The organism is Butyrivibrio sp. (genome assembly GCF_015056685.1).
Taxonomy (GTDB): Bacteria; Bacillota; Clostridia; order Lachnospirales; family Lachnospiraceae; genus Butyrivibrio.
In genome coordinates this window covers 1-55,502 of record NZ_SVFW01000019.1, presented here as the reverse complement: position 1 = coordinate 55,502, position 55,502 = coordinate 1, and the positions used below count along the sequence as shown (strand labels likewise).

The following is a 55,502-nucleotide window of genomic DNA, read 5'->3' as shown; positions in this document are numbered from 1 at the left end:
ATGCTAATGATAATTGCTAAAAGCATTATGGCGTCATAAGCTGAGCTGACCTTATCATTTTCTTCTGATAATTCTATTATCTCAAATATTCTTTTTCTCATATATGCTCCTTAAAAATAATAGGTGTTATATGCTCATATATAAATGATACTACATTTATCAGAGCCGTTTTCTGATCTTTTTATGGTTACATAATATTTTGATATTTATCCTTTTTTCATAATTTGATTATGAGCAATATGATACCATAAGCTAAACAAACGGTAAGAGATTATAAAGAAAGGGAATCGCCATGAATTATACAGGAAAATACGGCAAGCACTTTGAAATTCCAACTAGCATGAAGAAGTACTTTTTTTCAAGCTCAGGGGAAAAGCTTTTAGCGCCAAATGGCCCATACATATACAGGATAAAGAATCCAAGTTTTATTGGTATGGAAGAGCATTACTTGAGTTCGATAATAGAGACTGCTATACGTGAAATAGATGATAACTTAGGCGCAAAATGCCCATACTCAAAAATGCGTTTTACTAATGATGAGTTTGTGTTTCAAGTCTTTGATCCGATTTATCTTATTTTAGATAGGATGAAGATCTCAAAAGTAGAAGCATCCAAAGTGCAGGATTCTTATTATTGTCATAGTATTAGGTGTGTAGGACAAATGCTCAATGACTATTATGATCCTGACACATTAGTTGAGATTCTTAGCAGGGATAAAGAACTGATAATTAGAGATAATGCAAGAAATATACTGCTAATGAATAGATTGTGTAGCTATGGCGTGGCGGATTATTATGATAATTGCAATGCTGATCATGGTGTATCTATAATACCAAGTGGCATGAACAGAAATTCAGTATATAAAGAAATGGCTGAGCGAGCTACATCTTCTGATAAATATATATAATTGCACAAGTTTTTACGAAATTGATATTCAAAAATAATGGGGTATAAAAAAATCTTCCGCTATCGAATGCTGATGGTGAAAGATTTTTTCTTTTGAGTTCAAAAATCTAACAATCATGTGGGTTTATAGAGATTGTTGTTTTTTGATTTTTATCATTAATAATGCATCTTTTATGAAACTTTAATAATTTGGTGATATGATAAATTTATGATTTGTGCGACCAAATATAGACGGAATATAGTGACAACCAACCAGTGTGATTCAGAGGAATAATAAGGATGAGTGGACCTAAAAGCTCAAGATATACACTTACAGCTGCTCAGAGAAGGGCAATCCAAAGGCAAATTGAAGAACAACTAATTAGGATGCAACGTGCTATAGAAGAAGAACAGCGAAGAATTCGTGAGCAGAAACGCCTTGATGAACTAAATTCATTTAAAAGCAATATAGCTAGCGCAAAATCTTCCATGGATGCGTTGCATAGTGTGATTTCTGATATAAAGAATTGTGTGGCGGATGATGAGAGAGATCCGGCAGGCTTATTGGCTTTACATGATTTTTGTAGGGCGATGGATAAAAAAATACAAACTATAGAGGAGGTTGACGAGGGCAGCTCGTTTGAAGAATTGCACGCAAGGAATAAGGAACTGAGCAAGGCTTTTCTTACAATTCAGGATGCTCAGGTTAAAGCTGGAGCCATTCAAAAGAAACAGGCAGATATTTACAGAATAAAGATGCTCGAGCGTTTGAATCTTGATTTCAATATTTCTTTTAAAGGCATTGCTAATAGGAAAAAACTCGAAGAAAGTGAATACATTCCGCAAATAATAGAAGCACTTGATGAGATATCTGTTATGGAATTGTCTAGTGATTTGAAAGATAAGCTTGAGACCGTTAAGGAAAAATCAAAAGAAATTGTCTCAACAGATTTTTTACAGAATTATTATGCCATTACAGTAATACCTTTTGTTAAGGAATGCAGAGCATATGATGAACTATTGATGAAGCATGGGCAAGAATATGAGAATCTGACGAGCCGGTACAAGGTGTTGGCAAATGAAATGGGCTGCTCTGTCGAAGAGATACCATTCAATAATGGGGCTATAGATATACTTCTAGAAAAAATATCACAACTTGAAAAACAGTTACTTGAGAAAAAAGAAGAAGAGTACATTTGTAATAGCATTGATGATGCAATGGTTGAACTTGGATATAAAACCGTCGGAGCAAGGAATGTTACTTCAAAAAATGGCAGACATTTTAGAAGCGAATTATATAAAGTTGATGAGGGTACTGTAGTAAATGTTACTTATGCAGATGATGGACAAGTGACGATGGAACTCGGAGCGGCAGATGTTGAAGATAGAGTTCCGACAGATCAAGAAAAAAGAAGCCTCGTGGAAGACATGACTAAGTTCTGTGGGGATTATGCTGAGGTAGAGCGTAAGCTTAAAGAAAAGGGTATAGAGCCTAAAAGGATATCTGTATTGCCTCCATATGCGGAATATGCGCAAATAATTGATGTTTCAGAATTTGAAATGACTGGTGATGTCGGTCATTACAGTATTAACAAGAAACCTGCTAATGCAACTGTAGCAAAACATATTGGTGAATAACGATGGCAAAATATAGAATATGCCCTAATTGTGGTGCCAAGAATCGTCCTAGCTTGTTATTTTGCGAAAAGTGTGGGTCGGATTCACTGGAATACGAAAAAATAATAGATGATTCAGTGGAAGCCAAAGTGGCTGATTTATCACATGAAACAACCGCAACTAATGATGTGAGTAATGCAGTAAAAATGGTAAGAATCTGCGATTGCGGAACTCATAATCCAGTGAATGTAAGGAAATGCAGTAATTGTGGAGAAGATATTTCTTTTATAACGCCTGTTAATGAGCTTGAACAATCTGGGAATCAGTCTTCTTCGGTAGTTAGTCAGGAGCAAGGAGAAGAAGTTAGATTTATCCTTAGCACATTAGATGGAGAATATGCATACGAGATTACTGAAAACATTACAGTTGTAGGTCGAGAATGCTCAATGAATCAATACTTGGCGAGCAAAAAATACGTCAGTAGACGACATGCAGAATTGTTACGGGAAAATGGAAAAGTATACATTAAAAATCTTAGCTCAACAAATTATACATATGTAAACAATGAGAAAATCGAAGATCAAAAATATGTGGAGCTCAAAGACGGTGATGAATTAGGGCTGGGAGGAAAAGTGGTGAATGATGAACGCCAGAATGACGCTGCATATTTTATGGTGAGGGTAGGTACATGTATGTAGCGAGAATCCTTTATCCGGTTAAAGTTCTTGGCCCAGGACTAAGAATTGGAATATGGTTTGCAGGGTGTAGACACCATTGCGATGGCTGTAGTAATCCTGAACTATGGGAATTTAACGAAAAATACAGCACTTCGCTTGAAGGAATAATGAAACTGATTATGTCTATTGCAGCTACAAAACCAGTTGACGGTTTTACTCTAACGGGAGGAGATCCCATAGAGCAAGGTGAAGAATTGTTGGAGCTCTTAAACAAAATTAGTGATATATCCGATGATATTCTGTTGTACACAGGCTTTGAATATGAAGAGGTAGTAAAAAGATTTCCAGAGATACTTAATAAAGTATCAGTAATCATCGACGGTAAATATATTGAAGCTGAAAACTATGGAGATATCTTAATTGGTTCACGAAATCAAAAGATAATTATCTTGGATAATTCGAAGACGGAAAAGTATGACAATTATATAAAGCTTTCGGAGAACAGTATTCAAAACTTTTTTATAGATAATTCGACGATATCTGTTGGGATACATAAACCTGGATTCGAGGAAGAGTTGAACCAGGTTTTGGAAAGGAAAGGTCTTAGACATGGCTGAAGATTATATCGCAAAATGGCATAAAGAGTTGGAGATATTTGATAAGATTAAGCCTGTTATTATTCTAGAAGGTAATGTTCTTGATAAATATCAGTACCCTGTTGAAGGGAGTATGCCAAAAGGAAGTATTCTAGGATTACCAGAATACTTACACTACCATTTTAAGGATTGTGGCTATAAGAATATTGTATTTTATGATGCAATTAGGGGATTCTACAACGGATTTGAAGATGGATATCTGGATGGCTTTGCACGTCTTGTTAATGCTTCTATAGAAAATGGATATATTAAAGCAGATTTCAAGGGGCATAATTCGGTCGCTTCAAATTACGTTAAGGATGCAGTCACACAGAATCAAGAGGCAACTGTTGTTATCATGGACTTTGCCTCTCGCTATATTGCGTCTCCCACAAATATGGAACAGTCGGAAATTGATAGTTTTACAATTCTTCTCCAAGGCTCGATGGAAGCAAAAGATGTAAGGAGCGAAAATGGAGATATTCTCAAAAACCTGTTAATTATCCTGGCTAGCAAAGTAAATGACATCCCTGCATGGTTTTATTTGGATAATCCCAATGTAAAGACTATTCTTTTACGTACTCCGACAAAAGAAGAACGTGAGCAGTTAGTCAAAGGGGACAACTTTAGGAGTTTCTTTTCAAATGAAATATTTAACGATGAAATTGGCTATTATGAGCAAAATCCCGATGAATTATCGAAGATTCAAGATAAATTTGTGGGGTTGACGGAGGGCTTTTCTTTCACAGAGCTGAATGGGTTGCGCCGACTTTCTAGAAATCAGAACATCCATATAAAGCACATGTGCGATGTCATTGATCTGTATAAATTTGGGATAAAAGAGAACCCATGGAATACGTTGGACTATGAAGAAATAAAAAATGCATATGATACATTTCATAAGAGAGTTAAAGGACAAGATGCTGCAATCACAAAGACTTTGGATGTGATAAAGCGTGCTATGACAGGAATGTCGGGCTTACAATCGTCATCTGGTACAAGACCAAAAGGGGTACTTTTTTTTGCGGGCCCTACTGGAACAGGTAAGACAGAAACGGCCAAAACGCTGGCAGAAACGTTATTTGGAGATGAACGTAGTTGCATCAGATTTGATATGAGTGAGTATGGACAATCTCATAGTGATCAGAAATTGCTTGGAGCACCTCCCGGATATGTGGGATATGAAGCTGGTGGACAGCTTACCAATGCAGTCAAGAATAATCCGTTTTCAATTCTGCTATTTGATGAAATAGAAAAGGCGCACCCCTCTATTTTAGACAAGTTTTTACAGATACTAGAGGACGGCAGGATGACAGACGGGCAGGGAAACACTGTTTATTTTTCCGAATCCATTATTATCTTCACGAGCAATCTGGGAATATATGGTGTTAATAATCTGGGAGAACGTGTTCAGAAAGTTACGCCAGAGATGAGCTATGAAGATGTACAAAAAAATGTGAGGAAAGGAATCGAAGATTATTTTAAATTGCAACTTGGCAGACCAGAGATCTTGAATAGAATTGGTGAAAATATTGTTGTTTTTGATTTTATAAGGGAGTCTGTTGCAGAAGAGATATTGCAGGCACAAATTCAGAAAATACGTACAAACTTAGAAACCGAAAAAGGAATAATAGTGGACATGTCAGAGGATGCTTATAGCGTGATAAAGAGTAAAGCTATGGGCAATCTTGAAAATGGCGGTAGAGGAATTGGAAATATTGTTGAAAGCACTTTTATAAATCCGCTTGCAAGATATCTTTTTGATGAAGGGATATTTGATAAAGGACATATTGTAATTAAAGCAATAAATGCTGAAGAAATGCCGTACACATTAGAGTGTGCTGTTTTGGAGAGGACATAAAATGCAGGTTTCAGTTGGCGTTAGCATTGGCATTGGTAAGAATCAGTGCGATGATACAGCCTTGGTTGGTCAGGAAGTCATCAATAATCAATCATATTCTTTTGAGACAGATGGTTACGTTAGTGTTGCCGTTGCTGATGGCGTTGGTGGTAACAAAGGGGGTAAAGAAGCCAGTTTGTTTGTCACTGATGCATTGAGTAAGCTACAGTTTGCCAACGAGACCGAGCTGAGGAACAAAATAGTTGACTTGAATAATGAACTCATTCAGTACGCTAGTGGTGTTTCAGAAAAAGAGAAAATGGCAACTACATTAACATATGTTGGCTTTTGTGGAGAAGAATCATATTTGGTGCATATAGGGAATACCAGACTGTATGCGGCCAGAGGGGCATACCTTAAACAGATTACAGAGGACCACACGACATATCAATGGCTATTAAGTACCGGACAAACTGAAGCAGCTGAGTCATGCAATAAAAATGAAATAACAGCCTGCTTAGGAGGGGGAAATGCAGATTTGGCTGATAAATTAGTTGTCCAAAGGATCTTTGAGGAAAATAAACCGAAGTGCGTATTGATAACAAGTGATGGAGTTCATGAATTTGTGGAAACAGATAATCTAGAAGATGAACTACAAAAGAATACAGACGATTTATCTAAAGTAGCAAGCATTATAAGAATTGCTGAAGAGAATGGCTCCACAGATGACAAAACGGTGATGATAATCAGGTTTTAATATTTGGGGTAATTCATTATGGGAAATGAGACATCTATCAACTCTAGTGTTATAGATAATAGAACTTCAATTAATCGATTGGCGGATAATAACGGCACACAGATAAATTCTGCTATAGAAAATGCAAATGTGATTGCTTCCGGTGTGATGTTGTGTGGAGAATACTGCGTAAAGTCAAAGCTTGACACACAGACTGGTGAAGCGGATCTGTTTTTGTGCGAAAAAGACGGGGAGCATTATGTGGCTAAAGTGTATCGCAGAAAAGTGGCGGTAAAAGCCGAAATAATCAATAAGCTTATTAAAATGGATTCTCCGTATGTATCCAGAGTATTTGCTACTGGTGATTTTAACGGGTATCCGGTGGAAATACTCCCCTATTATAAGTATGGAAGCCTACAGAATAAAAAGTTTTCATATATGGAACTCAAGAAACATATTATTCCGAGCCTTAACGAAGGATTAAATGTATTGCATTCTGCTGGAATTATTCATAAGGACCTAAAGCCATCAAATATCATGCTTAATGATAATCAGATTGATGTGGCTATTATAGATTTTGGAATTAGCTCAGTAAGAGATGCTTCCAATACAGTTGTTGTAACTAGCACAGGAATGACTCCGGAGTATTCTGCTCCTGAAACATTTAGGAGTCTGTTTTTAAATGAATCTGATTATTATTCTCTGGGAATAACAATTTATGAGCTTTTCTGTGGTCGAACGCCATATAGGGGCATGACTGCGGAAGAGATAGAAAAGTATGTGGCAATTCAAAACATACCTTATCCTGAAGAAATGCCGGATGATTTGAAAAATCTAATCTCGGCGCTGACCTACAATGATATTACCAATAGAAAGAATAAGTCTAACCCAAACAGAAGATGGGGCTACGATGAGGTAAAGAAGTGGTGTGGTGGAGAAAAGTTAACTATTCCAGGTGAAGGAATAGGAAATGTTAAGGGAAGCATGCCACCTTACACATTTATGGGAACTGCATATACCGACAAAAAGGCATTAGCTAAGGCTTTGGGAACAAACTGGAATGAAGGCAAAAAACAGTTGTTTAGAGGTATACTTTCTGGCTTCTTTAAGGCTGTTGATCCTGAAATGGCTGGAATATGCATGGATGCAGAAGAAGCAGTGGACAAAGGAAAGGATGATGATGTTGAGTTTTTTAAAGTAATCTATGCAATGGATAGCTCTTTGGAAGAGTTTATTTGGAAGGGAAAATCATTTGCTTCGTTAGAGGATTTTGGCAAGGGGATATTGAATTCTTTATGGATGAAACAGAATTTAGACAGCTTTCTAAGTGATGTACTTTCCTATAAGGTTATGTCTCTTTATTGTGATAGTGTAAACGCAAGTGAAAACATAAAGGTTAACGTAAAGAAACTTGAAGACACTTTTGCCGATTCTAATAAGAGTTTACGAGATAGAACGAGGTTGTATTACTTAGTGGCTTATATGCTTTCAGGAACACGTATATTCCATTACAAAAATGAGGACTTTAAGGGCATTGAGGAAATTACAGCGTATATGGGGGCACTGGTTAGGGAATCCTATGAAGAATTTAGAGTTATGTGTTATGACTTAATGAATGGTGATGGTGAGCTGGATGTTCAGTTTGAAAGCTGGTTAATTAGTATGGGAAAGAATCAAGAAATTCGTCAATGGAAGGCGAGTTTATCATAATACATACGGGTGATTGATATGGCGAGAAGAAGGAGAAGCTCTAGTGGTGGAGGGCTAATTGGTGGAATTCTAATATTGGCTTTCCTTGGAATGATTGCATCCGCGCTACCATACATCATTGCTATTGGTGCAATTGTTTTGGGCGTTTGGTTCATTGCATGGATTATAAAGAAAATATCAAACTCAGATAGCAGACAACCTAGGATTAGTGCGGTTCCGAGACAGGCTATCGCTGTGCAGAATACAGTCACAAGCGGTATGCCGAATAACAGCACTCAGATGCCTGTCGGAGGAGTAAGCGACTCATTAGTCTGCAAAGAAGTAAGACGCCAGATCCTTGAAGTATTTGATAAGAGGCATAATTATGTTTTGCAGATTTCAGAGTGTGATAAGGAGTTCAATGAACGTAATAAATTTTGGAATAAGAATAAACCAATGAATATTGCAGCTAGAGCTCAAATAGCTGAAGACAGGATGACTGCGGAAAGCAGGCTTAATTCCTCTGTTTTTACATTCAACGAGGAAACAACACCTGCTTTTGAACAACTAAAGCGTTCTTTCCAGGAGTTGTCAAAAACAAGTGCAAAAAAATATGACAGTTCTCCGGATTTTAGCAGACTTATGACCTCATTTAAGAATGTGGGGGATATCAGGTACATTAGATTTGATGTTGAGCCTATCTGCATAGAGTATAATGGGAATCTTTTTTGTTACACACCACATTATATTGCGCATTTTAAGGATAATGGAAGCTTTGTTAATGTTTATAGAACATCATTACTTACGGCTTCAATCACTCAGGGAAGCTGGCAGGAGCAGATACCGCATACGACATATCTTCATACTAGAAAAGATGGGCAACGTGATATGAGGTATAGCTATAATCCTGTACAAACCTACTATACAACACGCACGCATACTGTTTCAGGCATGCTTGGAATCGGAATGCTGGGGCTGTCATTGAAATACGAGGTTAACAGTCACATTAGAGATGATGTTATTACAGCTGTAAGAGCGTATGCTTCGACTGAGACAGCAAACAGTTTTGACCCGATTTTCCATGTGCTTCGATTACTTGATACATGTAACCCAAATGATGCAAATGTAATAGCTATTCGAAACGTTATTTAAGCATATAGAGTATGGAATCCACCGTAGTTAATCCTAACACGAATCAAAATACAATTGTGAATGCCGATGTACAGAATCATTTCGTGGAACCTTCTTCTAGACGTGCTGGAACAACAGCAGTAAACAGCGAAATGATTAGCGGTATGGCTTTGCCATCGGGTAGTGTGCTACTTCAAGAATATCAGATAATCTCTAGACTAAATACAAGCTCTGGAGAGGCAGATCTTTACTTGTGTAAAAGTAAAAATGGACCATGCATGGCGAAAGTTTACAAGAGAAAGCTTGCGGTAAGAAAAGATATTGAGAGTAAATTGCAGAGGATATCATCGCCGTATGTGGCCAATGTTGTTGCTGCCGGAGAACACGGGGGATATCCTGTAGAGATAATTCCGGTATATAGACATGGGTCGTTAAAAGGAAGACGCTTTAAATATGAGGAACTGAAGAATACCATAATCCCATGTCTTAATGAGGCACTCTTTGCTATTCATCAAGAGGGTATTATCCATAAGGATATCAAGCCTTCAAATATTATGCTCAATGACAATATGAGGGATGTCTCTGTAATAGATTTTGGGATAAGCTCGGTGACAGATGAGGGAGTCACTGTAGTTGTTACAAATACTTCTATGACTCCAGAGTATTCTGCTCCCGAAACTTTTAGGGGGCTTTTTTTGTCAGAATCAGATTATTATTCATTGGGGATAACACTATATGAACTGTATTGCGGACATACTCCGTTTGAAGGAATGAGTGGAGATGACATTGAGCAATGTATAACAGTAAAGAGACTTCCATATCCTGCAGATATGCCAAATGATTTGGTAGAGCTTATTTCGGCCCTGACATATTATGACATAACAAATAGGAAGAACAAAGATAATCCAAATAGAAGATGGGGTTATGAGGAAGTAAAAAAATGGTGCAATGGCATCAAGCAAATATGTCCAGGTGAGGGGATAGGAACATCCCCCAAAGGGATACTTGCGTATAAATTTAATGGACAACAGTATACGGATAAAACTTCTCTTGTAGATGCACTTGCTTGTAATTGGGATAAAGGAAAAAAAGAATTATTTCGTGGAATCCTTTCTTCTTATTACGAGTCAACATTGCCTGATTTTGCTGAAATTTGTAAACAAGCAGAGGCGTCGGTAGAGCAGGGAGAGGATGAAGATCTGGTCTTTTTTAACGCCATATATCAATTGGACGATAGTTGCGAATTGATATACTGGAAAGGCAGAAAATATCAATCAATTGATGATATTGGTAAAGAATTATTATTTTCTCTTAGGTTTATGAACGGAGCATTTTGCGAGGAAATAACGGATCTTCTTAGAAATAAAGTGCTTTCACGGTATTGTTCTAACATTGGCGTTGACTCGAACGACATTTTGACAAGACTTGATGAAATAGAGAATACAATAATAGCTAATGAAGAGGACGCTGAAATCCAGAATAGACTTCTTTATTCTGTGGCATATTTGTTATCGGGTGCGAAAGATTTTGTTTGTGATGACCAGACTTTTAACACTATTGACCAATTAGCTGGATATATGTGCAGGCTGATAGATAGTTCTTATGATAATTATCGGGAGTTTTGCGACAGGTTGATGAATTCACGAGGGGTACTTGATCCCCAATTTGATTGCTGGCTTATAAGTATTGGTAAGCAAAAAGAGACCAAGATGTGGAAGAATAGATTCCAGCATTGATGCCTTTTTAGGAATGAAAGGTTATGTATGACTAATACAGACTTGGTAAACAGAAGATTTGATGGACAGGACACAATAGGCCATTTTCAATTATATGAGATTGATAGGCGTATTAAAGATAAACTAAGGCACATTGACGAGGAGAATAAAAAACAGAAGAATCTGAGCGTCGTAGGTAGTATTGCATCATTTATCAAACATAGGATAAGCGAGAAACGGATTGAGTCAGAGCAGGATGATTTATCAAATTCAATTAGTATCGCAGATACTAATACGGTAGCATATCAGCGGCTTCGAACAGCTATTGCTGAGGTGCGTGACAGAGCCGATTTGATAGGTGATGAAGACCAAAGAGTAATGCTATTACCCGGACAACCACAGATTGGAGATATGAAATTTTTCAGATTTGAAGTACCGACGCTTAATCTTTCAATTAATGGGGAGAATATGCTTATATCGCCACATTATATTTTTAGATTTGATAATGGTGGAAAATACAAATGTACTTATAGTCCTTTGGCAATAGCGGCTTCTTTGGTTACATATTCGAGAAAAAGTAAAAAAGATATCTCTAGAGCATTGCAGCGAAGTCTGTTGAGAAGAGAAAAAGGAACGAGTGGTATTACGGATAAAGATCTGATTGATAATGTGCTTAAACTAGAAATTGCCGAAGTATCATTGTTTTTTGCGGCAGATGTTGATCGCTTACGGAAAATTGAAGAAGTTGTTAGTGCTTATTCTGAGACAGAGGTTGTGGAGGAGTTCGATCCAGCATTCCATATTATGGGACTTTTAAAGAGATGTGATCTCGAGAGTAAAAATGTAAAACGATTAGAAGCACTAGTAAATAAGCATAAAACTGAATAATAAGGTGATGCAAACCGGAACATTATTTAGGAGAGACACGATGGGAGCCATGGTAAATAATTATAATCAATTGGATTATCATAATTCAAAAAATGATTTTACCGACTTTGAATATGTGCAAGCAATGAAAGACGAGCTTATCAGTATTTTACATGCGTTCAAGGTCAGTGGAAAAATAGTGGACATCCATATGACACCATTTGCTGTTATGTTTGATGTGAACCCTGAGTCGGGAGAAAGTATTAAAACATATAGAAAGCTAAGAATAGACTTAGAAGTGCATATGGCGTCTCCTGTTGAGATTGTCTCGCTTGAGGAAAAGGCTGGAATTATTGGGATTATTATTAAAAGGTGGACGAGACCACTTATTGGTTTGAGGGATATTATGGAATCTCAAGAGTTTCAGCAGTGCGATTACGCAATTCCCATTGCTGCAGGAATGGATGTGCTGGGGAAACCATTTGTATTTGATCTTACGAAGGCGCCACATCTACTTGTGGCAGGAACAACTGGTTCAGGGAAAAGCGTTTTTTTAAATGCCATTATTATGAGTATTATACTTAATAAGACTCCGGAAGAAGTGGAACTAATTATGGTTGATCCTAAAAGGGTAGAACTTGGAGCATATAATGGCATTCCGCATTTGATACAGCCAGTAATCTATGATAATCGAGAAACGCTTAACTCTTTGAGATGGCTAGATTCTGAAATGATGCGACGATATAATCTTTTTTCTTCGTTGGGCGTGAAGACCATAAGTGACTATAACAATGCGGCAGAGCCAGAAGAAAGACTTTCTAGGATAGTAATGATAATAGATGAGTACATGGAGTTGATGTACTATGCACCACAAGAACTTGAGGAACTGGTGAAGAGGATATCCCGTTTGGCTAGATCTGCGGGGGTGCATCTGATTATGTCGACACAGCGACCTAGTAAAAATGTTATCACGCCGGAAATCAAAGCCAATATCCCATGTAGGGCTTCATTTACAGTAGTGGATTGGAGAGAATCTAAAACGATTTTGGACAGAACTGGTGCAGAAAGATTATTGGGGAGCGGAGATATGCTATTCTCGGAAGCGGCTTCGTCAATACCTGTGCATGCTCAGTCTGCATATGTTAGTTATAAAGAAATAGATAGAGTTATCGAGAGTATCGGGAATAAGAAGTCACTAGCATAGAAAATAGAGAAAGGGTGTGGTGAGATGAAATTTGGAATGAGAACACCAAGTCTGAAAAAGTCAATAAAAGCTCGTACCACAGGAAGAGCAAAGAGAGCTGTTAAAAAGGCGCTTATACCGGGGTATGGCAGAAAGGGCATGGGATGGCTTCGTAACCCTAAGAAGGCTGCCTATAATAAGATTTATAACAAAACGACTTTTAGCATATTTGACCTGTTTAAGTGAATTGGAGGCCATTTATGGCAGGACGAAGTAACAATAGTGGTAGTTGCTTAGGGGTAATTGTGTTTTTATGCATAGTGGCCATAGTAGTTAAGATAATTCCTTACCTCTTGGCTGCGGTTGTAATTATTCTTGTGATATATGGACTTGTGCAGCTCTATTACCACATCAATATAAACACAGACGGAAAAAGCAAAACAATTATTACAGCTTCAAAATCTATTATATACAATGACTACCCACATGAAGATTTTATATGTTCCGAAGTGAACAGGCAGATTCAGGCTGTTCTGGATAGCAGGCTAAAAAGCGGTATTAATCTGGTAAAAAACAAGATGGGACTTTTGTGGTTAAAGCTTCCGTGGAACAATGATAAAGACAGCGCTAATGATAAGAAAAAAAGGTTGGAAGATGAGCAAGAATTGCTGAGAGGATGCTACAATTCATCGATATATTGCTTTAGAGATGAGGCTACCACGGGTTTCTTGGCGCTGAAAAAAGATTTGAACGAATTAAAGAGCGAGAATGCAACAATTATAGATTATAGTCCCAGACCGGCAAAAATCATAAAAGATTATAAGGTCAAAGGGGATATGAAATATTTTAGATTCGCTGTGGATCCGATTTGCTTACAGCTGGGGAGGGATGTTTTTTTGGTTATTCCGTATTATGTGCTGAGATTTAGAAAAAACGGCGCATATGTTACAGCCTATAAGAGTTCAGCTATAAGAGCTGATATCTGTGAGGGATTCTACAATGAACGCATCAGACATGTGGAATGGTATGGGAAAAATTCTCAGAGAACATTTTTTACAACAGAGAAGAGGACTGTTCATGATATGCTTCAGCTAGGCATTGCAGAATACCATGTTCAGTACATGTTGCCAAATTTAGTTAAAAACACAATTATTCATGATGTTGACGAGTATACTTATATGACACCGACAGAGTCAATTGATCCAATTTATCATTTAGTCCGCCTGTTGTCAGAATGTGATGATAGTACAAGCACAAAGAGTTTGCAAAAAATCACCAGCTTGATTCCAATTAATGACAACTTTGGAGAACGAACAGGCTGTTGAGCTGTATGTGAATATGAAAAAAGGGTGCTGCCCAATCATGGCAACACCCTGCTTCATTTAATTGATTTTTGTATATCCGATTCGGCCCTCAGCCTTGCCTACATCTTTGTAGTGAATATAGTAGCTCTTTAAATCAGTTCCATAAGCTTTCACAAGGTCTGCATAATTGGCTTTATAAATATCGACATTAAATTCGGAGCATCCCTGACGGCCTTCCGCCATACCAAAGTCTTTAAAGTGCTTCAATAAAGCGTCAGCACTGTCACCTACATTAGCAACTACATCAGCATTATTAGTTGCGTAATATGTGGCGTTGAAAATGCAATCCCATCCTGAAGTTGAAGGATATGCTTCAAGAGCAGATAGTACTGTCGATGCTGCGGTACCTGTTGAAGTTGCATTATTGGTGGTTGAAGCGGCCGCTGACGTAGTTGTTGTAGTGCCAGCACTAGAGCTATGTCCGCCACCAGAACTTGAAGAATGGGACTGATGGGACTGGTGAGAAACATGTGATGAGTGACTGCCGGAAGAGTGACCACCGCTTCCCGATCTGTGCGAACTATGTGATCTGTGTGATGAATGTGACCGGTGTCCAGCAAATACCTCCATTGAATAAAGCATACTAAGCAATATTACCAAGGAGCCAACTGCTATAACCTTGTTTCTGGTGATATTACCTTCCTCATCAAAAAGGTAGTTTTCAATGCTCTTTCCTATCTTGGGGAATTTTGGATTATCGTTCTCGTTCTTCATTCAATCCACCTCTTAAGAATACAAACGTTTTCCGGTTGCTTGTTGATAACGTTAAACAAGTAATCCAGTATTCCTGAATATACCTTGCATCTATTGTTGCTTCCCCTGGCATACAAATCATTATCAACTGCGTAATTGATTACCGGGCATACTCCGCAATATGGTTGATACACACAATCACAGCAACCAGGAATCGCTTCGAGGCAACTTGCTGCGCATACAGTCTTGCATACACCGGAATCAATCAAATTATTATAATCACAAGAAAAAACGTCTCCCAGCTTAAATGCTGAATCCCCCATTTCTGCAACCATTCTGCCCTCGTCGCATGTATAGATGTTTCCATCATAATATATCGCAATCTGACCAATAGTTGCTCCGCAAGGAGATCTTAATTCCATGTAATTATTTGAATAGCCTTGAAGGATCTTTGTAAGCAGTATATTCGCATGTCCTTCACTGAATAATATACCATCTACGTTCAGATTAATGATATAATCCAACGATTCTTTATAAAAACTTAAGAACTCGTCTGCCGTATAGCCAATTTCGCTCCAGTGCTCATTGGCATAGCTGTTGATTGTCAAGTAAAATTGACCCACTTTTACACTTAAATCTGACCCACCCTTGGATCCGCCAATGCGATTTTAGGGGCGGGTCAGTTTTGTTTATAAATCTCGATTTTTACACTGTGAATTGACCCACCTTTTAATGAGTTACCAGTGTGTATCCAGCATCGGTAAGTGCTGTTTTGTCTATGATCATTGTTTTGTTTAGCGTATCCATGACGACATATCTGCTAAGTTCCAGTAGCCTGTCTCCGATAAGCTCTTTCACGAGTTTCTCCATAGCTTCAGCCTTAGGAGCATTCTGTTCTGTCTTTTTCTCGTATACATGCTGTGGTCTAACTGGAGAGCATAGTTCATCCATCGACATAAATAAATTCTCATCCGCCTGGTTACATTGCTCTACACTGAATCTGTCAGTAGCTTCGTCATATCCCAGGTGATCAACATTTTTCATTCTGGCCAAAGTTGACCATGGATACTTTATCCCAAATGTCTCACGGAGCTTTTTATACAAGGCATCTTTTCCGCCATTGTTGTATATACCTGCAAGCTCTGGAAGATTTTTATCTTTTATTTTAACCATGACAGTTCTCCTTCCGGCAGCTTGCCCATTTCCGCTTCAGCCCATTCATCAAACGCCTTGGACAGAGCACGACCTTCTTCCATCAGAGTTTCAGCCTCCTCAACGAGATTATGTCTCTTGAGGATTTTTTCATATACATCTGTTTTGTAAAGCAGTTCATCGAGACGCTTTTTCAGGCTTTTAATTGTGTCTTCGCCTCTCAGTTCGGCAAGATATTCTTCCTTTTCCTCATCGCTCAGTGTGCTCAGAGTATCACGGATATCCTGTTCTTCTCTGTATACGTCAAGGAAATCAATGTAGTTTCCATGACCATCTTCAGCATTACATGTATTCTCATGAACACCGTTACCAGCTGCAACCCATTCATGAAGAGCGTTTCTTTCAGTTTCATTCATCTGTGTTGTTTTTTCATATGTATTCAGCTCATCCTGCAGGAATCGCTGCCTATCGCTTGTTAAGTTCATTTTTCTGTACCTTTCTGTTTTTTAACACTTATTTTTGACACTTTGACACGGTAACTGTCTCCCGTTATACTAAGCACATGGCAGTGATGCAGCAGGCGGTCAAGTATTGCAGTTGCCGCAAGCTGTCCGGTAAATACTTCATCCCATCTGCCCATTGGGAGATTAGTGGTGATAATGAGAGAGCTTTTTTCGTATCGTTGTCGGATGATCTGGAAAAACAGGCTCTCTCTTTCTTTGTCCATTTTTATGTATGAAAGCTCATCTATGATCAGAAGTTCAATACGGTTCAGTTTATCAAGCATCTGCTGTAGATTCCCGGCAAGCATCTCGTCATAAAGCCTGTCGACAAGTTCTTTTGCATTAACAAAAAGGACTTTTCTTCCTTTTCTGCAGGCATTACGACCTATCCCTGTAGCAATCATGCTCTTACCAACTCCGGGTGGTCCTATGATTATGATATTCTCATGGTTATCCAGGAATGTAAGTCTTCCGAGTTCATCAATCTTATCCTTATCAAGAGACGGATTAAAGCTGTAATCAATGTCCTCAAGAGAAGATGAACTATCAAAACCTGCTTTAACAAGAAGCTTCTCTGTCCTACGGCTTGTCTTTCCACTATCTTCAAGTTCCAATAGTCTTAAAAGAAAATCCATATATCCAAGTGATTCCTGCTCTGCTTCTTGAATGATGTCTCTGTATTGGGTGCGCATATCTACGAGCTTAAACTGCTTCATCTTTGCTTCTATGTATGCGCTTTTGTGTTCTGTGTCATTAAGCATTCAGGACCTCCTTCGCATAGTTCTCATAGTAGCTGCAGTTTCTTGTAAGTTCAGAAGAAGGCGCTGAATCGATTATCAGGGTTGTGGATTTGGCATTGTTATCCTTTGGGATTTTTCGTTCTCCTGAGTTGTACTCACGGAGCATCTTCTTAAATGACTTGATATCCATCTTCCCTTCATCAACAGCTATACCGATAAATCTGTCCAGAGTATCATCATCGTAGAGATCCTGCAATTCCATTATTCTTCTGGCATGGAATGTAGGCTGGTCAAACTTACGACCGGCTGCTTCAAGATAACGTGCACCATTACTGAAGCGATTAGTGAAATCTCGCCTTATCTGCGGAACAGAAGTTGAGACCTTCTTTGCTATAGACTCATAATGATCAGGATTAGTGCGGATCTCATGTTTGCCGTAAGATATTTCCTGATGCTCTATGAAATGTCCCTGCGAGTCATACAGCATGATCCTGAATCCATAATTCAGCCTGTAGAAAAGCGTTTTTCCAACATATCTGACGTGAACACTATATTTATTACCGCCGATACTGAGATAACTGTCAGGGCTGACTTTCCTCTTAAGCTTGCTGTTTGCATAGTAGTGTTCCTTGGGGAGAGGTTGTAATAGAGCCTTTTCTTCCAACAGGTAATGCTGGTTTGGAATCCTTTTGGTGGTGGAATGTTTCTTATCGCACCACTCATTTATAAAAGCCTTTCCCCTGGAATTCAGATCCTCCATACTTGCAAAAGTGTTGCCTTTTATGAACTGTTCTTCGATATAGTTGAATGGCCTCTCAATTTTTCCTTTTTTACGCGGCCAGTAACATGGGCATGCGTTTAGTTCAACGCCTAGATGCAGAGCCATGGCCAATGCATGAGGATTGTACTTTATTTCTTCCTCTGACTTTGGATTGTTTTTTATAACAAATGCTTTGGGATTATCGATAAGAAGCTCCAGCGTCACTCCTCCCAGGTCATCAAACAATTCCTGTACAGCTTCGTAAATAGCATCAGCATCTTCTCGTAAAGAAAAACATATCGCCTTCTTTCTTGATGCTGCCAGTATCATGGAAAAGCAGTATACTGTCATGTATCTGTTTGCTATAAGCACCTGATACTCACTCCAATCAAACTGAGCCTGGTCACCCGGAGGGCTTTCATGCCTTGTCGTTGCCTTGCTGCTGATACTGTCGCCGACATCTTCATCCACTCTTCTTAAAAAGTAGTAGACAGGTCCTATGCTGCCTTTGTAGCCACGTTTCTGTAATTCATTGAATATCCTGGTGCCATTGAAGTTAAATGGGTCACATCTCCAGGTGATGATCTGCTCTTTGAACGGATCAATCTTGGAGCTGTATTCTGTTCGGTTATAGACAGGAGGTTCTGTCTTTTCCAATAGACGTCTGACCGTATTTCTGGCTATCCCAAGAATAGAAGCCGTAGCTCTTTTGGAGCCAGTCTGTTTGTACACCTTGTGTACTGCCGCCCAGTCTTCCAATTCTTTCACCTCTTTTCCTCCTTCCATATGTTTTTACATACGGAAAGAATTCTATAAAACCTCAAAGAGGTGGGTCAATTCTAAGTATTAAATTTTCAAGGTACAGTGTATTATCGAAATGGTTTATACTGACTGCTCACCATCTGGGGTGGGTCAGTTTTAAGTATTAAACCCGGGTCAATTTTAAGTGTAAATCAATAATAGCCTAGCTGAGTAAGAGGTCTAATAAAGATACTATTAAAGCCAAGGTCAATATAAGCGTCTATGATTTCTTTTGCATGACCAAGGCTGTGCTTTGTGGTTGTCTGTATGGCGCCCAAACTTATTTCTCGGGATCTGAGCATACCTATTCCCTTTACTGCAGCGTCATAGCTACCACCGCCAATCCTAAAAGGCCTATTCTTGTTATGCACAAACTCAGGGCCATCTAATGAAACAGACACTTGAACCTTGTGCTCAGATAAATAGTCGGCGATTTCATCTGTGAGAAGAGATAGATTTGATACGAGATTATACGAAATGACCTTATCAGTGTTAACAGACGTAGAATACTCTATGATGTATTTTATTGTATCGAAATTGAGCAATGGCTCGCCACCTTGAAATTCAATAGTTATAGAACTGGTGGGAGATTGCAATGCTATATCTACGCCTCTTTTGGCAATTTCTTTTGTCATCATGCCTTTTTTATTACTGGTTTCTGATTGCGCCTGACAGTATACGCAGTTCAGGTTACAGGAATTAGTCATGACAAATATAAAAAGGCCAGTTGACTGAAAGAGATGACTTTTTGCATCACGCATATAAGGAGTGCTCTTTTCGAGGTATGCCTGACGCGACTCTCCTATGATGAAAAAATTATCTTTCAAGGAAGAATATAGCGGCTCATCTATGTCTTCATTACCATTAACGAGTTTTTTTACAGTATCAAAGGAAACAAACTGATACTTTCCGAAGTCATTGGTAATCAGGTATCCGTCATTAAATTTCTTAAAGTTAAAATAGTTTATCATCGTAGTATTGGTTTCACTTTCCCTTGGAGAAATTTGTCTGTTCCAGTAAATATCCCTCCGCAAGCGGATTTTTCGTGGCAGCTAGAGCATTCGTCAAGGTATTTGATCTTGTACTCGGTTATACTGTTTGCACAGAGATTCCAATATGATTTATCAATGAAGCAAAGAGGAAAATTATAAATTGCCACATCTATAGCTTTTTCCACTAGGTGATCAATTGCGGGCTTCATGCTCGAAAAGGCTTCTTCATATGGAATCCAGACTTTTTCTGAGTTGACTATGGCATTTCCGAGCATTTCCATGCCCATGATTTTTACACTGTCAACACCGGGAAATTTGTCTGATATAAGATGTGCAATATCTACTAAGTAGGGAGCATTTATTCTGGTTACAACAATTCTTATTTCTACGGACATCTTGTGCGTTGTTAGCAGATTATGGATTCCTGAAGTGGTCTGGTTAAAGCTTCCCGGGCTTTGGGATATAGCATCATGGATTTCGGAATTGGGACCATGTATCGGAATGCCCACTAAAAAATCCTCCGGTACAACAGATGCAAATTTTAAACAATATTCTTTATTTGCAAAGATTCTTCCATTTGAAAGCAGGAGATATCCCCATACTTTATTGCTATCCTTGAGATCTTTTAGAATGTCAAAAAGCTGTTCCCTTATATAAAAAGGCTCGCCACCGGTTATAGTCAGATGCTCCATATCAGTTGGCATATATCTAATCAGCTCCTTTAGAATTTCAAATGGAACTGTATGCCCATCCCTTCGCACTGGTTCGGCCATAGGGCACATTACGCAATTTGAATTGCACTTGTCTGTTATATATAAGGTGTTGTCAAACTCCTTCCCAAATACGCTTGCTATTCTACCGTTATCATTTATTTCCATGCAGGCATCATCACCAAGGGTATTAAGGAAAATTGATTCTTCCTCGGAAAGTTCAAAAGTATTATTCTCTGGTAGAAGATGGGCATGGTTCTCCTGAAGCAAAAGAACATTATAGTTTTGTTCTGCGTACTCCCTTGCTTTGGTCTCATCACAAGAAATCTTATATATGTTTTGTGTGCCGTTAAAGCCAGATAGTGTTATGTTCAATTAAATATCTCCCAGATTATTGAATAAATGATAAGGCCGATAAAAATAAAAATGGCATAAGGAATCTTCCTTACAATCTGAACTTCTTTTAAGCCGCCTTTGCTATTTCCCCATTTAACAACTGCTTCAGCTTCTTCTTTTGTCAATCTGCTGCGCATGTCTTCATGGGAAATGCCAGGCAGGTCAGGTATTTTGGATTTGGACATGAATATCGTCGTGAAACCGGATAGAATCATGCCTTTTTTCACTTCTGAAGTAGGAATAGTCTTGTAGTTATATTCACTGATCATGACTCGGATGAGCATTATTATTATGATAAGAGCATAGTATTTTAATCTGCTGATGTTTAAGAACCATTCTTCTGAATATAAGGAGAATGCTACAGATAGTGCTAACGCAATCAGCATGGAATACCATTTTTTCATAATCTCAAGTGAAGAAACCAGCAGAATTATACTTATGTTTATCCCGAGCATGACTATTGAATGGGTTTCGAACCATTCTTTTGCAAAGTAGTCCTCCAGTTTCAGGACTAAGGATATGTAGATAATGTTTCTCGCGTATGCAATCAAAAATACGCGGATATTCTTTTTTACATTATCAAGAGAAAAGGAACTTCTATCCTTAAAAAAAAGCCATAGTGACTCGGCGATAAGATATAGAAAACTAATACCAAAGCTAAGAGCTACTACAATGACGCACCATGGAATCATCTGGTGATTTATAATGCAGTAATTTGCAGGGATGAGTAGTCCCATAACAATTAGTAGCTTGCTGTCACCTGCAGCCCAGATGTGGAAGATGTAAAGCAATAAGGAAAAGACCACAACCAACGTAAGGTTAACAAAATATACATTCCAGATAATGTGCGTCTTTAATATATATTGGGCTACATTCAGGATTATCCCTATAATCCCGAATACAATAAGCAGCTTATTGCTTATTCGGTTTTCACGGATGTCTGTAATTGATGTTATAAGGCATAGTACATGAGCAAGAATTACAGCTGTTAAAGGTAAAATGATCATGTGTTCATTAATCCTAAGACATAATTTTCAAATTCATTGGCGACAAGTTGAGGTTCATAGATGCTTGACTTAACCTCGTAGTAATAATAATTGCTGTCTTCTGAGATGGATATAGATGCAAGGCTCTTATATGCGTCAACCGCGTTTAGAAGAGCATTCTTATTATAAAAATCCTTTGTTAGTCTATTTTTCATTTATCAAACCAATCCTTCAGAATATCATCAACGCTTGTGGAGTCTTCAATATAGTCTTCTTCAGGCTCTTCTTCGATGATGGTTGATGCCATCGCTCTTCCCAGAGTTATTTCTCTTATGGCTTTTGTTCTCATGGATACGACGTAATGAGCAGCTTGAGCTAACATTTCATTGTCGAAATCACCCTGCGTTACAGGAACGGCATCTTCTTTATCAGTAATGCTTACAATATATTTGCCGGATTCTTTATCTATGTGGATATATGCCTGATCCAGAAATTTAAATGCTGCTTTTATCAGAACTTCTTTGGGGTATATTTCTTCAGGGTATTGTATAGTCATAGCCTCACCTCATCGATATTTTTAGACGGTATATTAATTTTACAATACTGGGTGAACTCTGACCACAACAGCATCGATAAATAATAAAAAATTTATTGATATTACGGCGAAAAGCAAATTAGATAGGGATATTTTGCTGAAACCGTTATGTATTTTTTATAAGGGATATTTCATAATTATTTATACAATATTTCTTGTATTCAGTGTCATGCGGGCATTATAATGACGGCAGAAGAATACTTGGTAAACCCGGAGCAATCCGGCGACACAAAGCTATAGGGACTTAATGAGTCAGCCAGCTGCAACATTTGTTTGACACTGCAGCGATGCGGTGTTTTTCTTTTGAGGGGAGAGATATGGAAAGACTTGAAAGATTAACTTACAAATGCATAACGACAGTTCTTCTTGTATTTATTGTTTCAATCTTCTTTGGAAGCGCATGTGGTGGAACTACACTTGTTAGTGAGGCGAAAGATGCTTATCCAACGTATTCAGGGAGTGCATCGGTACAGCTTAACGGCAATGTTCCGCAGTTTTCTTCGTCCGAGGTCACAACCAACTCCTACGAAGAATATGGGAAATTGGATAGCCTTGGAAGATGCAGTACGGCGATGGCATGCATTGGTGAAGATCTTATGCCAACAGAGGAGCGTGGCTCCATAGGAATGGTAAAGCCTACAGGATGGAATCAGAACAAGTATCCTGGAATAGTTGATTCAAACCCTGCATATTTGTATAATCGGTGCCATATGATTGGTTTCCAACTCACCGGGGAGAATGCGAATGAGAGAAATCTTATTACAGGAACTCGGTACATGAATATTGAAGGAATGCTCCCATATGAGAATATGGTTGCATCGTATATTAAGAGCACTGGAAATCATGTAATGTATAGGGTTACACCTGTCTTTGAAGGAAACAACCTTCTGTGTTCAGGGGTAAAAATGGAAGCTTATTCTGTTGAAGATAAGGGCAAAGGAGTATCCTTCAATGTATTTTGTTTTAATGTTCAGCCTGGGATTGCTATAGACTACGCTGATGGAAGCAATGCTATTGATGAAGGCTTTGTCCTTAAGGATGCGGTAGTTTCTGATACGACCGTAACAAGAGAGACTCCATCTGCTGCTGAGAATAGTATAGCTGAGACAAAAAGCGAGACTATAACCAAATCTTCATATGTTGCCAATAAGAATACTAAGAAGTTTCATTATCCATCATGCAGCAGTGTTGAAGATATGAAAGAAAAGAATAAACTATATTTTGATGGGTCACGTGAAGAACTGATCGAGCAAGGGTATGTGCCTTGTAAGAGATGTAATCCATAGAATAACAGGAGGATGTTAATTTAAAATGAAAGTTTGGAACATTGTGCAGTGGGTTTTAGCAGGTTTTATTGTTTTATTTGCTCTAGTAGCATTTACAACCAGTGGTGGCATTTTAAGTGGATTATTATTTCTTGCATTTGCTGTGATAGTATCGCCGCTTAGAAAGAAGATTTTTGCATTATTGCCTGAAAAATTTCAAGGCAAACTAATAGCTATCGCATCGGGTGTTGTTTTGGCTATCGCCAGTTTTGCTACATTTCCTTCAACTCAGACGGAAATTATTGAGAATAATACTGAGGACATTGTGGAAGAACGCATTGTTAATCTTGAAGAACAAGCGGACGAGGCAGCTTCCGTAGTGGAAGATGAAAACAATATAATTGCATTATCCTTTTCAGATGGAAGAAGCATAGATATTGTTGAAGGGAATGAGGATTCAACGTATTTTGTTAAGGCTGAAGTAAGGGACAAGGAATTATTCTCCGTTAAAGATGTTAAGTTTGTTAGTTCAGATTCCAAGATTGCAACCATTGTCTTTGCTGGCGTAACTGAGAATGGAGACCTTCGCTTTAATGTAAAGGGAATTAAACCTGGCGAAACGGAGATTTATGCGGTAACAACTGATGGTTCAGTCGAATCTGAGCATAAAAAGGTAACTGTCAAGGTAGACGAAGAAAAGATCGCTAAGGAAAAAGAGGCAGCTGAAAAAGCTGAGGCCGAGAAGAAAGCCGCAGAAGAAGCCCAAAAGAAGGCCGAAGAGGAAAAATTGGCGAAGGAAAAGGCAGCCGCTGAAGAAGCAGCTAAGAAAGATGCGGAGGTGAAGGCGGCTGAGGCAGCAGGTAGTGCACAGGTGGCAGCTGTAGCTGGAAATGCTCAGGAGTCTACGACAGGTACGGGTTCTGGGGCAGGAACTGGTGGTGGCAATGCGGATAATTTTGACACTTATAACAATACAGAGCAACAGAATACCACTGAGTATGTGCTGAATACAAGCTCAAAGAAATTCCATTATGCTAGTTGTTCATCTGTTCCTAAAATAAGCCCAGAGAACTATGCTACTGCTACAAATAGGGATGATATAATATCGCAGGGATATCAGCCGTGTAAGAAATGTAATCCATAATAAGGATAAAGGGTGCTTCCATATTGAGCACCCTTTTAATTTGCGTATATAAATGAGCTTTAGTGTGCGGACTTAAGTATTTCACCAAATTTCGCAGTGTTATCGATGTTTCTGTTTGTACTCTGAACCATCATTATATAGTTGTTGTTACGAGTTTGATTATTGTAGAAAATAATAACAAAACCCGAGGCTTCGTAGTTCTGAAGCCTGCTGAATCCTTTGTTAAGGTATCCTGATACGTTTACAAGATAGCCGTTGTACCCAGCTACACTTGTAGCTACGCACCCATCGGTTGAAGGATTATCGAAGAACCCGGATGTAAATGATAAAACATCCTTTTGGGCCGAGCTTTCATCTAATGGCTTACCAGAAGTGCGATGAAATAACACGGCAGAGGAGTAATCGCTTTGAACATCATAGTCGATGAATGCTGAACTATCCGGCATGCTATCAAAAGAATCTTCGAAATCCACAAAACTCTTTGGAAGAGTATAAGATATACCGTCCAACTGGTAAGACAATGTTCCGTCATAGTTCAAAGTGGCATTGGGATCGCTAGTGGAGAGCGCTTTCGAAAGATATTGCTCTGGCTCTACATCTAGTTTTGTAAAGAGCTCAGTGTTCCAATTTATGCTATCCGACTTAAAAAGCAATTCTTTTTCATCGATCTTCGCATTTACTGTGCAGTGAAGCCTGGAAAAATCTATGCAAACATCATCGTCCCTTATATACCAAGGGCACTGCAGCTCTGTAAACTCGATTGACGTACAGTAATAATATGCTAATCCATCATCGTTAAGTACTAGGATTTCATGGTCATCGCCACTATAAACACCACTTACATCTATTCCATTGGAGGCATCTTGAGAGGGAACTGTGATGGAGGATTCTTGTTGTGATTCTAGAGGGAATAAGTCATCGAGAGATTTTGCGCCTGGGGATGGATTTGTGACTGAAACGCTACTTCGGTTATATGTAGCAATCAAAACCAAAAGTATAATTACTGCAGCTGCTAAACCGGCAACAAAAATGACAGGATGCCTATGTTTCTTGGTATCCTGTTTTATGTTTCCGAAATAGCTCTTGATTTCAAATCCGCATTCAGGACACTTCTCAGCAACAGCAGAGCATCTGGTGCCGCATACGGGGCAGTTAATTAGTTTCATAAAAGTTTACCATTTTTTAATATCATTCCCACTGCTACGGTGGGAGCATTTGCGTTTGTAATTGCTATAATGTACCTGTGAGGAGGGAATATTCAGATCTTTTCCAAAGCAGCCTTTAGTAGCGAGGCCGATTGGTATCTGTCTTTTGGATTCATTTCCAAGCATTTGTTGATTACTACATTGAGTTTTGGTGATACTTTCATGGAGGAATGATTGTCAAGACCTATAAGTGCCTTAATAATATTTCCCACAGCATAAATATCAGTTTGGCATGATGAGTTGCCAAAACCAAATTGCTCTGGAGCAGCATAGCCTTCAGTGCCAATAAGTCTTGTATCACGACCTTTTTCAGCTAAACATTGGCGTGCTGCGTTTAGGTCAATGAGAATTATACGTTCATCTTCGGTGAGAATGACATTTGACGGTTTGATGTCACGGTGTATCAGTGATGGCGTCTGAGAATGCAGAGCAATGAGTATGTCGCAAAGCTTTATAGCATAGCAGATTGCATCAGATTCAGATACGGTACCACACAAATCAATGATTTCTTCAAGAGTGTCGCCCGAAATGTATTCTTCGATTATTGTTAGTACATCATCATGCTCATACATTGCATAAATACGAGGAATGTTCCTGACAGGATTTTTAAAAAGCTGTTCAAATACAGCAAGATTATAGACCTTCAAATTTTTTTTGAGATAAATCTTTTTGGTCTCAATATGTTGGACAATATGAATTTGATGTTCTTCACTAAGTGTGGCGATTTCCTTGTAGAAGGAAATCGGTAACGGACTATCAAACATATTAGCACCTCGCGTAATTCAAGTATATCACAGTAAAGAGGTACATAAATGTATAAAAAGAACACCAAGGAACTGGAAGAAATATTGGAACATACTCATCCGGAGGATATAGCAAACTTCGTAGACGATAACGAGGGAGACCTTCTTGATGGGAACAGAGATTTCATGAAATACATGAATGAAAAGTTCAGAGAGAAAGGGCTTCAAAAGCAGGATATCTTGCTAAAGGCTGATATCTCACAGGGATATGGCTATAAGCTCTTATCTGAGGAGAAGGTAACGAAACAGAGGGATGTAATCCTGAGAATTTGCTATGCTGCGGAGTTTACATTGAAAGAGACACAGCAGGCACTTAAGATCTATCACATGGATACGCTATATGCAAGAGATCCGAGAGATGCACTATTGATGACATTCTTTAATGAACATCCTGGAAGCATTATCGATATCAACGAAATGCTTCTGGCTAACAAAATGAAGCCGCTACGATCAAGCGGAATTCAAGACTAAGAAGTATAAAGAGAGGAAAGAAGAACATGAGTAAAAAAATGAGACTATTTTTATGCTTGCTAATAACTACCGTGCTGATGCTTTCAGGCTGCGGAAGCTCGGCTACTGTTCTGGATTTTGGTGATGCTGAGTCATTTGAAGCAGCACTTAATGCAGGAGAAAATCTAGAAGGGAAGACTGTGAGGTTTTATGCGGCAGAGCTGCATCCGGATTCGGCCATGGGATATAACGTGTGGGCTGGAGAACATCTGAATTTTATATCTGCAAGAAATCCAGATATAAAAGCTGGCGATACTGTTGATGTGAAAGCAACTGAGATTACGAGCTCGTTGGGATCGTGGTTTATTAAATATGAAAAAATAAGTGACGGAACTATTGGGGAGAGTACGATTGTAGGGGCTGGGCCATCGACTACAGAGACTAACCTAGTTGAAGAGATTGCATCGCCAGATACTCAGGATACTGAAGAAAAAAATGCCATTACGCAGTCTGAACCGGAAAAACCTGAAGAGAGCGGACAGAGCGCAGAAGAAGTGTCCAAGCAACTTGACATTCATGGTGAGATGACAATGGATGGACAAGCGGTCGTGTTTGTGACAAATAATAGTAAGACTATTATCGATGAGCTGGAAGTACAGGTGAATTATTTGGATGCATCTGGAAATACAATAGACATGGACTCTGATGGTCACGATATGATTCTACCGGGATATACAGTTGTGTCGAAGATGGATGTACCTTCTTCTGGATTTGACAGCTCGGAGATAGAATACAAAATGAGCTTGGGAGATCATCCAAGCTATGTGAATCATTCTGAAGATATTGCGATTGAATCCAATCCTGGTAGTGACTGTGTAATAGTAAAGATTACCAACAATAGTGATGTTACAATTGATGAGATTGAATATGATGTCGTCCTTTATAAAGGAGAAGATATCGTAACAATTACTTATCCGGAAGATGTTTATGATGTGCTTCCTGGTAGTACGGAAACGGAGAAGGTGAGCGTATATAATGTAAAAACTTATGACAATCTTGTGTATGGGACAGACTATGACAGGATAGAAGTATTTCTAAATCAGGCTCACACATTCGGATATTAAAAAGGAGATTAGAAAATATGATGATTATTGGAATTATGCTTATTATTTGGGGCGTTGTTGGAATTGCAATGGGTATGATGATGTTTGGAGATATTGGGGTAGCATGTATAGTTGGTGCGGTGACTGCTATTCTATGCGGCATAGGTTTCATTATTGTTAACAAGAAATTGAAGGGGATTTTATGTAAATAAGGATATTTGTAGTAAATACTACGAGGGTAGGGCCAGCTTTTGCTGGCCTTTTCTTAAAAATATATAAACATATTTCAAAAAACGAGCAAATATTTACGCTATTTACTATAATTAATATTGCAACAAAAACCTCATAGGAGCTAATAAAGATGAGAGTGGGCAAGATAAAGATATCATTTAATTCTCCGGTGATTTTAGGATTTGTTTTTGCTAGTCTTGTAACGCTAATACTTGGAATAGTATCAGGCGGAAGAATCACGGATACTTTATTTGTTACGTACCATTCGCCTCTGTCATCGCCACTTACTTATGTGAGATTTTTTACCCATGTTTTGGGGCACGCCAACTGGGAACACTTTATTGGGAATGCTTCATATATACTTTTGCTGGGACCGCTTTTGGAAGAGAAACACGGATCTCAACTGATTGTTTTTATTATTTTGGTAACAGCATTGGTAACAGCGTTGGTAAACTACATTTTTTTCTGGAATGTAGCACTATGTGGAGCAAGTGGCGTGGTGTTTGCATTTATTTTATTGACGTCATTTACGAGTTTTCGGGAGGGAGAGATTCCGCTTACTTTCATTTTAGTGGCCGTGATTTTTATTGGCCAACAAGTGTTTGAGGGACTTTTTCTTAACGATAATGTTTCGAATTTATCGCACATTATTGGCGGCATTGTAGGCGCGGTTATTGGATATGTCTTGAATAAAAAGAAATAGGAGGAAAGAAGATTATGAAATGTCCAAGCTGTGGAGCAGAGGTAGGGAACAGCAATTTTTGCGAATTTTGTGGAACTCAGATTTCGCTTGACATGAAAAAAGAACAGGAACAGCTTAACAAGCTGGGATGCCCTAATTGTGGTAGTTCGAATATTAAATTTAACCGTGAGAATCAAGGTGAATTACGTGGTAAGAATGCAAAGCAAATCATTCATAGGACAGTAGGTTTTTGCCAGGATTGCGGACATACCTGGTATCCTGAATCTGCTGTTAATGAAGCACCGAAAAAGAATAACATGATTTGGTGGGTTTTAGGGTGGATATTTTTCTTCCCAGCACCTGTCATGGTGTTGATATGGAGAAAAAAGAATACTTGGGACATAAAAGTAAAGATTGCTGTTACTGTTGTATTCTGGATCGTTCTTTTTGCAATCGGTTCATCCAATAAATCAACGGAAAGCACTAATACGTCATCATCAACTACAGTTGAGCAAACAGAAACCAAAAGTGAGGCAAAAGAGGATACTAAGGTTGATGAGAAAGTAGATACTAAGTCTTCAACAACAGCAACAAAAGAAAAAACAGAGTCCAAGGTTGAAGAAAGTGCTTCTTCTGGAAAGTATTCAAGCTATGAGGATATTTATAAAGAGTATAAGCAGAAAATAATTGATGCTACTCCAGGGCTAGTAGAGGAATACAACAATGAAGCTGCTTCTAATAATGGGGGCTTAGAGGGATTGGCTGAAATCTGTAACGACAAGATAGGCAAGTTGGCGGAAATCAGTAACGAAGGTGTTTCTGAAATGGCAGATTTTATGCTTAAGAACGGAAATGGAAGCTACTCGGATTATGAGGAATGGTCAGGTAAGCTTATGGAAGTATACATGGATGAGTCCGGAAAGATTACAGATGCGTATATGAAGTCAGCGCAGTAATGTGAACGTTGCTTTTACCAATTGTCCTTTGGAGGTCAATAAATGATACAAGTGTTTAAAAAGCTGGTTTTAGTAGCTTTCATAGGAAGTATGGCAATTTATCTATCCGCATGTACGCAGGATGTTGTTGACCATGACTTAGAAGTTGTAAATGGTACCGAGACCTATGAAGGAATGTATACGGGTACATTGGAGGATGGTAAGCCAATAGGTCAAGCTAAGTATGTTGTGAAGATAGATGATACAAGTAATTGGGTATACAATGGTCCGTTTACGGAAGGCTCATTCTCGGGTGAAGGGACCGTTGAAAATTTCCCATGCAAGGTGAAGATTGGAGTGAAAAATGATGACGGTGTCTACTCTGGGGTCGTTAAGGATGGTGTCATAGATGGAAAGGGCGATTACAACTCTAGCCTTGGATGGCATTACGTTGGTAGTTTTGAAAACGGAGAGATAAAGGGCGAAGGGACGATTGAAAATTATTCGTATCCGTTACTTTATGAAAATCAAACATTGGAAGGAACGTACAATGGTGCTGTTTTAGATGGGATTCCTAATGGAGAAGGAAAGATTGAAGTAAAAGCAGGTGACGTAGAACTTAGTTATGATGGAAATTGGACAGATGGAAAGCTGTCTGGAGAGGGGAATTTAAAATCAAATTCCTATACAGTACCGTTCACAGATACTACCAGAACAGGAGAATATGAAGGCGCAACTCTAGATGGCAAGGCTAGTGGTGAAGGCGTGTTCACTGCGACCAATTCAAATGGTGATAAGTACACATATACCGGCGAATTTTTAAATGGAACTTTTGATGGTATTGGAACAATCGATTTTGAAAGTGACGATATCACTGATTTTACAGGGCATTTTACTAAGGGAGAAAACACTCCTACACAGTCAGAATTATTGAAGTACATAGGAACGGTTAAAGATTTTGTTTCTTATGGAGTTAGTGATACTTCCGTGAAATTTATAGATGCTCATAACGATTTATTCATGGCGGAGAGCGAAGATGCCTTGGAAGCGTTTATCAATTCTGAAGTTACGTTAAATGAACTTTATAAGACGCCTAACGAGCACAATGATGAGATAATAAAAGTGAGCACAAAAAAGATAATCCAGATCCGGCAAGAGGATATATATAAAAACACAATAACTTGGTTTATTGTGGAGGATACGAGTGGAAACCGAATGTTTGTGATCTGCAATGGAAAGCTCCCAGAGGTGAATAAAAATGATAAGGTGACTGTATACGGATTGCCAATAGATCTTTGCAGTTATAAGAATTCTTTTAATGGCTCAGTGTCGGCATTTGTTATATATGGTGCTGTCGTAAAGAAATGAGAGGAATTTTAAGGTGAATAATAGAAAACACGGCCTCAGGGCAATAATGGTTTTGGTTATCTGTGCTTTCTGTCTTACTGGCTGTATGAGATTCAATACTACAGTCACAGTCAAAAGTAATGGCAAGCTTGATGTATCGATGCTATATGCCATGATGGACATGTCAGACTACGGCTATGACGCTGATTCCATGACTGACACTCAGATGCAGGAATACAAGGATCAGGGCTGGGATGTTGAAGAGTATAACCAGGATGGCTTCAAGGGATATATTCTGAGTAAGAAAGATATAACTGCAAATGAACTGGAATCTTCTATGGAAGATACTCAATCAGAGCTTTCTGGAGAAGCGAGCTCCATAAAGTTTACTAAGCAGGGTTTGAAGTACGTTCTGGATTGGCAGGTCTTTGACAGGAATCAGGGTGAGCAGCTTTCCGCATATAAGAACTACTTCACCATGAGCGGCGGATATATGAAGATTACTGTAAATCTTCCTGTTAAGCCATCTGATAGTAATGCCACTTATGTGTCTAACGATGGAAAGACCTTGGAGTGGGATCTTCTTAATCTCGGACCGGAACAGAGTATTCATCTTGAATTTACTCTTGTCAATATCTGGCTGATTATTGGGCTATGTGCTGCGGCGGCTGTTGTGGTTATAGGAATTGTGCTTGCAATAGTTCTTTCTTCAAAAAAGAAAAAAGCTGTGCAGATGCAGAGTACTGGATATTATCAGCAGAATGGAAACTATCCTCCTCAGGGGCAGTTCAATAATACACAGTATCAGCCAGATCCACGGATGCAGCAGCCTATTCAGACAGTACAGCAATATCAGCCGCAAACTCCGGTTAATCCAGAGGGGCAGCAGGCTATGAAGGGCAGTCTTGTTGCTGACGAGCTCACGAAGCTGAAAAAACTCCTTGATGATGGAGTTATTACTCGGGAAGAGTTTGAGGCACAGAAGTCTAAACTATTGGAAGGACAATAATACAAAAATCAATTCTGAGCCAGGACATAATGTTCTGGCTCTTTTCTGTAAGATATAGGGGGGCTACAAACCACCTATAAGGGGTCTGCACACCCGTTACGCATTTTAAATGATTTGAATACAATATTGCAGTAAAACACTTTCATCAAATATAGGAGGTGTTAATGCAATGTCAAAAGTAGGCGACTTTTTAGATTATCTGGAAGCTGTGATGAGAGCTAAGGGCGTAACTAAGTATAAGCTTGCTAAGTTGTTGGGAGTGGACAAGAATACAATTAAAGATATCTTCAACCGCAACTCTTATCCCAAGCTTGAAACCATTGATGAAATATGTGCCATTCTTGGTATTGGCAAGGGAAATCTTTTTGAATATGATAAGCCTGTGGACTATGGTGTAGTCTTGATTCCAGGTGACGAAGATCTGCTTGAAATCAAACATGGCTTGGACCAGAGACAGCAAGAAAGACTTTTGGCTTATGCTGAAGGATTAAGGGACGGTAAGCGATAACTAAATGCCGCGTGCGAGTTTTTACAGGATTGGGATAGTTCTTTTACAAAGTAAGGCAACATTGATATGGCGTAGATAGAAAGAATTGGAAGCAAAATCTGGTTCTTTCTTTTTTTGCGATTTTTTAAGGAGGGAATATTAAAATGCCTAGGAGGACAACATTGGAACAACGTATTGATTTTTACATTATGAGCTTTGGACTGGATCCATCAGTGGTGCTCGAGATGACGAGGACTATGCTGGAAGAGTATAAGGATAGGAGAAATGCTCTCAATCCGCTCTTGTCCCAGATGCCACAGATGACTGAGGAGGAGATCATGAAGAATAAGCAGGAACTAAGAAGAGAGTTCCTCAAGCTCATGAGGAAGGACAAGAAAAAGCACGAAGAAAAACAGAGGACTTTTGTGTATAAGGCTGTAAGGGCACAATGGCTTTGGGAAAAACTTCTTCTTGTGCTAGACATGGTGGCTGATTTTAGCTCAAAGGGTGCTCTTTATAAGAAAATCTTGTTTTGTGCATATTTTACTGATGATGATCCTATGACGAATGAGCAGCTTGCAGATGAAGTAGAAGTTTCGGACGATGTGATTGATTATAGGAAAAGAGAGGCAATCAAGCTTTTTGGGCTATTTATATGGAGTTATGCCTCCCGCAGGGAACAGGATGATATCATCGCAGGCTTAGTTGATAATAATACTGACGATGCTGACGATGATGATGATAATGAGGAGCTGTACGACTGTGAAGAAGGCTGAAATATCCATGAATGCTGGGTTTTATAAGTACAGGTTGTTATAGCTGTACGGAAAGCGTTCCCTTATTGTTCCTTTATTGTTCCTAAACCGTTCATTTTTCTCCGTGCTGACGAATCAACATTTCTGACGTATAATATCGCCTGTTGTATGAAAGGAGTAGGATTTATATGAATTCAGAAAAAGTATTGGTGCACGGAGGATGCACAAATTGTGGCTATGTCATGATGCATGTGGAGATTGTGAAAGGATGTCTGCAATGCCCGAGCTGTGGGGAATGGCTGAAGGTCAATGTAAAGAACAGAAGCTATTCAGCTCATCCGGCATCTGAGGAAGATATTAAAGAGGCTATCCTTATGAGAAACAAATACTCAAGAGAAATTAGGAATGTAGCTGTCAATAATATGCACAGATGAAGGGGGACGAAGAAATGATCTATTACAGAGTTGACACTATATAGTGTTGCCGTAGTTACATTGAAAATTGAATAGTTTGAGGTATGTGTGAACGAAGGGCTGTATCGCAGCGATAGAAATGGTTTTCTTCTATATAAAGAAGCTATGAGATAAGGCGTAAGTTGAACGAGCCCCGCTCATATGCCAAGAGTTTGCCTAGAGCTGTATATGCTGAAAATAAATAGCACCAAGGAGTCTGCAAAACGGAAATGTGACCATAACTATTATGGTTTTATTTCAATATCGTTTTGCAGGCTCTTTTTGCGTGCAAAAGCTCTGGGCAAGTTACGTTTCCGTTTTTAAGACTCCGGAAAAGGAGAAAAGAATGGAAACAAAGAACAAAGTAGCAACAACAGGTGAGAGACTCAGGACTCTGAGGGAAATCAGCGGCATCGGCCAGAAGGAACTGGCTGCCGAGTTTTATCTGTCAGATAAGACAGTGGTATCCAAATATGAACGTGGTCTGAGGGATGTACCAGCAGAGATTATTGTTATGTATGCCGAGAAATTTGGTGTTACAACAGACTGGATACTTAGAGGTGAGACAGGGCAGGCGGCAGATCTGAATCGTATAGCAGGGATTCCGGGATTTGATGAACTGGCACAGCTGTATTACAAACTGGGAAGCGCTGAGCTGAGGGGCGTTGCACTTGACCAGATCAGGGCACTCGCCAGGCTGTCGTAAATATGTGGATATATCGTGAGCTTTGCGGCTTCACAGAAGCATATAACAGATTTATTATTAGATAAAGCTAAGAGAGGGACAATTATAATGAAGTATTACAGAATAGAAGCAATGGATTTTGATAGAGAACAGACTATTGGAGGATATGTTAGCGCAGCACTTGCCATGACATTTAAGGCTCTTGGAATTCAGCCAACAGATTCTGCAGAGGAGCTTACAGAGGCTCTGGAGAATACGGATAATAAGAATGCGCTGGAGATATATAAGATCATGTCGATACTTGGGGATATAGCCCAGCCTGAAATATATGTAAATCACAGGGACAGTTATTACTGTCTGTATAATCATGATGAGATGGAAGACCTTCTTCCGTTCTTTGTACAGCTGGACTCTCTTATCAGAATCGAGAGCGGCAACCAGTTCTTTTTAATATGTAAGGACTTTGAAGTTCCTGATGAAGCAATTGCATATGAGGATGGGGCTCAGATTGTGATTTCCAACGAAGATTATGAGAAATGCAGAGTTGACGGGCAGTACTGGGAAGTGATGTTTATGGAAAGCCTGGATGAAGACGAGATTTGGGAAGATCTTGATCTGGGGTAAATAGCAGGAGTCGGGCTTATATAATTGAACGACAAATTCAATGACAGCCAATGTTTTTCCCTGTATAATTTGAGTACTACGGGTGGATGACTGATATTTGGGGGATGCTGCAACAACCAGGAGTTGAATGACAAATGCTCACCCTAAACGTATAATTGACTATTGAAGGAGATAAATGTTGTATGGAAGAGTATTCTTTTGATAATCTGGTCCTTGATGTAAAAAATGTCCATGATGCGACCAGCAATAGAGCCAAGAGTGCTGTAAATCAACTGCTTACCATAAGAAACTGGGCTATCGGATATTACATAGTTGAGTTCGAGCAGAATGGTAAAAACAGGGCAGAGTATGGCACAAACCTTTTAAACAAATTGGCTGATAAGCTCAGCATAAAAGGACTTGAGAGAAATCAGCTTAATTTGTGCAGGATTTTTTATATTAAGTACCCTCAGATTTGCTCGACAGTGTCGAGCAAATTGAAAGGTATAAGTGAAATCAAGGAATTGCCTGATTTTACTATAAAGACATTATCAGAAATCAGTTCTAAAGAGGATAATGAAATTTGCTCGACGGTGTCAAGCAAATTCGAAACAGCCCCGGAGTTACTTATAACAAAGCTTTCCTTCTCGCATATAAGGGAAATAATGAAGCTTGATGATCCTTTTGAAAGATTCTTTTACGAGTTTGAATGTATGCAGGGAGCCTGGAGCGTCAGGGAATTGCAGAGACAGATTAAAACAAACCTTTATGTACGTGCCGGAATCAGCAAGAAACCAGAACTGTTACTTAACAAGGTAAAAAACAAGGACTATTCTGCTGCGCTGACTATAAAGGATGCATTTACCTTTGAGTTCCTGGGAATTGATGACAGACTTGCTGTTACAGAGTCTGATATAGAAGAAGCCATGATCACTCATCTGCAGCAGTTCCTTCTTGAGCTTGGAAAGGGCTTTTGCCTTGAAGCGAGACAGAAGAGGATACTTATTGATGATGAGTACTATTATCCGGATCTTATCTTCTATCATAGATACCTGCACTGCAATGTAATCTTTGAATTGAAAGACCATGAGTTCAGGCATGAAGACCTGGGGCAGCTCAATGCATATGTGGCATATTACAAGAAAAATGAAATGTCTGAAGGAGACAACCCTCCAATCGGAGTACTCCTTTGCACTGATAAAGGACCACAGATGGTTGAGTATGCACTTTCCGGAATGGATAACAATCTTTTTGTATCAACATACATGCTTCATCTTCCTAATAAGGAGCAGCTGCGTGAATTCATGTTAAAGCAGATGAAAGAAGCAAATATAGACTGATAATGACTGATCAATGTTATGGCAGCTACAGAGAAAATCTGTAGCTGTTATTTTTTTGCCGGTAGACAGATTGGACACCGCAGTAGACACCTAATTGCTGGGATTAGGGCGTAAGCGGGCTTATGATTAAAGAGTCTTAAGACTTCTTATTAAATGCATGCATCAAAACATTTCAAAGAGGAGGGAAAAGTGGCTAAGAAAAATATTGTTGACCAATATATTGTTGCTGATGATGAAGCGAGAGTTGATATCATCCTGGATAATTATCCGGGCTTTAAGCGTAAGCTTGACGGTTATGTGAGCAGCCTCAGTGCAAGGATCCAGAGAGAACGTGCCAGTAATCGCAGAAGAGAGCTTGGTGATCTTGGTGTCAGGGTACAGACGTCTGGCGTGAGTAATCCTACGAAAAATGAAGCCTGTACTCATGCAGAGATAGAAGAAGCTATCAACAATGGCGACTGGATGACGGCTCTTAAAGGCTCTGATGATGTGCTTGGCAGAAGAGCTATCGTTGAGACAATCGGCGAGATGCGCTATCACTACACTGTTGTGTGTGGAATGGTAGATGGTCTTGATGATAATGACTACGTAGTCTTTACCAAGTATCTGGATACACATATGACCTATGATGAGCTCGCAGATTTTTTTAAATCAACACATGAATCGGTTAAGAGCCGGATTTACCGTTCACGGGCTTCGGTAAAACAGTGGGCTATCCCCCTTATGAAAAGTGAACTTTCAAATTGTGCTTAAGGAGGTACTACAGAAATGGCAACACCAAGAAGGCATCATAACTATGATGCAGCTGAATATCTGCAGTTGCAGGGGGCAATGGAGATTTACGATCTGGGCTATGAGCAGATAAAAGATCTGGCGAAAGAAGCCGGAGCACTCAGAAAAATGAAGAAGTCTGTTCTTATTAATAAGATGGTTCTGAACAGATATATCGAAGCTCATACAGCTTATTGATAAAAAGAAACTATAAACTGGTGTGATAAGACATGACATGGTTAGATTCCTGTTGAATCGGGAACTGATTTGATTCATAATAGAAGAGGATGAGTTCCTGCTGGATTTCTAGGCATGTCATGTTTCTTTTTGTAAAGGAGAATTACATGGCAAAGAAGAGAAAAGACAGCAAGGGCAACATTTTAAAGAAAGGTGAATGCGTAAGAAAGAGCGATGGACTCTATGTTTACACCTTTAGAGATCCTATCGGAAAGAGGCAGTACATCTACGCCAACAATATTGTTGAGCTGAGAGAAAGAGAAAAAGAGCTCTTTAGAGATCAGCTGGATGGCCTGGATATGTACGCAAGAGGAAGGGCTACGGTCAACACGACATACGACCGTTATATAGCCACCAAGAGCAACTTACGTGATTCCACCTTTAATGGTTACCAGTACACATATGATCATCTGGTCAGAGATTCTTTTGGAATGAAGATGATATCAGAGGTCAAGTATTCAGATGTGTTGCAGTTCTATCTCTACCTATTAAATGAGAAGAAGCTGAAGCTCACGACACTTGATTCAGTACACTGTGTTCTTCATCCTACGTTCCAGCTCGCAGTAAGAGACGACATCATTAGAAAGAATCCTACAGATGGAGTTATGGCAGAAGTAACCAAGAACTCCGGACAGACTAAAGGCAAGAGACACGCACTCACAAGAGAGCAGCAGAGAGCCTTCATGGACTATGTTGCATCGAATCCTGTTTTCAATCACTGGCTTCCACTCTTTACACTGCTTCTTGGTACCGGAACCCGCATTGGAGAAGCAATCTCACTTCGTTGGGAAGACATCAACTTTGAAACTGGCTATATAGAGATCAATCATGCGATTTCTTATTATCCCTCAAAGGGATCTAAGTCAGCTAAGCTTCAGGTTCACTTCCCCAAGACAGAGGCAGGTATCAGAAGAATTCCTATGACACGTAAGGTTAAGGAAGCGCTGCTTGCAGCCAAGGATGAGCAGGAAGAAGAGGGTGTGGTACAGCCCGTTCTGGAAGGACTTACAGGATTCGTTTTTCTTAATCGCTTCGGCGATGTGATGAATCCGCAGTCAGTCAATCGCATCATCAAGCGCATTGTAAGCAACTACAATTACACTGAGGAGCTTGAGGCTGTGAGAGAGCATAGGGAACCTTTTTTGCTTCCACCTTTCTCATGCCACATCCTGAGGCATACATTTGCAACCAGACTTTGTGAGTCTTGTACAAACTACAAGGTCATCCAGACTGTTATGGGTCACAAGCAGATTGAGACCACGCTGGACATCTATGCAGATGGTAGTGATGAGAAGAACAAGGACGTTTTCGATGAGCTCTCAGATGAATTTGACGACTTGTTATAACAGGCATTAAAACCAAAAGAGAATGACTCACTGAAGAGTCTAAGATCAATGGTTTGCAACAAATGAATGTGATTACAACAAACCTGCAACAACTGTACAGGGTTTTGCAGGGAATAAACGGGAAATAACTACTTATCCAAATCCCTTTCTAACAGGCATAAACAGTGATAAAAGGGAATAAAAGGGAAACATGGTAGAGTCATCCCGACCTTGAAGTCGAGCAAGTAATATAGTGCGTCTTAGAAAGTACAGGGAATCCATAGGAGTCCATATTCGTCCAATCAGGCAACTTTTTGACAGTTCCTTCATTGGACTCCTACGGAGCTATACGACGTTCTATGGATAATAATCGAGAAATCAAAGGACGCGCTATGACGAATTTTGGGGTTGGTCAAGGCCCTGAGGAATAGTCGGTTTATTTTTGGTAACAGTTTTAGCGGCGTATTTTTGATATAATTTCAATCTTTTAATAGAGAATCTGCATTTTAAGCCACATTTCTTTTCATCAAGGAATGTGGCTTTTTATCTTTTTAGTTCATTTCTTTCGTTTTACATCTCGTAACACCCAAAAGGAGGTTACAAGATGGTTCACAAATCAAATTCTCCACCGGATCTTGATAAGTATTTCAAGGGAAAACTGCATAATTTCGTCACCTACGAAGATGGTGCAAGGCTCTACAGCATTCCTTATTGGAGTTTCGTAAATTCAGTAAAGGAAGCCGGGGCCAATAGGATGATCAGACAGCGGGTACTGGTTGATCAGGACATCTATGAAAAGTTTATTGAAGATAATTGCCGGTACGAGGAAACAGTAAAGGAGAACAAGGAAATGCCTAAAAGACGAATTGTCCCTAACCTGGAGGAAATGGTTAAAAAGGGAAAAAAGAAATATGTGCGTTACCAGGAAGGCGCTGAGCTCTACTCAATGGGGCTACATACTTTTGAAAAGCTGGCTAAGGATGCAAGAGCCACAAGAAAGGTAAGAGGAGTTGTTCTGTGTAACACGGAAAAAATTGATGAGTTTATAGAATCATGTTGGGAGGAGGACGATTTTTATGAGTAAGGTTATCAGCGTAGCAAACCAGAAAGGCGGTGTGGGAAAAACCGTCACCAGCGTAAATCTAGGTATTGGTCTTGCAAGAGAAGGCTATAAGGTCCTTATGATCGACGCGGATCCTCAGGGCAGCATGTCAATCAGCCTTGGCTGTGATGAACCGGACAGACTTGATTACTCTCTTGCCACAGCACTTGTAAATATCATCAATGACGAGCCTGTAGATATAACAAAAGGCCTCATTCATCATCCTGAAGGTGTAGATCTTATGCCGGGAAATATTGAGCTTTCAAGTTTGGAAATCAGCATGACCGGAGTTATCAGCAGGGAGACAATCCTTAAAGAGTACGTAGACAAGGCCAGAGAAGTATATGACTTCATTATTATTGATTGTATGCCTTCTCTTGGAATGATGACCATAAATGCCCTGGCTTGTGCTGATTCTGTAATCATTCCATGCCAGGCCGCATATCTTCCTGTAAAGGGTCTGCAACAGCTTATAAAGACAATTGGAAGAGTAAAGCGTCAGCTTAATCCTAAGCTCGAAATCGACGGAATTCTCATCACTATGGTGGATAACAGGACCAATTATGCAAAAGACATTTCGGCTCAGATTTACGAAGCTTATTCATCAAGTATAAATGTTTTTGAGACAGAGATCCCGTTATCAGTTAGAGCTGCAGAAATAAGCGCTTCAGGAAGCAGCCTCTACGTATATGATCCAAAAGGAAAAGCAGCATTTGCTTACACATCATTCATAAGGGAGGTAATGGACAATGGCACAAAGAGTTGGACAGAAAGTAAAGCTATCTAGTATTGATGAGCTCCTGGGCGTTCCAAGCATGGAGGGAACTGTAGATCTTGATGTTATGACAATTTATCCTTTCGAGAATCATCCTTTCAGAGTTGTAGATGATGAAAAGATGGATGAGCTTGTTGAGAGCATCAAGGAAAGCGGTGTTCTCACTCCGGTTCTTGTAAGACCGGATGATGAGGGCAATTATGAGATGATCTCAGGGCACAGACGTCTTCATGCGGCAAAAAGAGCTGGACTTAGGAAGATCCCTGCAATCATTAAGGAAATGACCAATGATGATGCCACAATTGCCATGGTTAATGCAAATATGCAGAGGGAAGAGATACTTCCTAGTGAAAAGGCATTTGCATATAAGATGAAGCTTGAAGCCATTAGACGTCAGGGTAAACGACCAGATTCAACTTGTGTTCAAGTTGAACACAAGTTAGGAATGAAGTCACGAGATATTATTGCTGAAGAAATGGGAACAAGTGCAGTTCAGGTATCAAGGTATATTAGGCTTACAGAACTTATTCCCAAACTTCTTGATATGGTTGATGAAGGTAGACTGGCGCTTTCCTGTGCAGTCGAGATTTCTTTTCTTAACCATACATATCAACAGTGGGTATGGGAATATATCCACGAAAACGGCATGATCAAGCAGGAACAGCTCATGGATCTCCGCCAATATCGTGATGATGACTCTCTCACTCAGGAACAGATGATAGACATCCTTATACAGAAGAGAGCCACACCACAGATCAAGAAGAAAGTTACGTTTAACGAAAGAAAGCTCAACAAGTATTTTCCTGCCTACTACTCTCAGTCTGAGATCGAGAGGATCATGATCAGCCTACTGGAGGAATGGAAAAGAACTCATGAAAGCGAGGACACTTAATAATGATGGAATACTTTTATGGTGCGCAGTCAGCACAGTTTGCTTCGGTGGAGATTCCCAAGGAGCTTCTGACAGGGAAGGTGTTTTCTTCCCTGTCTCCCGGAGCCAAGCTTATGTACGCTGTGCTTCTCGACAGAATGCGTGAAGCCAAAAGGCACAGCTGGTATGACGAGCAGAACCGGGTGTATATTCTTTATCCACTGAGAAAATTGGAAGAAGACATTGGCTTTTCCAGGCACACAGTAATCGACTGTATGAAAGAGCTTGAGGATATTGGACTTATATTGCGACTACAGGAAAAGGGAAAGCCCAATAAGATTTACGTCAAGAATTTCAACAGACAAAAGATTTTTCAGCTGATTGGGTAGTGCAAATATTGCACCACTATACGTCATAGAACGTCGTAGAAAGTCATTGAATGGAGGAGAAAAGAGCTTTGAACGACAAGATAACATTTGACTATTTTTATGGTCAGGAATCTGAAATGCATGCTTATTACAGGCTGCCTAAGCTTCTTTTTACAAATAAGATATTCAGAAACATGAGCTCTGATGCCAAGATCCTGTATGGTCTGATGCTGGATAGAATGTCAATTTCGCAGAAAAACAAGTGGATAGATAGCGAAAATAGGGCATTTATCATATATTCACAGCAGGAAGCCATGGAAATGCTGGGATGTAAGGAGAATAAGGCTATAAATCTTTTTAAGGAGCTGGAGGCTATAGGGCTCATGGAACGCAAGAGGCAGGGCCAGGGGAAAGCAGCTTTATTGTACCTGAAGGACTTCGTTGAGGAAGATTCAGAAGAAGTTCAGACCCGGGAAAAACCAATGTCTGAACAAAATGATGAAGTTTCAGACATGGGAAAAACCAAGGTCAAGACCTTTGAAAAAACAATGTCTAGAGATGGGAAAAATCAAGGTCTAGACATGGGAAAAACCAACCCTAATTATATTAATACTAATAATACTAACTTAGTTAAAATAACAAATCATATCACATCGATGGAGCCGGATCTGAATGATGACTACAGAGCGTATTATGAGATTCTCAGAGAAAACCTCGATATGGATACCATGATAGAGCGTCATCCGGAATACAGGGATGATCTTGAGGGAGTCTTTGACCTGATTCTTGAGACAGTTCTTTCCACCCGGAAGACAATCTGGATTGCCAAGAATGAGTATCCCAAGGATCTGGTGAAGTCCAAGTTCTTAAAGCTCAACCACATGCACCTTGAGTACGTGATCGACTGCCTAAAGAGCAACACCACCAAGATCACCCACATCAAGAACTACATGTTGGCAGCCCTGTTTAATGCTCCTTCAACCATGAGCAGTTACTACCAGGCAGAAGTTAACCACAACATGTATGGCACATAATCGTTATATTGACAACATTGTACAACACTCATATAATTTAACTGTAAGTGAACATAAAACAACACTCATGGAGGGAAAAGATATGCCAAGAGTTAATTTAGCAATCACACAGGAATTATATGATCAGATCGAGAAAGCAGCCAAGAAGGAGAACGTAACAGTCAACTACTACATCTGCGATATGTTGGAGGAGAAGTTCGGCAAAAGAACTGTCTACGACTATACACTTGCCATCAACAACATGATCGCTGAGGCCAAAACAATGAAAGCAGAATTCGTCCTGGCAGATCTTCCAACCTTCGCAGGTGTAAATGATGTTCTGATTGAGTACGAGATAAAAGAGTCACCGGCCCAGGTCAGATCCCGTCTTGGCAAGATGTTTACAGAAGCAGTCAAGAAAGGGAATGCCAAAGGCATCGAGAGGGCTGTGATTGAAAGAAATGGTGTAGAAGAGTTCAAATCTGCTTCAAGAGCTGCTGTCTACTGTAACAAACTATATAAACAAAAGAAAAACAGCAAGTGAGTGACCTGAGCTTCAGCCACTCTACGCTGGGGGAGGGGCTATGTTCATATTAAAGATTTTGATGAAGTTGGTGTTGTTCCCACTGGTTCTGATACTTTTCTTTCTGAGAATCTGGGTAGAACTACTATACAAAATTGGAGAGGTTGCATTCGGACTGTTCTGCATAGTAATGCTGGTTATATTTGCTGTTAATGTTTGGGTAATGTTCAAATGGCAGATGTGGGAGCCACTTGTAATTGATATTGGGATTGCTTTTGTAATATATCTGGGGGCACTAGGTACAACCGGAATAGTAATGGCATTTCAGGCGCTTACTGATAAGCTTATGGAGTTATTAGAATCGTGATTTCAAAATGAGAGTTGTTGATACCCTATCAGATAGGGTATATTATTAATGGTAGTAGGAGATTATATGGCAAGAAAGAAAAAGATAATCTATCTAAAGAGGAAAGAAATAATATCAAGAAGGCAATAGGTATTCTTGAAAAGAGCCTCGGAGGTGGCAAGAAATGAATGATAGTGTTTATGAAAGCATTATGACAGGCCTTAATGAAGCTATTGAAGATGCAACCAGTAAAAAGCCAATACTAAAGAGACAAAAAGTTACTGTGGAACCTGTAAAAGTGTATGAAGCAGAAGATGTAAAAAGAATTAGAAATACTACAGGAATGTCACAAAAAACCTTTGCAAGTTATATGGGAGTATCAGATAAAACGGTTGAAGCATGGGAATCTGGTACTAATCATCCATCTGGAGCTGCTAGCAGAATACTAAATATGATGGAGATTGACAAGGATTTGGTGATTAAGTTTCCTTTTGTTAGTAATGTGCAAGATAAAAAGGCCCTTCAGTGAAAATGATTACAAAAGCCATTGGAGGCGCTGGGGAGCAAATACGGTCACAGGATCAAACTGCTGTACGGCTGCAGCACCGAGGATGGCATCCTTGCACAGTACAGCAATTATGAAAATACAGGTGATTTTGCAGCTACGGAAGAATGGCGCGGTAAGATGAAGCGGGGCTTCCAGAACCGCGTCCAGAGGTTACACAAGGCGGGAATCAACATTTCCTACTACATCAACGCCATTCCCGACAAGCAAACCGGAGGTACAAAGCACTGTATTTCCCAGGATAAGGCATGGCATGAAGCCTGGGTGAACGGCATATCCCCGGCGCAGTGGGTTTTGGATGCAGTGAATGGCAAATGCTATGACGTGGGTATGAACCTGTTGGAATAAACCATACACTGATTCTGTGGGGATTATTTTCTAAAAGCTCGGCAACTTTAAATAAAATCATGTCGTCATTGGAAAGCTTTGCCCAATTTGTATTAATTTGAAATAAGGCAGAATCTTCTAACATATCTATAAAACTGCACAGGTAAGCCTGCATTTGATAGCTTTTTCCAGCAAAATTATGAGAGGACGAAGTTGGTGGTTATAGTCTAGGCTTATAGCCAACAATAACGATCATGTATTAGCCAGGAAGAGCAAGCTCTATTATGATTGATATCAACAGGAAACAAAAGGAAAGGATGGCGTGAGAAATGCTTAACTTCAGAAATCAGAAATCTGAATACATGTGTTGTCGAATGACAGAATTCCGGGCATCATATATGGCTGGCATGTTGTCGGATCGATGTTCATGCCATCAAGCATAATAAGTACCAGAACGTATGCCATATGCCCGGGAGACTCATTTGTCACCGGGCATATTTTTATCTTTGTTTCATGCAAATTGGAGGAGGATCATCATGGAGATCAATGTATTAGAAATTGGAGCACTAATAACAACACTGGTGTTTTTTGGAGTTTTATACTTCCTAAAAAGAAAACATGTAAATTTTGGTATCAGGACACTCATTGCGACTGCCTTTGGTGTTATCATTGGACTTATATTCAAAGAGAATTACAAGTATGTAGCAGCTTTTGGAACAGTTTATGTAAATGCACTTCAGGCATTTGTGGTTCCGCTCCTTTTGTTCAGCGTAATATCAAGTATCACAAATCTCGGAGATCAGGTTAAGCTTCATAAGGTAGGACTTAAGTCAGTTCTTTTCCTGCTCCTGAATACATTTACTGCAGCAGTTATTACTCTTGTAGCGGCCCTTTCGCTGGGACTTGGAAAAGGCTTCCAGTATACTGTAGAGGCGACTGAGGCGAAAGAGGTTCCTACAGCAGTTGAGGCTATTGTAGGTCTTTTCCCGAAAAATCTCATAAATGAATGGGGAAGCAACACTGTTGTACCTATTCTTATATTTGGTCTTGTTGTGGCACTGGCATATAACAGGGTTGTGAAAAAAGATGAATCGGTAAAACCTTTTAAAGCATTTGTTGACGCGGCAAATACAGTACTCGGCAGGGCGGTAAGTTTCATCGTATCATTTACACCTTATGCAGTCACAGCGCTTATTGCTAGGGCAGTTGGCAGAAGCAAGCTTGAAGATCTTTTACCACTTCTTTCCGTACTTGTTGTTGCATACGTACTTGCAGCAATACAGCTCTTTGGAGTTGAGAGTATTCTCATCGCTACAATCGGAAAGCTTAACCCTGTCACATTCCTTAAGAAGATCGCACCTGCAGGAATCGTAGCATTTACTTCACAGAGCAGTGTTGGAACACTCCCGGTAACAGTCAGCAAATTAAAAGAGGACCTTGGAGTTGACGGAGACGTTGCAGCATTCACAGCGGGGCTCGGAGCGAACCTGGGAATGCCAGGATGCGCAGGAATCTGGCCTGTACTTCTTGCAGTATTTACGATCAACCAGCAGGGGATCAGCTACTCAGCAGGGCAGTATGTGCTACTTATCGCACTTACACTTCTTGTTTCAATCGGAACCGTAGGAGTTCCAGGAACAGCTACAATCACAGCAACAGCTCTTTTCACAGCAGCAGGACTTCCGGTTGAGCTGATTGTTCTTTTCTCACCTATCTCATCAATCGTAGATATGGCCAGAACCGCAACAAATGTAGTTGGTGCTGCAGCAGCAACTGTGCTTACAGCTGAGACTGAAGGACTTCTTGATCATGAAGTATATAATGGAAAGGTTGCAGAAAAAGTGTCTGAATCTAAAGAAGCATCTGCGGCTTAAAACGAAATAAATGAATGAGGGAAGCTGGGCAGTCATAATTCTCATATAGGATTATGACTGCTTGGTTTGTGTATATAGAACGTAAATTGGAGATAAGAATGAAAATAAACAAAGACGATTTAAATGAAGAGCTTTTAAATAAGCTGAAAAAATTAGAAACATACATAGAGAGCCTTGGATCACTTGCAGTTGGTTTCTCCGGAGGGGTAGATTCTTCACTTTTATTGGCTGTAGCTAAAGAGGTACTTGGAGACAACGTGATCGCAGTGACAGGAGCAGATGCTTCTGTGCCCGAACGCGAAGTAAAAGAAGCTACTGAGTTTTGCAAGGAACGTGGAATAAAACATATTATTTGCAGAGTTAACCCTCTTAGTGAAGACGGTTATAGGCATAACGGACCAGACCGATGTTATTTTTGTAAACATGGTATTTTCACAGAAGTGAAAAGAATTGCGGATGAAAATGGGATATCATTTATGGCAGAGGGTTCTAATGTGGATGACATTGGAGATTACAGGCCGGGGCTTAAGGCAGCAGCTGAGCTTTCTGTAAAAAGTCCGCTTCGTGAGGCCGGCCTTAGAAAAAATGAAATAAGGATGATCTCGAAAGCAATGGGGCTTCCTACCTGGAGCAAACCAGCATATGCATGTCTTGCATCAAGATTCGTATATGGAGAAGAGATAACAGAAGAGAAGCTTTATATGATCGATCAGGCTGAACAGTTTCTTATAGAACACGGTTTCTTGGAAGAAAGGGTGAGGCTTCATGGCAATATAGCAAGGATTGAAGTTCCGGCAAAAGACATTCCGAAACTGGTTGAGGAAGACATAAGAGAATCAGTCTATAAAAGATTTACAGATTTAGGATTCAAGTTTGTTACTATAGATATGAAGGGCTATCGGCTTGGAAGCATGAATGCTACACTTAATAACGGAAAGTGAAAAAATGGATAAATGCTACTGGGAGGATGAGTAATGAAGTCTATCCTTATCAAAGATACAACTAAAGAAGAACGGGAACAGATAGTGAAGAACTCTCTTGACTGCGGAGGTGGCTGTGAGAACTGTTCTTCCTGCTGGCTTGGCGGTGGGAGTCCCTGGGATATATACAAGGACTACATCGATGGTAAAAAGGAAATTCGAGAGATAAACATGGAGTATATGGAAAGATATCGCCAAGACCGGCAGATACACTGAGGAGATTGTTGTTATGGCAGGTGCACCTGAGATAGGAAATTCCACTTTGGAAGAGCGCAGAGCATATATAAAAGAAAGATATCCATGCATTTCTGACTGTGACATGTGCGGACTTTGTAAGGTGTTTCGTGGAAAAGATGCAGAAACAGCATATAAAGATTACATAGATGGCAACAAGAGCTTTCTTGAAGTGTCTGCGTATTACAAATAAATAATGATAAATTTGACCTCTTGAAATTGATGATACATATGATACAATCATATTGCGCAAAATGTATAATTTCAAAGAGGTTTTTTGTTATGGATATCGCAGTAAGATACTGTTCTAAGACTAAATTTGGGAATACAAGGAGAATTGCTGAGGCAATAGCTGATGGGATTGGTGTAAAGGCAGTCAGCATAGCTGATGAACCAAAGCTCAAGGAAAAAGTAGATATTCTTTTTCTTGGTGGAGCTCCCTATGCAAATATTATGGCTCCCGAGCTTAAAGAATATGCGGAAAAGCTTGATTCTAAGATGGTTTCAAAGGTAGTCCTTTTTACAACTTCAAACTGGTCAAGAAGAACAGTCCTGGCGCTAAAGAAGATGCTTAAGGGGAAAGGGATAACTGTCTGTGAAGACTATTTCTATGCGCATATGCTTAATATAGATGGGAAACTTGAAGCAGCAAAAGAATTTGGGAAAAGGATGATTGAGAAATAGGAGGAAACAAGGATGAGTACATTAGTTACATTTTTCAGTGCTGAAGGAACAACAAAGAAAGTAGCTGAGGAGTTTGCGAAGAATATAAGGGCAGACATTTTTGAAATTGTGCCCAAGGAGCCGTATACAAAGGCTGATATCAACTACCTTAATCCACTTTCAAGATGCAACAAAGAGCAGATTGGTAAAAAGGACGTTCCGGTTGAAGGACAGGTTCAGGACTTCGGTAAATATGACACTGTATATGTTGGATTTCCTATCTGGTATGCAGCAGCACCAAGAGTAGTATACAGCTTTTGCAAAGGATATAGCTGGGAAGGTAAGAAGGTGTATGCCTTTGCAACATCAGGCGGAAGCGGAATAGGAAAGACTGCAGAGAAGCTCGAAGAGTATGTTAAAGGAGCGGCTTCTGTGGAGGCAAAGCTTGTACACAGCGCAAATGAGATTGAGAACTGGTAATCAGAAGAGGCCTGCGAAATGCTATACATTATACGGCATGGTGAAACAGAATTAAATAGTAAGCATGTTCTCCAGGGGCGTAGTGACAATGAGCTTGATTCCAAAGGCTTTGACCAGAGCAGAAAAGCTTCTGACTGGCTCAAGAAGGAAGGTATCTCTTTTACCAAAGTATATTCCAGTCCCTTGAAAAGAGCTGTGCAGACCGCAGAGTGTGTGGCTCCGGGAATCACTGTATCTATAGACGGACGTCTCATCGAGATGGATTATGGTCCATATGAAGGAATGAGCCTTCTTAAGCCAAAGAAAGAGGTCATAAAGTTCTTCAGCGATTTTGTAAATAATCCTGCTCCGGAAGGAATGGAACAGCTGGCTGATATAGTTGTAAGAACCGGAGAATTTGTGGATTCCATAAAGGATGAATGCTCACTGAAAAATGTGCTTATATCAACCCACGCAATAGCCATGAAGGGAATACTCGAATATCTTGATAAAGATTCAAAAGGCAGGTATTGGTCGAAGAATATCGGGAACTGTGAGATTTACAGAGTTGAATGCTCTGATGGAACCTTTGGAGTTCCGGAGAGTGTGTTTAGGATCAAGAAGCTATTGTTTTGAATTATGGAGGGTACGAAAATGAAGGAAAAAATCAATGTAACTGATTACGCCAACATTATTACAAAGGCACTTCCCAAGGGAATCCTATTAAATACATTTGCAAATGACAGGTTTAATTCAATGGTAATCGGCTGGGGACATCTTGGAACCCTGTGGAATAAGCCAACCTTTCATGTGTATGTCCGTCAGGGAAGATTTACAAAGGGACAGCTTGATAAGGCTGGCGAATTCACAATCAGCGTTCCACTTGAAAATCCGGATCCTCAGATAAACAAGATCTGCGGATGGCAGTCAGGTTTTAATATCGACAAAGTAAAAGAGGCAGGACTTGAGCTGGTGGATGCTGATACCATCAAGACTCCGGGAGTTAAGCAGTATCCTCTGACTATCGAGTGCAAAGTCCTGTATGCGCAGGATCAGGACCTTTCAAAGATTCCTGAAGATATAAGAGAAAAGACATATCCTCAGGATGTGGACGGGACATATCCCATGGCTAACAGAGATTTCCACACCATGTATGTTGGTGAGATAGTTGATGCGTATATCATCAAATAAAGGAGTTGGCAGATAAACAGGAGGAAACATGTTAAAGGTATATGGAAGTGAGATGTGCCCGGACTGCATTGAGTGTAAGTACAATCTGGACAGAAACAACATAGAATATGACAATATCGACATCACAAAGAGCCTTAAGGGTCTGAAGGAGTTTCTTAAACTTCGCGATAAGGATGAGGTTTTTGACGATGCAAAGGACAATGGATATATTGGGATTCCTGCGCTTGTGACTGATGATGGCAAGCTCACTCTGGATTGGGAAAGCTTCTTTACTCAGCAGGGAATCGAGGTTGTGCATCCTGTAGAAGCAGGAGCAGCTTGTGGTATAGACAGCAAGGGATGCTGATGTTGTCAAGATAAAATTGGAGGAAACTATAATGAACGAAGTGATCAAAGTATTGGAAAGCAGAAGAAGCTGCAGAAATTTCAAGCCTGAGATGATAAAAGAGGATGAGCTTAAGACCATCATCGAGGCAGGCACCTATGCTGCAACAGGAATGGGTAAGCAGAGTCCCATCATTATTGCTGTTACAGACAAAAATATGATAGATACAATTTCCGAAGAGAACAGAAAGATTGCTGGATGGAATGAAGGCTTTGACCCATTCTACGGTGCTCCGGTGATCCTTATCGTTCTTGCGGATAAGAACGTGCCTACATATATTTATGATGGTTCTCTTGTTATGGGAAATCTCATGAATGCTGCAGAGAGTCTTGGTGTTGGCAGCATCTGGATCCACAGGGCAAAAGAGGAATTTGAATCCGAGTTTGGAAAGATGATCCTCAAGAAGCTTGGAATCGAAGGTGATTATGAAGGTATCGGACACTGTGCTCTTGGATATGCAGCTGAGGCTGCAAAGGAAGCAGCTCCAAGAAAAGAAAATTACGTTTACTGCATCTGATAAGCACTTTGCGCAAATGAGCTGACAAGTCAGAAAAGGAGTTGTTTAATTTACTGTTAAATGGCTCCTTTTTTGATATAGTAGAAATTAGTTTTTATCGTGGAGGAAACTAAAGATTTATCTTAAGAGTAAGGCAGAGAATACTTTTTAAATTTCAGGATAATGAAATGACAAAAAAGATGAATATTGTATACAGATTAGGAACAAAACAGGATATAGATGCCATTTGTTTGCTGATTCAGCAGGCTAGCCTTGGTCCTTTCAGCTGTTGGTATTCTCATTATGAGGATTGATATCCTCAATGCAGCCAGTGCTGGCTTTATTCCATTATTCCTTACTCGTAACATGGGATTGGATTCAAAAACGTGCCTGATTATATATGTGGTAACTGTAATTGTTACGCTTATTCTTGAACATTGTTTTACTATTGCCAAGATCCTGGGAAGTATTATAGGATGCTTGGTTGTCGCTTTTCTATGCTATGAACTTAGTGATGTGACACCTATGAACACGCGGCTGATAATTACTGGTGTTGGAACAGTTATAACTATTTTGCTTAATATCAGATTCTGGAAAAGGTAAATAATAAAGAAAGGGAGTTTGACACCTGTAACGTTACAGGTTATAATAATGACATGATAAAATCGTTTGCACATAAAGGCTTAAAAGACTTCTATGAAACTGGTTCAAAGAAGGGAATTCAGCCAGATCATGCACCGAAATTAGCGAGAATGCTTGACCGATTGGATGCCAGTACCAGTGCTCAAGATATGAACTTGCCTGGGTATAGATTACACCCACTTAAAGGTGATAAGCAGGATATGTGGTCTGTTACTGTCAATGGTAATTGGAGAATGACTTTTTATTTTGAGGGTCAGGATGCATTTCTTGTAGACTACATGGACTATCACTGAGGAAGGAGGAAAAATACATGACTAGAAGACCGACACATCCAGGAAATGTATTCTTGGAAGATGTAATGAAACCATTGAATCTCACAGTTACCGATGCAGCGAGAATGCTAGGAGTAAGTAGAAAAGCATTGTCAGAGTTTGTTAATGAGAAAGCTTCTCTTAGCCCGGAAATGGCTATAAGGATAAGCAAGGCAACTAATACATCTCCAGAAAGCTGGATGAATATGCAACAGAAACTGACGCTTTGGACAGCACAACAAAATGAACCATCAAATGTAATACCTTTTCCTTTGGACGCAGTAAAAGAGGGATGATTGTAATAGCTCTGGAATCAAGATTTGATTAGTTGATGTCCGGGGCTATTTTATTTTTGTCTGAAAAAAGGTATGATAATCCATAAGTTGTCGGAAAAGATGATAGGGAAAAGGGAAAGTAGGATAAGATGAAGCATTGCGGGACACAGACTATCGAAACAGAAAGACTTATACTGAGGCAATTCAATAGTGAAGATGCCGATGCCATGTTTAAGAACTGGGCAAATGATGAAGAAGTTACTAAGTATCTGACTTGGCCACCTCATGGAACGGTGGATGTTACAACAGAGATTTTAAAACAGTGGGTGGATTCATATAAGGATGAAAAGTACTATCAGTGGGCTATTGTTCTAAAAGAAATAGATGAACCAATAGGAAGTATCTCTGCAGTTGGTATGAAAGAGAGTATAAACATGATTCATATCGGATACTGTATCGGAAGGTGCTGGTGGAATCAGGGTATTACATCTGAAGCATTAAAAGCAGTCATAGATTTCTTTTTTGACAAGGTGGAAGCAAATCGCATCGAATCAAGGCATGATGTTAATAATCCACACTCCGGTATGGTCATGAAAAAATGTGGAATGAAGTACGAAGGGACACTCCGTAGCTCAGATATTAACAACCAGGGACTTAATGATTCCAGTTGGTATGCAATTCTAAGATCAGACAGGCTTTTATAAGAAGACTGGAATGAAAAAGGCTGATGAAGTAATGAAATACAACCACATAGAATGGACGGAATGGACAGTATGAGTGACCGGTAGGAGTATATTTCAGTATATATGGCAATAGAGAGGTTGATATGAATTTTCTATTTGTAGCACTTGGTGGTGCCTTGGGTGCAGTAGCGCGATATGCAATAAGTCTGATTCCTGTTAAGACTTATTTTCCGATATTAACTCTGATTACAAATATCCTCGGTGCCATACTAATTGGATTCGTTGTTGGAATTACCAGTAACCGAGAAAGTGTATCTGATAATACCATTCTTTTCTGGAAGACAGGGGTGTGTGGAGGTTTTACCACATTCTCTACATTTTCCCTTGAAGCTTTTAATTTGTTTGAGAAGAAACAATATATGAATGGCGGATTATATGTGGCACTGAGTTGTTGTTGCTGCATATTTGGAATTCTATGCGGAAAGAAACTTGCGACGATAATAAAACTTTGAATTTCAGTAAAACTTACAATGGAGTGTTACATAATGAAGCTTAATGATATTGAACTCGTTGATAATATTCTTAAACCTGAAGATTTTGTGAGGCTTAGAAATGCTACAGCATTTGCTGATATTCCTATAGAACACGCAAGAAAGGCACTCAAGAATGGCCTTATAAATGTCTCTGCTTTGAAAAACGGTGAACTAATAGGAATGGGCAGACTTGTTGGCGATGGTGCGATGTATTGGTATCTGCAGGAAATAGTGGTTTTGCCTGAATATCAGGGCATGGGTATAGGGACCATGATTGTCAATCACCTTGTAGACTATGCTGTGAAGAATTCTTCTACAGGGAAATTCACTACTATAGGCGGAGTTTCTGCCAAGGGAAAAGAAGGTTTTTATCAGAAACTTGGTTTCGAAGTAATACCAAATGGCATTAGAAAAATGATAGAGATATAGGATTAACTTTCAGTTGAACGGAGGAAAAAAGATAGCTGGAGCAATTATTTCTGGTTTGATTTTCTGTATAGTTGCAATGATAATGCTTGGAATTGGAGTTAGTCAGCTAAAGAGTAAGGAACCTGTTGGTTTTTATACAGGAGAAAAACCTCCGAAAGTAGAACAATTATCAGATGTCAATTCATGGAATAAGAAACATGGCGTAATGTGGATCATTTATGGCATTTGTATTATTGGCTCGTGGATTTGTTCTGCGTTTATTGGAGGAGACAGCATATACTCCGTGATTCCGTTATGTATAGGCACGATTATTCCTATTCTGATTATGGTATTTCTTCATCACAAATGGGTGAAAAGGTATTTTATACAATAAATTCTGATTTCTCGGGGAGTAGATAATATGAATATAGTAATATATGGTTCTCAATATGGTACAGGTGGATTTTGTGGATTTAATCACGATAGAGCCAATTGTCAAAGCATGTTTTGAAATATAATTCCAGTTTGTTGAGAAGGAGGTTTTAAATGTCTTCAAGTAAAGATTATTTGGAATTCATTTTAGACCAGCTATCATCACTTGATGAAATTTCATACAAGGCAATGATGGGGGAATATATCATTTATTATCAGGGTAAGATTATCGGCGGAATCTATGATGATAGATTTCTTGTTAAACCAACTAAATCTGCAAAACAGATGATGCCTAACGCTCAATATGAAACACCCTATGAGGGAGCCAAGGAAATGCTGTTGGTTGATGACATAGATAACAAGGATTTCTTGAATAAGCTTTTGAATTCTATGGTTGATGAATTGCCTGCTCCAAAGAAAAAGAAATAAGCAAATCCAATTTGTCGAGATGAGGCGATAGTAAGCTTAATTATAGTATTGTTTATGAGGACTAGATAGAAAATGGTAAGAGAAGCTAATAAAGGCGATTTAAATCAGCTATTACGATTAT

The 55,502-nt window shown here is 39.4% G+C and carries 74 protein-coding genes and 1 riboswitch (1 of these 75 running past the window's edge); of the genes, 59 read left to right on the top strand and 15 right to left on the bottom strand.

Features of this window, described 5'->3' with window-relative positions:
- On the bottom strand, positions 1–101 hold the start of the coding sequence (locus E7303_RS08595; protein WP_292144810.1) for an ion transporter. 625 nt of this gene lie to the left of the window's left edge; the window shows 101 of its 726 coding nt (coding positions 1–101); the start codon lies at positions 99–101; its stop codon lies off the left edge, out of view.
- Between the two features lie 191 nt (positions 102–292).
- Between E7303_RS08595 and E7303_RS08590 the strand changes: the two genes are divergently transcribed.
- The 13 genes from E7303_RS08590 (at position 293) to E7303_RS08530 (ending at position 14,300) form a co-directional block, all read left to right on the top strand.
- Complete coding sequence (locus tag E7303_RS08590; RefSeq protein ID WP_292144809.1) at positions 293–907, top strand: hypothetical protein; 615 nt, start codon at positions 293–295, stop codon at positions 905–907.
- A gap of 278 nt (positions 908–1,185) precedes the next feature.
- On the top strand, positions 1,186–2,523 hold the full coding sequence (locus E7303_RS08585) for a hypothetical protein (protein ID WP_292144808.1): 1,338 nt from the start codon (positions 1,186–1,188) through the stop codon (positions 2,521–2,523).
- A gap of 2 nt (positions 2,524–2,525) precedes the next feature.
- Positions 2,526–3,200, top strand: a complete 675-nt coding sequence (locus E7303_RS08580) for an FHA domain-containing protein (protein ID WP_292144807.1) — start codon at positions 2,526–2,528, stop codon at positions 3,198–3,200.
- Positions 3,191–3,796, top strand: coding sequence for a 4Fe-4S single cluster domain-containing protein (locus tag E7303_RS08575; RefSeq protein WP_292144806.1), 606 nt, complete (start codon positions 3,191–3,193; stop codon positions 3,794–3,796). Before E7303_RS08580 ends, E7303_RS08575 begins: the two co-directional genes overlap by 10 nt.
- A complete protein-coding gene (locus E7303_RS08570) occupies positions 3,789–5,675 on the top strand; it encodes an AAA family ATPase (RefSeq protein WP_292144805.1) in 1,887 nt (628 codons plus the stop codon). Before E7303_RS08575 ends, E7303_RS08570 begins: the two co-directional genes overlap by 8 nt.
- Before the next feature lies 1 nt (position 5,676).
- A complete protein-coding gene (locus E7303_RS08565; protein ID WP_292144804.1) occupies positions 5,677–6,411 on the top strand; it encodes a PP2C family protein-serine/threonine phosphatase in 735 nt (244 codons plus the stop codon).
- Between the two features lie 18 nt (positions 6,412–6,429).
- On the top strand, positions 6,430–8,100 hold the full coding sequence (locus tag E7303_RS08560; RefSeq protein WP_292144803.1) for a protein kinase domain-containing protein: 1,671 nt from the start codon (positions 6,430–6,432) through the stop codon (positions 8,098–8,100).
- Between the two features lie 18 nt (positions 8,101–8,118).
- Complete coding sequence (locus E7303_RS08555) at positions 8,119–9,231, top strand: hypothetical protein (protein WP_292144802.1); 1,113 nt, start codon at positions 8,119–8,121, stop codon at positions 9,229–9,231.
- Between the two features lie 257 nt (positions 9,232–9,488).
- Positions 9,489–10,946: a protein kinase domain-containing protein gene (locus E7303_RS08550; protein ID WP_292144801.1), complete on the top strand. Its 1,458-nt coding sequence runs from the start codon at positions 9,489–9,491 to the stop codon at positions 10,944–10,946.
- Between the two features lie 27 nt (positions 10,947–10,973).
- The gene (locus E7303_RS08545) at positions 10,974–11,813 is read left to right on the top strand and encodes a hypothetical protein (RefSeq protein WP_292144800.1); all 840 of its coding nucleotides are present in this window, start codon (positions 10,974–10,976) and stop codon (positions 11,811–11,813) included.
- Between the two features lie 40 nt (positions 11,814–11,853).
- Complete coding sequence (locus E7303_RS08540) at positions 11,854–12,996, top strand: DNA translocase FtsK (RefSeq protein ID WP_292144799.1); 1,143 nt, start codon at positions 11,854–11,856, stop codon at positions 12,994–12,996.
- A gap of 24 nt (positions 12,997–13,020) precedes the next feature.
- Entirely contained in the window at positions 13,021–13,221 is a 201-nt protein-coding gene (locus E7303_RS08535; protein WP_292144797.1) for a hypothetical protein, read from the top strand.
- A 14-nt stretch (positions 13,222–13,235) separates the two neighbouring features.
- Complete coding sequence (locus tag E7303_RS08530) at positions 13,236–14,300, top strand: hypothetical protein (RefSeq protein WP_292144796.1); 1,065 nt, start codon at positions 13,236–13,238, stop codon at positions 14,298–14,300.
- 57 nt (positions 14,301–14,357) lie between these two features.
- On the opposite strand, the gene hxsA3 is transcribed toward E7303_RS08530, so the two are convergent.
- From hxsA3 to hxsD, 11 genes are all read right to left on the bottom strand, one after another.
- Positions 14,358–15,053, bottom strand: coding sequence for a His-Xaa-Ser repeat protein HxsA3 (gene hxsA3 / locus E7303_RS08525; RefSeq protein WP_292144795.1), 696 nt, complete (start codon positions 15,051–15,053; stop codon positions 14,358–14,360).
- Positions 15,050–15,640: a hypothetical protein gene (locus E7303_RS08520; protein ID WP_292144794.1), complete on the bottom strand. Its 591-nt coding sequence runs from the start codon at positions 15,638–15,640 to the stop codon at positions 15,050–15,052. The genes hxsA3 and E7303_RS08520 overlap by 4 nt, the downstream gene beginning before the upstream one ends.
- Before the next feature lie 121 nt (positions 15,641–15,761).
- Positions 15,762–16,205: a hypothetical protein gene (locus tag E7303_RS08515; protein WP_292144793.1), complete on the bottom strand. Its 444-nt coding sequence runs from the start codon at positions 16,203–16,205 to the stop codon at positions 15,762–15,764.
- Positions 16,193–16,669 (bottom strand): hypothetical protein, encoded by a 477-nt coding sequence (locus E7303_RS08510; protein WP_292144791.1) that lies wholly within the window; start codon positions 16,667–16,669, stop codon positions 16,193–16,195. Before E7303_RS08510 ends, E7303_RS08515 begins: the two co-directional genes overlap by 13 nt.
- A complete protein-coding gene (gene istB, locus E7303_RS08505; protein ID WP_292144790.1) occupies positions 16,666–17,448 on the bottom strand; it encodes an IS21-like element helper ATPase IstB in 783 nt (260 codons plus the stop codon). The genes E7303_RS08510 and istB overlap by 4 nt, the downstream gene beginning before the upstream one ends.
- Positions 17,441–18,955 carry an IS21 family transposase gene (gene istA / locus E7303_RS08500; protein ID WP_292144789.1) on the bottom strand — a complete coding sequence of 505 codons (1,515 nt, stop codon included), beginning with the start codon at positions 18,953–18,955 and terminating at the stop codon, positions 17,441–17,443. Before istA ends, istB begins: the two co-directional genes overlap by 8 nt.
- A gap of 185 nt (positions 18,956–19,140) precedes the next feature.
- Positions 19,141–19,959 carry a radical SAM protein gene (locus E7303_RS08495; protein ID WP_292144788.1) on the bottom strand — a complete coding sequence of 273 codons (819 nt, stop codon included), beginning with the start codon at positions 19,957–19,959 and terminating at the stop codon, positions 19,141–19,143.
- A complete protein-coding gene (gene hxsC, locus E7303_RS08490; protein WP_292144787.1) occupies positions 19,956–21,065 on the bottom strand; it encodes a His-Xaa-Ser system radical SAM maturase HxsC in 1,110 nt (369 codons plus the stop codon). The genes E7303_RS08495 and hxsC overlap by 4 nt, the downstream gene beginning before the upstream one ends.
- Positions 21,062–22,093 carry a prepilin peptidase gene (locus E7303_RS08485; protein ID WP_292144786.1) on the bottom strand — a complete coding sequence of 344 codons (1,032 nt, stop codon included), beginning with the start codon at positions 22,091–22,093 and terminating at the stop codon, positions 21,062–21,064. The genes hxsC and E7303_RS08485 overlap by 4 nt, the downstream gene beginning before the upstream one ends.
- Positions 22,090–22,287, bottom strand: a complete 198-nt coding sequence (locus E7303_RS08480; RefSeq protein WP_292144785.1) for an HxsD-like protein — start codon at positions 22,285–22,287, stop codon at positions 22,090–22,092. Before E7303_RS08480 ends, E7303_RS08485 begins: the two co-directional genes overlap by 4 nt.
- Positions 22,284–22,628, bottom strand: coding sequence for a His-Xaa-Ser system protein HxsD (gene hxsD, locus E7303_RS08475; RefSeq protein ID WP_292144784.1), 345 nt, complete (start codon positions 22,626–22,628; stop codon positions 22,284–22,286). The genes E7303_RS08480 and hxsD overlap by 4 nt, the downstream gene beginning before the upstream one ends.
- A gap of 232 nt (positions 22,629–22,860) precedes the next feature.
- Positions 22,861–22,935: riboswitch (cyclic di-GMP riboswitch) on the top strand.
- A 49-nt stretch (positions 22,936–22,984) separates the two neighbouring features.
- Here hxsD and E7303_RS08470 point away from each other — a divergent pair.
- Positions 22,985–23,953 carry a DNA/RNA non-specific endonuclease gene (locus E7303_RS08470; protein WP_292144783.1) on the top strand — a complete coding sequence of 323 codons (969 nt, stop codon included), beginning with the start codon at positions 22,985–22,987 and terminating at the stop codon, positions 23,951–23,953.
- A gap of 25 nt (positions 23,954–23,978) precedes the next feature.
- Positions 23,979–25,076, top strand: a complete 1,098-nt coding sequence (locus tag E7303_RS08465; protein WP_292144782.1) for a hypothetical protein — start codon at positions 23,979–23,981, stop codon at positions 25,074–25,076.
- A 59-nt stretch (positions 25,077–25,135) separates the two neighbouring features.
- Here E7303_RS08465 and E7303_RS08460 read toward each other — a convergent pair whose 3' ends face one another.
- Complete coding sequence (locus tag E7303_RS08460) at positions 25,136–26,242, bottom strand: hypothetical protein (RefSeq protein ID WP_292144781.1); 1,107 nt, start codon at positions 26,240–26,242, stop codon at positions 25,136–25,138.
- A gap of 92 nt (positions 26,243–26,334) precedes the next feature.
- Positions 26,335–27,045 (bottom strand): serine/threonine protein kinase, encoded by a 711-nt coding sequence (locus tag E7303_RS08455; RefSeq protein WP_292144780.1) that lies wholly within the window; start codon positions 27,043–27,045, stop codon positions 26,335–26,337.
- Between the two features lie 48 nt (positions 27,046–27,093).
- On the opposite strand from E7303_RS08455, the gene E7303_RS08450 reads away from it, so the two are divergent.
- The 26 genes from E7303_RS08450 (at position 27,094) to E7303_RS08320 (ending at position 45,407) form a co-directional block, all read left to right on the top strand.
- A complete protein-coding gene (locus tag E7303_RS08450) occupies positions 27,094–27,555 on the top strand; it encodes a hypothetical protein (RefSeq protein WP_292144779.1) in 462 nt (153 codons plus the stop codon).
- A gap of 26 nt (positions 27,556–27,581) precedes the next feature.
- Positions 27,582–28,658 (top strand): hypothetical protein, encoded by a 1,077-nt coding sequence (locus E7303_RS08445; protein ID WP_292144778.1) that lies wholly within the window; start codon positions 27,582–27,584, stop codon positions 28,656–28,658.
- A 17-nt stretch (positions 28,659–28,675) separates the two neighbouring features.
- Positions 28,676–28,849 carry a hypothetical protein gene (locus E7303_RS08440; RefSeq protein ID WP_292144777.1) on the top strand — a complete coding sequence of 58 codons (174 nt, stop codon included), beginning with the start codon at positions 28,676–28,678 and terminating at the stop codon, positions 28,847–28,849.
- 149 nt (positions 28,850–28,998) lie between these two features.
- Positions 28,999–29,571, top strand: coding sequence for a rhomboid family intramembrane serine protease (locus E7303_RS08435; RefSeq protein ID WP_292144776.1), 573 nt, complete (start codon positions 28,999–29,001; stop codon positions 29,569–29,571).
- 14 nt (positions 29,572–29,585) lie between these two features.
- Positions 29,586–30,506: a zinc ribbon domain-containing protein gene (locus E7303_RS08430; RefSeq protein WP_292144775.1), complete on the top strand. Its 921-nt coding sequence runs from the start codon at positions 29,586–29,588 to the stop codon at positions 30,504–30,506.
- Positions 30,507–30,548: 42 nt separating this feature from the next.
- On the top strand, positions 30,549–31,853 hold the full coding sequence (locus tag E7303_RS08425; protein WP_292144774.1) for a hypothetical protein: 1,305 nt from the start codon (positions 30,549–30,551) through the stop codon (positions 31,851–31,853).
- Between the two features lie 13 nt (positions 31,854–31,866).
- Positions 31,867–32,841 carry an SHOCT domain-containing protein gene (locus E7303_RS08420; protein WP_292144773.1) on the top strand — a complete coding sequence of 325 codons (975 nt, stop codon included), beginning with the start codon at positions 31,867–31,869 and terminating at the stop codon, positions 32,839–32,841.
- A 169-nt stretch (positions 32,842–33,010) separates the two neighbouring features.
- The gene (locus E7303_RS08415) at positions 33,011–33,349 is read left to right on the top strand and encodes a helix-turn-helix domain-containing protein (RefSeq protein WP_292144772.1); all 339 of its coding nucleotides are present in this window, start codon (positions 33,011–33,013) and stop codon (positions 33,347–33,349) included.
- Between the two features lie 161 nt (positions 33,350–33,510).
- Entirely contained in the window at positions 33,511–34,104 is a 594-nt protein-coding gene (locus E7303_RS08410) for a hypothetical protein (RefSeq protein WP_292144771.1), read from the top strand.
- A gap of 167 nt (positions 34,105–34,271) precedes the next feature.
- Positions 34,272–34,517: a hypothetical protein gene (locus E7303_RS08405; protein WP_292144770.1), complete on the top strand. Its 246-nt coding sequence runs from the start codon at positions 34,272–34,274 to the stop codon at positions 34,515–34,517.
- Between the two features lie 364 nt (positions 34,518–34,881).
- The gene (locus E7303_RS08400) at positions 34,882–35,241 is read left to right on the top strand and encodes a helix-turn-helix domain-containing protein (RefSeq protein ID WP_292144768.1); all 360 of its coding nucleotides are present in this window, start codon (positions 34,882–34,884) and stop codon (positions 35,239–35,241) included.
- 87 nt (positions 35,242–35,328) lie between these two features.
- A complete protein-coding gene (locus tag E7303_RS08395; RefSeq protein ID WP_292144766.1) occupies positions 35,329–35,844 on the top strand; it encodes a hypothetical protein in 516 nt (171 codons plus the stop codon).
- A gap of 182 nt (positions 35,845–36,026) precedes the next feature.
- Positions 36,027–37,163, top strand: coding sequence for a PDDEXK nuclease domain-containing protein (locus tag E7303_RS08390; RefSeq protein WP_292144764.1), 1,137 nt, complete (start codon positions 36,027–36,029; stop codon positions 37,161–37,163).
- A 189-nt stretch (positions 37,164–37,352) separates the two neighbouring features.
- Complete coding sequence (locus E7303_RS08385) at positions 37,353–37,916, top strand: hypothetical protein (protein WP_292144763.1); 564 nt, start codon at positions 37,353–37,355, stop codon at positions 37,914–37,916.
- 15 nt (positions 37,917–37,931) lie between these two features.
- Positions 37,932–38,132: a DUF6462 family protein gene (locus E7303_RS08380; RefSeq protein WP_292144762.1), complete on the top strand. Its 201-nt coding sequence runs from the start codon at positions 37,932–37,934 to the stop codon at positions 38,130–38,132.
- A gap of 146 nt (positions 38,133–38,278) precedes the next feature.
- Positions 38,279–39,517 carry a tyrosine-type recombinase/integrase gene (locus tag E7303_RS08375; protein WP_292144761.1) on the top strand — a complete coding sequence of 413 codons (1,239 nt, stop codon included), beginning with the start codon at positions 38,279–38,281 and terminating at the stop codon, positions 39,515–39,517.
- A gap of 583 nt (positions 39,518–40,100) precedes the next feature.
- Complete coding sequence (locus E7303_RS18020) at positions 40,101–40,580, top strand: DUF6462 family protein (RefSeq protein ID WP_330364400.1); 480 nt, start codon at positions 40,101–40,103, stop codon at positions 40,578–40,580.
- Positions 40,573–41,385, top strand: a complete 813-nt coding sequence (locus E7303_RS08360; RefSeq protein WP_292144760.1) for a ParA family protein — start codon at positions 40,573–40,575, stop codon at positions 41,383–41,385. The genes E7303_RS18020 and E7303_RS08360 overlap by 8 nt, the downstream gene beginning before the upstream one ends.
- Positions 41,348–42,265, top strand: coding sequence for a ParB/RepB/Spo0J family partition protein (locus E7303_RS08355; RefSeq protein ID WP_292144759.1), 918 nt, complete (start codon positions 41,348–41,350; stop codon positions 42,263–42,265). The genes E7303_RS08360 and E7303_RS08355 overlap by 38 nt, the downstream gene beginning before the upstream one ends.
- Before the next feature lie 2 nt (positions 42,266–42,267).
- The gene (locus E7303_RS08350; protein WP_026491487.1) at positions 42,268–42,633 is read left to right on the top strand and encodes a replication initiator protein A; all 366 of its coding nucleotides are present in this window, start codon (positions 42,268–42,270) and stop codon (positions 42,631–42,633) included.
- A gap of 68 nt (positions 42,634–42,701) precedes the next feature.
- Positions 42,702–43,646: a DUF6017 domain-containing protein gene (locus tag E7303_RS08345; protein WP_292144758.1), complete on the top strand. Its 945-nt coding sequence runs from the start codon at positions 42,702–42,704 to the stop codon at positions 43,644–43,646.
- Positions 43,647–43,728: 82 nt separating this feature from the next.
- Positions 43,729–44,169: a hypothetical protein gene (locus E7303_RS08340; RefSeq protein ID WP_292144756.1), complete on the top strand. Its 441-nt coding sequence runs from the start codon at positions 43,729–43,731 to the stop codon at positions 44,167–44,169.
- A gap of 40 nt (positions 44,170–44,209) precedes the next feature.
- Positions 44,210–44,515, top strand: coding sequence for a hypothetical protein (locus tag E7303_RS08335; protein ID WP_292144754.1), 306 nt, complete (start codon positions 44,210–44,212; stop codon positions 44,513–44,515).
- 17 nt (positions 44,516–44,532) lie between these two features.
- Complete coding sequence (locus E7303_RS08330) at positions 44,533–44,682, top strand: hypothetical protein (protein ID WP_242879415.1); 150 nt, start codon at positions 44,533–44,535, stop codon at positions 44,680–44,682.
- Complete coding sequence (locus tag E7303_RS08325; RefSeq protein ID WP_026509228.1) at positions 44,679–45,023, top strand: helix-turn-helix domain-containing protein; 345 nt, start codon at positions 44,679–44,681, stop codon at positions 45,021–45,023. Before E7303_RS08330 ends, E7303_RS08325 begins: the two co-directional genes overlap by 4 nt.
- Before the next feature lie 18 nt (positions 45,024–45,041).
- Positions 45,042–45,407, top strand: a complete 366-nt coding sequence (locus E7303_RS08320) for a hypothetical protein (protein ID WP_292144748.1) — start codon at positions 45,042–45,044, stop codon at positions 45,405–45,407.
- Between the two features lie 318 nt (positions 45,408–45,725).
- Here E7303_RS08320 and E7303_RS08315 read toward each other — a convergent pair whose 3' ends face one another.
- A complete protein-coding gene (locus tag E7303_RS08315) occupies positions 45,726–45,851 on the bottom strand; it encodes a hypothetical protein (protein ID WP_292144747.1) in 126 nt (41 codons plus the stop codon).
- Positions 45,852–45,922: 71 nt separating this feature from the next.
- Here E7303_RS08315 and E7303_RS08310 point away from each other — a divergent pair, with 71 nt between their 5' ends.
- From E7303_RS08310 to E7303_RS08225, 18 genes are all read left to right on the top strand, one after another.
- The gene (locus E7303_RS08310) at positions 45,923–47,260 is read left to right on the top strand and encodes a dicarboxylate/amino acid:cation symporter (RefSeq protein ID WP_292144741.1); all 1,338 of its coding nucleotides are present in this window, start codon (positions 45,923–45,925) and stop codon (positions 47,258–47,260) included.
- A gap of 98 nt (positions 47,261–47,358) precedes the next feature.
- Entirely contained in the window at positions 47,359–48,201 is an 843-nt protein-coding gene (gene larE, locus E7303_RS08305) for an ATP-dependent sacrificial sulfur transferase LarE (protein WP_292144738.1), read from the top strand.
- 33 nt (positions 48,202–48,234) lie between these two features.
- On the top strand, positions 48,235–48,456 hold the full coding sequence (locus tag E7303_RS08300) for a hypothetical protein (RefSeq protein WP_292144737.1): 222 nt from the start codon (positions 48,235–48,237) through the stop codon (positions 48,454–48,456).
- Between the two features lie 13 nt (positions 48,457–48,469).
- Positions 48,470–48,667: a hypothetical protein gene (locus E7303_RS08295; RefSeq protein ID WP_026488946.1), complete on the top strand. Its 198-nt coding sequence runs from the start codon at positions 48,470–48,472 to the stop codon at positions 48,665–48,667.
- 89 nt (positions 48,668–48,756) lie between these two features.
- Positions 48,757–49,158 carry a flavodoxin family protein gene (locus E7303_RS08290; protein ID WP_292144734.1) on the top strand — a complete coding sequence of 134 codons (402 nt, stop codon included), beginning with the start codon at positions 48,757–48,759 and terminating at the stop codon, positions 49,156–49,158.
- Between the two features lie 12 nt (positions 49,159–49,170).
- Positions 49,171–49,617: a flavodoxin gene (locus E7303_RS08285; RefSeq protein ID WP_091872987.1), complete on the top strand. Its 447-nt coding sequence runs from the start codon at positions 49,171–49,173 to the stop codon at positions 49,615–49,617.
- 18 nt (positions 49,618–49,635) lie between these two features.
- Positions 49,636–50,232 (top strand): histidine phosphatase family protein, encoded by a 597-nt coding sequence (locus E7303_RS08280; RefSeq protein ID WP_292144731.1) that lies wholly within the window; start codon positions 49,636–49,638, stop codon positions 50,230–50,232.
- Positions 50,233–50,250: 18 nt separating this feature from the next.
- A complete protein-coding gene (locus E7303_RS08275; RefSeq protein WP_292144730.1) occupies positions 50,251–50,787 on the top strand; it encodes a flavin reductase in 537 nt (178 codons plus the stop codon).
- A gap of 28 nt (positions 50,788–50,815) precedes the next feature.
- Complete coding sequence (locus E7303_RS08270) at positions 50,816–51,133, top strand: glutaredoxin domain-containing protein (protein ID WP_292144729.1); 318 nt, start codon at positions 50,816–50,818, stop codon at positions 51,131–51,133.
- Between the two features lie 31 nt (positions 51,134–51,164).
- Positions 51,165–51,689 (top strand): nitroreductase, encoded by a 525-nt coding sequence (locus E7303_RS08265; protein ID WP_292144728.1) that lies wholly within the window; start codon positions 51,165–51,167, stop codon positions 51,687–51,689.
- Positions 51,690–51,941: 252 nt separating this feature from the next.
- A complete protein-coding gene (locus E7303_RS08260; protein ID WP_292144726.1) occupies positions 51,942–52,271 on the top strand; it encodes a hypothetical protein in 330 nt (109 codons plus the stop codon).
- A gap of 53 nt (positions 52,272–52,324) precedes the next feature.
- Positions 52,325–52,603 (top strand): type II toxin-antitoxin system RelE/ParE family toxin, encoded by a 279-nt coding sequence (locus E7303_RS08255; RefSeq protein ID WP_091757556.1) that lies wholly within the window; start codon positions 52,325–52,327, stop codon positions 52,601–52,603.
- Between the two features lie 17 nt (positions 52,604–52,620).
- Entirely contained in the window at positions 52,621–52,917 is a 297-nt protein-coding gene (locus E7303_RS08250) for a HigA family addiction module antitoxin (RefSeq protein WP_074891508.1), read from the top strand.
- A gap of 128 nt (positions 52,918–53,045) precedes the next feature.
- Positions 53,046–53,600, top strand: a complete 555-nt coding sequence (locus tag E7303_RS08245; RefSeq protein WP_292144725.1) for a GNAT family N-acetyltransferase — start codon at positions 53,046–53,048, stop codon at positions 53,598–53,600.
- A 122-nt stretch (positions 53,601–53,722) separates the two neighbouring features.
- Positions 53,723–54,091, top strand: a complete 369-nt coding sequence (crcB, locus tag E7303_RS08240; protein ID WP_026497041.1) for a fluoride efflux transporter CrcB — start codon at positions 53,723–53,725, stop codon at positions 54,089–54,091.
- 33 nt (positions 54,092–54,124) lie between these two features.
- Positions 54,125–54,541, top strand: coding sequence for a GNAT family N-acetyltransferase (locus tag E7303_RS08235; RefSeq protein ID WP_292144723.1), 417 nt, complete (start codon positions 54,125–54,127; stop codon positions 54,539–54,541).
- A gap of 13 nt (positions 54,542–54,554) precedes the next feature.
- Positions 54,555–54,914 carry a hypothetical protein gene (locus tag E7303_RS08230; RefSeq protein ID WP_292144720.1) on the top strand — a complete coding sequence of 120 codons (360 nt, stop codon included), beginning with the start codon at positions 54,555–54,557 and terminating at the stop codon, positions 54,912–54,914.
- A gap of 152 nt (positions 54,915–55,066) precedes the next feature.
- A complete protein-coding gene (locus tag E7303_RS08225; protein ID WP_090165682.1) occupies positions 55,067–55,381 on the top strand; it encodes a TfoX/Sxy family protein in 315 nt (104 codons plus the stop codon).
- The last annotated feature ends 121 nt before the right edge of the window (positions 55,382–55,502 follow it).

What these genes read in the sequence shown, in the direction of transcription:
- E7303_RS08590 (WP_292144809.1), top strand. Translation starts at nt 293, where the DNA reads ATGAATTATACAGGAAAATACGGCAAGCACTTTGAAATTCCAACTAGC.
- E7303_RS08585 (WP_292144808.1), top strand. Translation starts at nt 1,186, where the DNA reads ATGAGTGGACCTAAAAGCTCAAGATATACACTTACAGCTGCTCAGAGA.
- E7303_RS08580 (WP_292144807.1), top strand. Translation starts at nt 2,526, where the DNA reads ATGGCAAAATATAGAATATGCCCTAATTGTGGTGCCAAGAATCGTCCT.
- E7303_RS08575 (WP_292144806.1), top strand. Translation starts at nt 3,191, where the DNA reads ATGTATGTAGCGAGAATCCTTTATCCGGTTAAAGTTCTTGGCCCAGGA.
- E7303_RS08570 (WP_292144805.1), top strand. Translation starts at nt 3,789, where the DNA reads ATGGCTGAAGATTATATCGCAAAATGGCATAAAGAGTTGGAGATATTT.
- E7303_RS08565 (WP_292144804.1), top strand. Translation starts at nt 5,677, where the DNA reads ATGCAGGTTTCAGTTGGCGTTAGCATTGGCATTGGTAAGAATCAGTGC.
- E7303_RS08560 (WP_292144803.1), top strand. Translation starts at nt 6,430, where the DNA reads ATGGGAAATGAGACATCTATCAACTCTAGTGTTATAGATAATAGAACT.
- E7303_RS08555 (WP_292144802.1), top strand. Translation starts at nt 8,119, where the DNA reads ATGGCGAGAAGAAGGAGAAGCTCTAGTGGTGGAGGGCTAATTGGTGGA.
- E7303_RS08550 (WP_292144801.1), top strand. Translation starts at nt 9,489, where the DNA reads ATGGCGAAAGTTTACAAGAGAAAGCTTGCGGTAAGAAAAGATATTGAG.
- E7303_RS08545 (WP_292144800.1), top strand. Translation starts at nt 10,974, where the DNA reads ATGACTAATACAGACTTGGTAAACAGAAGATTTGATGGACAGGACACA.
- E7303_RS08540 (WP_292144799.1), top strand. Translation starts at nt 11,854, where the DNA reads ATGGGAGCCATGGTAAATAATTATAATCAATTGGATTATCATAATTCA.
- E7303_RS08535 (WP_292144797.1), top strand. Translation starts at nt 13,021, where the DNA reads ATGAAATTTGGAATGAGAACACCAAGTCTGAAAAAGTCAATAAAAGCT.
- E7303_RS08530 (WP_292144796.1), top strand. Translation starts at nt 13,236, where the DNA reads ATGGCAGGACGAAGTAACAATAGTGGTAGTTGCTTAGGGGTAATTGTG.
- hxsA3 (WP_292144795.1), bottom strand. Translation starts at nt 15,053, where the DNA reads ATGAAGAACGAGAACGATAATCCAAAATTCCCCAAGATAGGAAAGAGC.
- E7303_RS08515 (WP_292144793.1), bottom strand. Translation starts at nt 16,205, where the DNA reads ATGGTTAAAATAAAAGATAAAAATCTTCCAGAGCTTGCAGGTATATAC.
- E7303_RS08510 (WP_292144791.1), bottom strand. Translation starts at nt 16,669, where the DNA reads ATGAACTTAACAAGCGATAGGCAGCGATTCCTGCAGGATGAGCTGAAT.
- istB (WP_292144790.1), bottom strand. Translation starts at nt 17,448, where the DNA reads ATGCTTAATGACACAGAACACAAAAGCGCATACATAGAAGCAAAGATG.
- E7303_RS08495 (WP_292144788.1), bottom strand. Translation starts at nt 19,959, where the DNA reads ATGATAAACTATTTTAACTTTAAGAAATTTAATGACGGATACCTGATT.
- E7303_RS08485 (WP_292144786.1), bottom strand. Translation starts at nt 22,093, where the DNA reads ATGATCATTTTACCTTTAACAGCTGTAATTCTTGCTCATGTACTATGC.
- E7303_RS08480 (WP_292144785.1), bottom strand. Translation starts at nt 22,287, where the DNA reads ATGAAAAATAGACTAACAAAGGATTTTTATAATAAGAATGCTCTTCTA.
- hxsD (WP_292144784.1), bottom strand. Translation starts at nt 22,628, where the DNA reads ATGACTATACAATACCCTGAAGAAATATACCCCAAAGAAGTTCTGATA.
- E7303_RS08470 (WP_292144783.1), top strand. Translation starts at nt 22,985, where the DNA reads ATGGAAAGACTTGAAAGATTAACTTACAAATGCATAACGACAGTTCTT.
- E7303_RS08465 (WP_292144782.1), top strand. Translation starts at nt 23,979, where the DNA reads ATGAAAGTTTGGAACATTGTGCAGTGGGTTTTAGCAGGTTTTATTGTT.
- E7303_RS08460 (WP_292144781.1), bottom strand. Translation starts at nt 26,242, where the DNA reads ATGAAACTAATTAACTGCCCCGTATGCGGCACCAGATGCTCTGCTGTT.
- E7303_RS08455 (WP_292144780.1), bottom strand. Translation starts at nt 27,045, where the DNA reads ATGTTTGATAGTCCGTTACCGATTTCCTTCTACAAGGAAATCGCCACA.
- E7303_RS08450 (WP_292144779.1), top strand. Translation starts at nt 27,094, where the DNA reads ATGTATAAAAAGAACACCAAGGAACTGGAAGAAATATTGGAACATACT.
- E7303_RS08445 (WP_292144778.1), top strand. Translation starts at nt 27,582, where the DNA reads ATGAGTAAAAAAATGAGACTATTTTTATGCTTGCTAATAACTACCGTG.
- E7303_RS08440 (WP_292144777.1), top strand. Translation starts at nt 28,676, where the DNA reads ATGATGATTATTGGAATTATGCTTATTATTTGGGGCGTTGTTGGAATT.
- E7303_RS08435 (WP_292144776.1), top strand. Translation starts at nt 28,999, where the DNA reads ATGAGAGTGGGCAAGATAAAGATATCATTTAATTCTCCGGTGATTTTA.
- E7303_RS08430 (WP_292144775.1), top strand. Translation starts at nt 29,586, where the DNA reads ATGAAATGTCCAAGCTGTGGAGCAGAGGTAGGGAACAGCAATTTTTGC.
- E7303_RS08425 (WP_292144774.1), top strand. Translation starts at nt 30,549, where the DNA reads ATGATACAAGTGTTTAAAAAGCTGGTTTTAGTAGCTTTCATAGGAAGT.
- E7303_RS08415 (WP_292144772.1), top strand. Translation starts at nt 33,011, where the DNA reads ATGTCAAAAGTAGGCGACTTTTTAGATTATCTGGAAGCTGTGATGAGA.
- E7303_RS08405 (WP_292144770.1), top strand. Translation starts at nt 34,272, where the DNA reads ATGAATTCAGAAAAAGTATTGGTGCACGGAGGATGCACAAATTGTGGC.
- E7303_RS08400 (WP_292144768.1), top strand. Translation starts at nt 34,882, where the DNA reads ATGGAAACAAAGAACAAAGTAGCAACAACAGGTGAGAGACTCAGGACT.
- E7303_RS08395 (WP_292144766.1), top strand. Translation starts at nt 35,329, where the DNA reads ATGAAGTATTACAGAATAGAAGCAATGGATTTTGATAGAGAACAGACT.
- E7303_RS08390 (WP_292144764.1), top strand. Translation starts at nt 36,027, where the DNA reads ATGGAAGAGTATTCTTTTGATAATCTGGTCCTTGATGTAAAAAATGTC.
- E7303_RS08380 (WP_292144762.1), top strand. Translation starts at nt 37,932, where the DNA reads ATGGCAACACCAAGAAGGCATCATAACTATGATGCAGCTGAATATCTG.
- E7303_RS08375 (WP_292144761.1), top strand. Translation starts at nt 38,279, where the DNA reads ATGGCAAAGAAGAGAAAAGACAGCAAGGGCAACATTTTAAAGAAAGGT.
- E7303_RS18020 (WP_330364400.1), top strand. Translation starts at nt 40,101, where the DNA reads ATGGTTCACAAATCAAATTCTCCACCGGATCTTGATAAGTATTTCAAG.
- E7303_RS08360 (WP_292144760.1), top strand. Translation starts at nt 40,573, where the DNA reads ATGAGTAAGGTTATCAGCGTAGCAAACCAGAAAGGCGGTGTGGGAAAA.
- E7303_RS08355 (WP_292144759.1), top strand. Translation starts at nt 41,348, where the DNA reads ATGGCACAAAGAGTTGGACAGAAAGTAAAGCTATCTAGTATTGATGAG.
- E7303_RS08350 (WP_026491487.1), top strand. Translation starts at nt 42,268, where the DNA reads ATGATGGAATACTTTTATGGTGCGCAGTCAGCACAGTTTGCTTCGGTG.
- E7303_RS08340 (WP_292144756.1), top strand. Translation starts at nt 43,729, where the DNA reads ATGCCAAGAGTTAATTTAGCAATCACACAGGAATTATATGATCAGATC.
- E7303_RS08335 (WP_292144754.1), top strand. Translation starts at nt 44,210, where the DNA reads ATGTTCATATTAAAGATTTTGATGAAGTTGGTGTTGTTCCCACTGGTT.
- E7303_RS08325 (WP_026509228.1), top strand. Translation starts at nt 44,679, where the DNA reads ATGAATGATAGTGTTTATGAAAGCATTATGACAGGCCTTAATGAAGCT.
- E7303_RS08315 (WP_292144747.1), bottom strand. Translation starts at nt 45,851, where the DNA reads ATGGCATACGTTCTGGTACTTATTATGCTTGATGGCATGAACATCGAT.
- E7303_RS08310 (WP_292144741.1), top strand. Translation starts at nt 45,923, where the DNA reads ATGGAGATCAATGTATTAGAAATTGGAGCACTAATAACAACACTGGTG.
- larE (WP_292144738.1), top strand. Translation starts at nt 47,359, where the DNA reads ATGAAAATAAACAAAGACGATTTAAATGAAGAGCTTTTAAATAAGCTG.
- E7303_RS08300 (WP_292144737.1), top strand. Translation starts at nt 48,235, where the DNA reads ATGAAGTCTATCCTTATCAAAGATACAACTAAAGAAGAACGGGAACAG.
- E7303_RS08295 (WP_026488946.1), top strand. Translation starts at nt 48,470, where the DNA reads ATGGCAGGTGCACCTGAGATAGGAAATTCCACTTTGGAAGAGCGCAGA.
- E7303_RS08290 (WP_292144734.1), top strand. Translation starts at nt 48,757, where the DNA reads ATGGATATCGCAGTAAGATACTGTTCTAAGACTAAATTTGGGAATACA.
- E7303_RS08285 (WP_091872987.1), top strand. Translation starts at nt 49,171, where the DNA reads ATGAGTACATTAGTTACATTTTTCAGTGCTGAAGGAACAACAAAGAAA.
- E7303_RS08280 (WP_292144731.1), top strand. Translation starts at nt 49,636, where the DNA reads ATGCTATACATTATACGGCATGGTGAAACAGAATTAAATAGTAAGCAT.
- E7303_RS08275 (WP_292144730.1), top strand. Translation starts at nt 50,251, where the DNA reads ATGAAGGAAAAAATCAATGTAACTGATTACGCCAACATTATTACAAAG.
- E7303_RS08270 (WP_292144729.1), top strand. Translation starts at nt 50,816, where the DNA reads ATGTTAAAGGTATATGGAAGTGAGATGTGCCCGGACTGCATTGAGTGT.
- E7303_RS08265 (WP_292144728.1), top strand. Translation starts at nt 51,165, where the DNA reads ATGAACGAAGTGATCAAAGTATTGGAAAGCAGAAGAAGCTGCAGAAAT.
- E7303_RS08255 (WP_091757556.1), top strand. Translation starts at nt 52,325, where the DNA reads ATGATAAAATCGTTTGCACATAAAGGCTTAAAAGACTTCTATGAAACT.
- E7303_RS08250 (WP_074891508.1), top strand. Translation starts at nt 52,621, where the DNA reads ATGACTAGAAGACCGACACATCCAGGAAATGTATTCTTGGAAGATGTA.
- E7303_RS08245 (WP_292144725.1), top strand. Translation starts at nt 53,046, where the DNA reads ATGAAGCATTGCGGGACACAGACTATCGAAACAGAAAGACTTATACTG.
- crcB (WP_026497041.1), top strand. Translation starts at nt 53,723, where the DNA reads ATGAATTTTCTATTTGTAGCACTTGGTGGTGCCTTGGGTGCAGTAGCG.
- E7303_RS08235 (WP_292144723.1), top strand. Translation starts at nt 54,125, where the DNA reads ATGAAGCTTAATGATATTGAACTCGTTGATAATATTCTTAAACCTGAA.
- E7303_RS08225 (WP_090165682.1), top strand. Translation starts at nt 55,067, where the DNA reads ATGTCTTCAAGTAAAGATTATTTGGAATTCATTTTAGACCAGCTATCA.